The sequence below is a fragment of the Amycolatopsis sp. 195334CR genome (assembly GCF_017309385.1).
GTDB lineage: Bacteria > Actinomycetota > Actinomycetes > Mycobacteriales > Pseudonocardiaceae > Amycolatopsis.
In genome coordinates this window covers 451159-507690 of sequence record NZ_JAFJMJ010000004.1, presented here as the reverse complement: position 1 = coordinate 507690, position 56532 = coordinate 451159, and the positions used below count along the sequence as shown (strand labels likewise).

The window sequence follows — 56532 nt, the reverse complement described above, 5'->3', positions numbered from 1 at the left end:
CTGTTCGTCTCCGCCTCCGGGGTGGCCCGTGACGGCGCGCTGATGGACGACACGGTGGTCGAGGTACCGGGCAAGCGCGCCATGCTGGCCGCCGCCGACCGGGTGGTGCTGCTGGCCGAGGCGCGGAAGTTCCCCGGGGCCGGGCTCGCCAGGGTGTGCGGGCCCGGCGAGATCGACGTGCTGGTGACCAACGCGGGGGCGAGCCGGGAGACGCTCGCCGTGATGCGGGAGGCGGGCGTGGAGGTGCGCGAAGTATGAGGCTGGCGATCCTGGGCGGTGGCGGGTTCCGGGTGCCGCTGGTGCACGCCAGCCTGGTCGCCGATCCGGGGCGGCTGGTCGACGAGGTGGTGCTGCACGACGTGCGCCCGGAGCGGCTCGCCGCGATCGGCGCGGTGCTCGACCAGCAGGCGGCGGGCGCACCGTGGCGGCCGCGGCTGAGCACCACGACCTCGCTGGACGAGGCACTGTCCGATGTGGACATGGTGTTCTCGGCGATCCGGGTCGGTGGGTTGGAGGGCCGCAGCGTGGACGAGCGGGTCCCGCTCGCCCACGGTCTGCTCGGGCAGGAAACCGTGGGGCCGGGCGGGGTCTGCTACGCCCTGCGGACGGTGCCGGTGGCGATGGACATCGCCAGGACGGTGGCTTCGCGTGCGCCCGGCGCGTGGGTCATCAACTTCACCAACCCGGCGGGCGTGGTCACCGAGGCGATGTCGGCGGTGCTGGGTGACCGGGTGATCGGCATCTGCGATTCGCCGGTCGGGCTGTGCCGCCGGGTGGCGGGGGCCTTGGGGGTGGACGCTTCGCGGGCTTCGTTCGACTACGTGGGCTTGAACCATCTCGGCTGGCTGCGGCGCGTTCTGGTCGACGGGCGGGACGTGCTGCCGGGTTTGTTCGACTCCCCCGCGCTGACCTCGTTCGAAGAGGGGAAGCTGTTCGGTTCGTGGCTGCGAACGCTGGGCGCGGTGCCGAACGAGTACCTGCATTATTATTATTTCGCCAGGGAAACGCTGGCACAGATGGGCGTTCAGGAAAGCACTCGGGGTGAGTTCCTGCGCTCGCAGCAGGATGCCTTCTATGCGGCAGCGGCCGCCGACCCCGCAGGTGCCTTGACGCGCTGGCAGGAAACCCGAGCGGAACGCGAGCGCAGCTACCTGGCGGAAGGCCGGGCCGTCGCCGGTTCCGGTGAACGCGACACCTGCGACACCGAAGGCGGGGGGTACGAGGAAGTCGCGCTGCGCCTGATGAACGCGATCGCGGGCAACCGGGAGGCGTCGCTGATCCTGAACGTCCGCAACCGCGGCGCCGTGGCCGGACTGGACGATGATGCCGTCGTCGAAGTCCCCTGCACGGTGGACGGGAACGGCGCGCGCCCACTGGCCGTCGGCGCGGTCCGCCTGGCCGAGCTGGGCCTGATGCAACAGGTCAAGGGCGTCGAACGAGCCACCATCGACGCCGCCGTCCACCGCCGCCGGTCGGCGGCCCTGCTGGCCCTGGGCACGCACCCCCTGGTGAACTCGGTGGCCGCCGCTACGCGGGTGCTGGACGAGTACGTGGCAGCCTTCCCGGAACTCGCCGACCTGTCCTGAGCCAGCCCGGTTCTTTCGCGTAACGACGATCGCCGCCCGAGCTGGCAACGGGACCCCGCAGCGCGGGTGTTCAGCGTTGTTCGTCGGTCTGGTAGTCGGGGCCTGCGGCTCCGCCCGCGTCACCGCCGGCGCCAAGAAGGCACTGACCCAGCGGGTCACATCGGAATTCTCGCGATCGTTCGAGTTCCACGCCCGCACGAAGCGGACCGAAGAGATGGGCAGCATCCTTCCGCGGCTGGACCAGCCGATGGCGCTGGTCCAGCGTTCCCTCCGGTACCGGACGATCGTGTTCCTGTCATGGGCCCGCAGGAGATCGACTACATCGATCCCAGCTCCTCGGCACCGGGCCACATCGCCTTTCCCCGGCAGCAGCCCAGCCTGCACCGGATCGCCAACGGAAACTTCCCGCTCAAGTGGTGCAAGCGGTCCGGTCCGTGGGGCAAGGAGGAACCGGCCGCGGTTCCGCCGTCGTACCGCCTGAAGCTGGTCTTTTCCGCGACCCGGCGGAAGATCGCTTCAAAGCCGAGCCGAATAGGGCGTTATACACCAGGCAAGATCCGCCCCGTCACCTCGCCCAGGCTGATTCGGCTGCCGTCAGCACCCGGTGCCGTGGCGCTGATCGTGACCTCGTCGCCGTCTTCCAGGAAGGTGCGGGGTGCGCCGTTGACCTCGATCGGTTCCGCGCCACCCCAGGTGAGTTCCAGGAAGGCGCCTCGCTCCCCCTTGGCCGGGCCCGAGATCGTGCCCGAGGCGAACAGGTCCCCGGTGCGCGACGACGCGCCGTTGATCGTCATGTGCGCCAGCATCTGCGCCGGCGACCAGTACATCTCGCGGTACGGCGGGCGGCTCACCTCCTCCCCGTTCCACCTCACCACCAGCTCGACGTCCAGCCCCCACGACTCGCTCTCCCGCAGGTACGGCAACGGCTCCGGATCCTGCCCCGGCAACGGCACCCGCGCGGCCTCCAGCGCCGGCACCGGCACCACCCACGGCGAGATCGACGTCGCGAAGCTCTTCCCCAGGTTCGGCCCCAGGGGAACGTACTCCCACGCCTGGATGTCCCGCGCCGACCAGTCGTTGACCAGCACCACCCCGAACACGTGCCGCGCGAAGTCGTCGGGGTGGATCGGGGTGTTCGCCGGGGTGCCCGTGCCGACCACGAACCCGAGTTCCGCCTCGATGTCGAGCCGCGTGCTCGGCCCGAACACGCCGCCCTTGCGCTGCCCCGACGGCCGCACCACGTCCGTGCCCGACACCACCACCGTGCCCGCGCGCCCGTGGTACCCCACCGGCAGGTGCTTCCAGTTCGGCAGCAACGGTTCGCCGTCCGGCCGGAACAGCTTCCCGACGTTCGACGCGTGGTGTTCCGACGCGTAGAAGTCCACGTAGTCGGCGACCTCGAACGGCAAGTGCAGCCGCACCTCGTCGACCGGGTACGCGGGCAGCTCGGTCCCCACCAGCGACTTTATCCGCGAGCGCACCGCCACCCACCGGTCGTACCCCTGCGCCATGAACGGGTTCAGGCTCGGCGCGGCGAACACGTCGTCGTCCAAAGCGGCGGCCAGGTCGACGACGGAGTCCCCGATCCGCACCCCCACCCGGGGTTCGACGCCGTCGGCCGAGAAGACGCCGTAGGGCAGGTTGTCCGGTCCGAACAGGGTCATGCTTCTCCTTGCAATAGGCCTAGTTCGAGCAGTTCGTCCAGTGGCTCGCGGATGCTGCAGGTGCCGAACGAGGTGAACCACGAGCGGGCCGCGGCGATCCGTTCCGGCCCCAGCTCGCGGATCCGCGCGACCACCACCTCGGCGTCCCGTTCGGACAGCAGGGCTTCGGCTTCTTCCTCACCTCGTGAAGCAGTGGCCAGCAACAGGTTCAGGAAACCGTGCTGCTCGAACCCGGTCACCGGATCGGTGTTGCGCACCGCGTGGTGCAGACCCGCGGTCGCCTTGAACGCCACCCCGGCGCGGACCGCCGCGCACACCGAGGACGCGAGTTCCGCTTCGGACGGATGGAGGTCCGCGGTCACCCCGCCCGTCCGGAACTTCGCCCGGTACCCGGTCCCGGCAAGCGAGGCCAGCACCGGAAGGCGGCGTTCGTCACGCGGGATTTCCACGTACACCTCGCCTTCCAGCCCGGAAGGAACTCCGTCCGGCACGGTGATCTCCCACGCCACCACCGGCACCCCTCGCGCGGCGGCCCGTTCCCGCGCCTCCGGCACACGCGCGGGTCCGCCGGGAAAGGTGAGCGAGACCGGCAACGGCACCGTCAGCTCATCCAGCATCGACTCGGCCAGCACCAGTGGTCCGACCATGTCGGCGTACCACGAAGCCCGGTGTCCAAAGTGGTCGGTCACCGCGTCCGGCAGCGAAGCCGAGCCCGGTGGGAAAACGGCGGCATCGTCGAAAAGTCCGTCGGTGAGCTTCACGATTCCCTCGGCACCCGCAGGAACGAGAGCATGATCGCCGCCACCACCAGGCAGCCGATCGGGAAGTACAGCCCGACCGTCACGTCCGTCTCGGTCGCGGCCAGCCCGATGGCGTACGGCCCGAAGAACCCGCCCAGCGCCGCGATCGAGTTGATCCCGGCCAGCCCGACGGCCGTGTGTTCCTTCGACAGCACCTTCGCCGCCATCGCCCAGTACGGCGCCAGGTAGCCCAGCACCCCGACCGCCGCCAGCGACAGGCTGATCAGCGAGAGCACCGGCGTGGTCTTGAACAGGATCGCGCCGAGGAAACCGATCGCCGCGACCAGCACCAGCGCGATCACGTGCAGTTTGCGCTCCCCCGTGCGGTCGGAATTGCGCGCCAGCACCAGCATGCCGATCGCCCCGACCACGTAGGGCACCGCGCCGAGCAGCCCGATGTTGGTCGACGAGTACGACGGGTCGAGCTGCTTGACGATCAACGGCAGGAAGAAGGTCAGCCCGTAGAGACCGCAGGCGATGAACAGGTTCGCCACCGCCAGGTGCAGGACCTTGCCGTTGCGGACCGCGCGCAGCTGCCCGAGAAAGGTCTCCTTCCGCTCCGGCTGGTACTCCTTGTCGATCTCCGACTGCAGCCAGCCGCTTTCCTCGCGGGTCAGGAACCGCGCGTCGGCGGGCCGGTTCGGCAGGTACAACAGCGTGAGCACGCCGATCAGCACCGCGGGCGCGCCCTGCAGGATGAACACCCACTGCCAGCTGCTGAGATCCAGCCAGTGCACGTGGTCGAGGATCCAGCCACCGCTGAGGCTGCCCAGCACCAGCGCGATCGGCTGCGCCAGCGCCAGCGTGGCGATCGCGCGCCCGCGCTCACGCCCGCGGAACCACAGCGTCAGGTACAGCAGCAGCCCGGGGAACAGCCCGGCTTCGGCGATGCCGAGCAGGATCCGCGCGATCAGCAGCTGCGTCACGTCCGCGACGAACCCGGTCAGCACGGTGACGATGCCCCAGCTGACCGCGATCCGGGACAACCACAGCCGGGCGCCCACCTTCTTCATGATCATGTTGCTCGGGATCTCGAAGACCACGTAGGCCAGGAAGAAGATGGCCGAGGCGATGCCGAAGGTGGCCGCGTCGATGGCCAGTTCGGTGGACATGCCCAGCTGGGCGTAGCCGATGTTGGCCCGGTCCATGTAGTTGAAGATGTAGAGCAGACCGACGATCGGCATCACGCGCACGGCCACCTTGCGGATGGTGCGCTTGCCGATCTCGGGGTCGGCCGCTGGGATCACGGACATGGTTCTCCTCGACGTTGAGTAAAAAAGAATCAACCGGCGGCCGCGGCACGACCCGCGATCCGGCCGAACGTGATGGCGTTGGCGACCGCGTTCCCCCCGCCCACGTACCGGTTCCCGAGCACCCCGGCGCCCGCCTCGCCCGCGGCGTAGAGGCCCGGCACCCGGTCCCCCCGCTCGTCGAGCACGGCGGCACCGGCGTCGATCTCCAGTCCGGCGTGGGTGCAGACGAGCTCCGCGGGCAGGGTCCGGGCGGCGTAGAACGGCGCCTGGCCGATCGGCTCCAGCGGCCGCGTGACGCCCTTCGCGGCCAGCGAGCGGTGCCGCAGGAACTCGGAATCCTCCTGTCCGGCGGGCAATCCGGCGTTCCAGCGGTCGAGCGTGGCCCGCAGCGCGGCGGCGGGCACGCCCATCTTCCCGGCCAGCTCCTCGACGCTCGCGGCGCGCAAGGTGCGGCCGGCGTCGGCCTCGGCGTGCACGTGCGCGGCGTCCCAGTGCGCGTAACCACTGGGCAACCCGATCCGGGCGCGCTCGTCGAAGACAGTCCACACCGGACCTTTTTGGGCGTCGATGGTCCCGCTGGAGACCGCGTAGGAGGCGTCTTCGTCCATGAAGCGGCGGCCGTGGCGGTTCACCAGGACCCGCGACACCGGCGGGAAGCCGGACTGCCAGTGGTGCAGCCGCTGGAAGTACACCGTGGGCAGCAGCAACCCCCAGCCGTCGCCCGCGATCGCCGAACCGACCTGGGCGCCGAAGCCGAAGTGGTCACCGCGTGAACCTTCCGCGGCGACCACGAACAGGTCACCACCGGCGGCCGTCGCGGCCGGGTAGTACCGCTCCAGCAGTTCCGGGTTCCGCGCGAAGCCGCCGCTGGCGACCACCACCGCGCCCGCCCGCACCTCGATGCCGTCCGCGACCACCCCGGTGACCCGGCCGTCTTCGACCAGCAGCCGTTCGACGCGGGTGTTCGGCACGATGTCCACACCGGACTTCCGGCACGCCCCGGCCAGCACCTGGACCAGGCCGTACCCCTGGTCCTTCGGCACGTGCCCGCGCCAGACGTCCTCCACCCCGGCCCTGGTCAGGCCGGGCGTGTGCGCGTCGTGGGAGACCCGCGCGGGGATCTCGACGCCGAGCCCGATGAGCCATTCGACCGCCGGCCCGGCCTGTTCGCAGAAGGCACGCACCAGACCGGGTTTGAGCTGCCACTGGTTGAGGTCCTGGTAGTGCTGGAAGAACTTCTCGGCGGAGTCGGTCACGCCCAGCCCGGCCTGCACGCTGGTGCCCGCCGCGGTGAACATGCCCGCCGACAGCTGGGTCGACCCGCCGAGTTCACGTTCCGATTCGAAGAGCAGCACCGAAGCTCCCCGTTCGGCGGCGGACGCGGCCGCGGCCAGTCCCGCACCCCCACCGCCGATCACCACGGTGTCGACCGTGTCCGTCATCCGAGATCACCTCCGGCTTCGGCGACGATGCGGTGGTAGAGCCCGTTGGAGACCAGCCCACCGTCCACAGTGACCTCACTGCCGGTCAGATAGGTGGACCGGTCCGAGAGCAGGAAGAGCACGGTGTCGGTGACCTCGTCCGGGGTGGCCGTGCGACCGGCCGGAATGCTGGCCACGGCGGCCGAGACGAACGCGTCGGCACCGTCGAGCAACGCGGTCCCGACCAGTCCGGGGTGCACCGAATTGACCCGGATACCCCAGCTCGCGAAGTTGCCCGCGGCCGATTTGGACAGTCCGGTCAGGCCCCACTTGCTCGACGAGTAGGCGGGTGAGAAGTAGCCGATCTGCCCCGAGATCGAGGAGATGTTCACGATCGAGCCACCGCCGGAGTCGCGCAGCAGCGGTGCCGCCGCGCGCATGCCGTGGAACGGGCCGGACAGGTTGATCGCCAGCACCTGATCCCAGATTTCCGGCGTGGTGTCGAGGAATTCGAGCCGCCGGGAGATGCCGGCGTTGTTGACCAGCCCGCCGAGCGAGCCCAGTTCGGCCCGGATCCGCTCGACGACGGCCTCCCACTGCGCCGGATCGGTCACGTCGAGGCTGAACTCCGAGACGGTGCCGCCGTTCGCGGTGATCTCGGCGGCGACCGGCGCGGTGTCGGTGACGTCGGCCAGGCAGACGTGCACGCCACGGGCGCCGAGCGCGCGGGCGTGGTTCGCGCCCATGCCGCCCGCCGCGCCGGTGATCAGCACGACGTCCGGATAGGACACCGCCTCGCGGTGGTCAGACATGCCGGGATCCGCCGTCCACGGCCAGGCTGTGGCCGGTCACGTAGCGGGCGCTGTCCGACAGCAGGAACAGCAGCACGCCGACGACCTCTTCGGGTGAGCCGATGCGGTGCAGCGGGACCGCGTCGAGCGCCTTCGCCAGCGCGGGCGCGTCGTCCTGGATCCAGCGGGTCATCTCGGTGTCGATGTAGCCGGGTGCGATGGCGTTGACGCGGATGCCCTGGTCACCGAGTTCGACCGCGAGGGATTCGGTCAGGTGCGCGACGGCGGCCTTGGACGAGCAGTAGGCACCGCGGCCCCGGCGCACGCGCACGGCGGACACCGAGGACATGTTGACGATCGCGCTGCCGGGGTGCATGTGCGCCGCCGCGGCCTGGGCGCCGAACAGCACGCCCTCGACGTTGACCGCGAGCGTGGCGCGGATCTGCTCCGGGGTGATGTCGGGGACCTCGGCGAACGGGAAGATGCCCGCGTTGTTGACCCAGAAGTCGATGCGGCCGAACTCGTCGATCGCGCGCTGGGCGAGGGCGGCGTGGTCCTCGGCCTTGGTGACGTCGAGCGTCGCCGGGACCACGCGGCCGGGCTTGACTTCCAGTGCTTCGGCCGGTGCGGCGGCGTTCAGCTCGGCGGCGGTGGCCTCCATCGCCTCGCCGTCGAGGTCACCGCCGAGCACGTCGACCCCGCGGGCGAGCAGCCCGGCGGTGAAGCGGGCGCCCATGCCCCTGGCCGCGCCGGTGATCACCGCGACCTTGCCGGGGAACTCCGGGTACAGCGCGGTGACCGGCTGGTGCAGGACCCGTCCGGGGCCGGTTGGCGTCATCGAGATGTTCTCCTTGTTCTGGTGAGGGGTTCAGCGCCGCACGGTGCGCAGCCGGACGAGCCAACCGTCGCCCGCGCGGGCCAGTTCGTCGGCGAGCACGGTCAGCCGGTGCAGGCGTGACGGTCCGGCGATCTGCAGGTAGGCGCGCACGCGCAAGGTGCCGGGGTGGTCGCCGGGGCGGACCTCGATGGTGCTGACGACATGCCGCAGCATCTCGCCCGACTCGACGCACCCGGCGTGGAAGCGCTCGGCGAAGGCGACGAGTTCGCGGGTGCCGATCGCGGGTTCGGGGTAGCTCGGCGAGCGGAACTCGCCGTCCGGGGTGAAGGTCGCCGCCCAGTCCGCCGCCCGCCCTTCGTCGATGGCGTGGCTCTGGGCGGCGTAGAGCTGGTGCACGGCCACCACCTCGTGAGGCGGCACTTCCATCGGAACCTCCGTTGTTCCCGGCGCTGCTGCGTGCTATATTCGCACGCAGCGTGCGATATTTCGCAACCGTAAGCCGCCCCCGGCCGGTCGTCAAGGGAGTGCTGTGCCCGAATCGAGTTCAGCCACGTCGAAGACGCTCCACAACGGACTCGAAGTGCTGGAGCTGCTGGTGTCCCAGCCCGGTGGGCTGACCCTCACCGAGATCGCCGAAGGCATCGGCGTGCACCGGACGGTGGCGCACCGCCTGGTGCGGACACTGGAAGCGCACCACCTCTGCCGCCGGGACCGGTTCAAGCGGATCACGCTGGGCGCGGGACTGGTGCGGCTGGCCGAGCCGGTCGAGCAGGACCTGCGCACGCTGGCGCGCCCGGTGCTGGAGGAACTGACCGAGACCACGCAGGCGTCGGCGCACCTGGTCGTGCGGGAGGGCCCGGACCAGGTGCGGATGCTGATGATCGTCGAACCGCGGCGGGCGCGGATGCACGTCTCGTTCCGCACGGGCCAGCTGGACCCCATCGACCGCGGTTCGGCCGGCCTGGCCCTGCTGGCCGCCGGCCCCGCGCGGGAGGGTGAACGCGCAGCCGTCACGATGGCGCGCGAGCGCGGTTATGCCGTGTCGAGCGGGGAAATAGCGCCGGGTATCACGGGCATTTCCGCCGTGGTCCCGACCGGCAGGCAGGACACCAGCATCGGCCTCTCACTTTTCGACGCCCCCGACCCGGAAGAACTGGGGAAGCTGGTCGTCACCGCCGCCCGCCACCTGGGGGACCAGCTCCACTAGTGGCGGACCCTTTTCAACTCCAGCAAGCCCGCCGGAGTGAAGTCCGGGGAACGCGCCCACGACACGATCGCCTGCTCCTCCTGCCGGATCTCCTCGACCAGCTCCGGCAGTGCGGAGGCGGCCTCGCGCGGAATTCGCAGGACGCCGTGCTGATCCCCGTGCAGCAAATCCCCTGGCGCCACGGAAAGCCCGCCCACGCGCACCGGAACCCCCACCGCGGTCAACCGCATATGCGCCCGCGCGACGCACAAACCCGCCGCGTGCACCGCGAAGCCCATGCCCCGCAACTCCGGCTCGTCCCGTACCCGGCCATTCGTGACGAACCCGGAAACGCCCAGCACGTCCAGCAGTGTGCCGTTGACCTCGCCAAGGAACGCCCCCGCCCCGGGCACCTCGTCCAGGTCCTGGACCACGACCACCACCGGACCTTCGACCGCCAGCACCGCCTGGTGCAGAAGTGCCACCGGCACCGCGTCCTCCCCCGGCTCCCGCGCCCGCATCGTGGCGGTGACGGCGGCTCCGTACAGCGCGCCGCCCGTGATCCGGGCCAGGGAACCGTCGGTGTACGCCTGGTCGAACCCGCCTCGGCGGAGGGCGTTGCTCAGCGCCGGCGTGTCGAAACCCTTCACCGCAGCGGAAGCAGGGCCAGCGGGACATGATGCTGCCCCGCGTGCATGTCCCGGTCGTGCAGTGAACCCTGCGGAACCGGCCGCGGGAACGAAATCTTCACCACGTTCAACGAAGGCACCAGGAACAACCGGACCGTCGAAGCGTCCACTCCGTACAACGAGGCAACCACCGATTCGTTCAGGAACCCGGGATCCGCGACCACCGCATACCCCGCGGCGTCACGCAGGAACAGCTCCATGGTGATCCAGAACGGCCCGGCGTTCTTGGACCGGACCTCGTGCGCGAGGTCGCCGATCGTCTCAGGCATGGTGGTCTCCGTGCTCGATGCGGAACATCGCCGTCGGCGCGGTGTCGACGACGTGGTTGAGGACGAACTCGTACGCGGCGCCCCGTTCGACCTCCGCCGGGGACGACGCGAACGCGAAGCTCGGCAGGTACGCCATTCCCCGCGTGGGCAGGTGCAGCATCAGCGGGTTCGCGACCTTCGCCACCGCCGTGGCAGTCGCCTGGTCCGGCGCGCTCACCAGCAGCATGACCCCGACCTCGCGCGGCGGCCCGCTCTCCGGTTCGAGGTCACCGAGCACGCCGCGGTGCCCGTACAAACGGATGTCGAAGGCGTACTCACCGGCCTCCAGCCCCAGCGTCTGCGACACCCGCGCAACGATCATCTCGCGGAGGAACTCCGCCCACGAGTCGATCTCCGCGAGGATTCCCGGGTCGCGGATCGCCGAGAACGACATCGTCTCGTACCCCGTCACCCGCGCCCCTTCGAGCTTCACGGTGTGCTGTTCGGCGAGCAGGAACCGCGAACCCTCGACACGGACCCGCCGGTCGTCGAGCGCGGTGTAGGTCGCGTCGCGGACGTCGATGGTGCCCGACGGCTCCCGCATCAGGTACGGGTCGACCGTCTCGTAAAGCATGTGCGCCGCAACCGAAATCGGCGTGCACGCGGCCGCGGGGTCGAGCGGTTCGATGGTGAACCCGGTCGCGTCGATGGTCGCCAGCACTCCCCCGGCGGCCGGGTTCGTGGTGCACTGCCCACCGCATTCGACGATCTTCGCGGCATGCCACACCGGTCCCGGCGGCAGACCGCGCAGCAGTGGGTACGCGGCGGCGACCGCGGTATCGGTCGCCCGGCCGCACAGCACCACCCGCGCCCCGGCCTCCAGCGCCGAAACGATGGGTTCGTGCCCCATCATGCCGACGATGTTCGTGCAGCTCTCGAACACCTCCGCGCCGATCTCCCCCAGCGGCGGCAACGGGTGAACGCGTCCCGCGTGCAGGGCCTCCTTCAGCTCCGCGGCGTTCTGCGAGCTGTAGATCCTGGCCACCGGCAGTGAAAGTCCCTCCTCCGCCTGCACGGAACGGACGATCCCGGCGATCCAGTCGACCCCCGCGTCGGTACCGCTCGTGCCGCAGGACCCGACGATCAGCGGGATGTCCGCCCCGGCCGCGGCACGCAGCAGGATCCGCAGGTCCCGGCGCACCGCCGCCTCGGTGGTCTTGGCCGTCGCGGTGCCCAGGTAGTACGGCCCGGAGTCGGTCGATCCGGCGTCGACGCTGATCACGTCGGCGCCGAGGGCGATCCCGCGGTCGACCGTGGCCTCGGTGAAGCCCGCGCCGAGCATGCCGGTCGGCGACAGCACGCGCACGGTTTGCTGCTGGGTCAAGGTGTTGTCTCCTGTTCGATGGGCGAACGCCGGATGAGGCCGATCCGGATCACGGTGACGATCGCTAGGACGGTCACGACCGCCACGTCGAGTGGCATCAGCCGCCAGCCGGTCACGTCGACCATGGCGCCGACGAGCGCCGGGCCGAGGAAGCCGCCGGTGGCCCAGCTGACGGTGTAGAAGCCCGCGTAGGTGCCGAGCACGCGGGCCGAGGGAGCGAGGTTCCACAGCACGACGGCCGCGTTGATGATGAAGCCCGACGCGCCGACGGCCCCGACCGAGAGCGCGATGACCGTCCCGATAGGACTCCGCAGCACCGTCGCGGCGAGCATGGCCACCGCGAACACCGCCATGCCCACCGCGATCACCTTCAGCCGGCCGACGCGTTCGGCGACCATGGCGACCGGATACGCGACCACGATGTAGACCAGCCCGCTGACCAGGGTCAGCCCGCCGGCGTCGCCTTTGGACAGTCCGAGCGCCTCCATCCCGTACGGCGTCATGAGCGAGCGCGACGCCGCCCACGCACCGCCGAACAGCGCGATCGCGAGCATCAGCAGCAGGCGGCTGCGGTCGGTGTCGCGCACGATGTCCCGCACGGCGTCGAGCGCCCGCGGCCGTTCGGCTTCGACCGAATCGCGGTCCTCGGCCAGTGCCTGCTGGTAACCCCGGGACCGGCTGTCCCGCACCGTGCTCGCCAGCACCACCACCGCCACCAGCATCAGCGCCGACGGGATGACGAAGGCCGCGGTCGGGTGCTCGTCCACGATCAGCAGGCTGAGCAGGGACGCCAGCACCACGGTCAGCGCGGAGGCGATCTTGACCACCGCGTTGGCGCGGCTGCGGCGTTCCGGCGAGATGAAGTCGGGCACCAGCGCCTCGGCGATGGGCTTGAACGAGTTCACCACCAGCGCGTAGGCGAACATCACCGTGATGAGCACCGGCAGTGAGGCCGCGCTGAACGGGATCAGCAGGAAGATGACCGCGGCCAGCGGCATTCCCGCCACCAGGTAGGGCATCCGCCTGCCCCACGCGGTCCGCGTGCGGTCCGAGCGGTTGCCCATCCAGGGCTGGATGAGCACGCCGATGATGTTGTCCATGCCCATCAGCAGGCCGACCACGGCGGCGCTGCCGAGGTGCGCCATCAGCAGCGGCGGCACCTGGGCGTCGTAGAAGGTCCAGGTCGATTCCTGGGCGAACACCGCGAGCGCGACCAGGAAGGTGATCCGCCGCCCGCCGGCGCGCGGCGTCATCGCCGTCGTTCCCATGCTGCAGCACAGTAGGGATGCTATAGCAAAACTGTCAACTGTTGTTTAATCGCGAGCTATGGCATCAGGTAAGCTGCGGGCGTGACCGACGAGCCGCTTGCGACGCTGCCCAGCGACACCCTCGCCGACCGCGCCTACCAGGCCATTCGTGACGCCATCGCGACCGGCGGACTCCGGGCGGGCGAGAAGGTCACCGAGCGCGGACTGGCCGAACAGCTCTCGGTCAGCCCGACGCCGGTGCGCGAGGCGATCCGGCGCCTGGAGCAGGACGGGCTGCTGGTCCGCAAGGGCCCCCGCACGGTGACCGTCTCCGAGATCGGGGACGCCGCGCTGCAGGACCTGGCCGAGGTGGAGGTCGGCCTGCGCGGGATGGTGGCCCGCTTCGCCGCCCGGCACGCCACCCCGGCCCAGCTCGACGCGCTCGACGCGATCCTGGACGAGGCCGATGACCTGCTGATCCTGATCGTCCAGCGCAAGCGGGACGGCGAACTCCCCCAGCGCCACCTCACCAAGCTGATGGACACGATGCAGCGGTTCAACGACGCGCTCGAAGCGTGCGCGGGCAATCCGGTGCTGTCGCGGCTGCTGGACCAGGCGAGGGTGTTCTCCCAGGCGGAACGCCGCGCCCGCAGGCTCGAACGGATCACCGCCGACCCCTCGTTCAGCCTGGACCGCTACTCCAGCCACCGGGCACTCGTCCGCGCGCTGCGTGCCCGCGATTCGGTGAACGCCGAGGCCATCCTCATCGCGGACGCGCGGGGCGGGCTCAGCGATCTGCTCCACGCCCCGCGCACCGCCGGTGAGTCCGTTGTGGACGGTTAGGGTTCGCGGTGGAACCCGTCCACCATGGCCTTGAGCCCCGGCGGGTTGAACTCGCGGCCCAGTTGCCGCATCACGGAGTTCTCGCTGGGCCGGTACATGCCCGAGGTGCAGTACCGCGCGCCCTCGTAGGTGCCGACCACCCCGCCGTCCGGTGACGGCTGCCCCAGCCACTGGTGCCACTTGACCTGACGTTCCGCCATCTCGCCCGCGGTGTAGGTGCTGGCGTTGGGTTCGCCGGGTTCACGCGGATCGCAGGTGCCGTAGTCGTATTCGTCGGCGAGGCCGCCGACGGAATGGCCCAGCTCGTGCACGATGATCTGGCTGGACTGCTCGTTGCCGCCCGAGGCGGTGGCCACCGTGCCGCCCGCCCCGCCGTACTTGGTGGTGTTGGCCAGCATGATCACCTGGTCGGTGTCCCGCGCCGACGAGGCGTACTGGATCGCCTTGGTCTCGTTGACGCACAACAGCCTTTCGGTGCCCCCGCACCAGAAGTAGCTGTCCAGCGCGGTGTCGCGGCGCACGCCCTGGGTCGGGTCGTTGTCCACACCGGACTCCGCGGAGACGACGTTGACCTGCCAGATGTTGAACTGCGAGCGGTGGCTGCGGAAGGGCTCCACGGTGAACAGGGCGGCCAGCCCGGAGTTGACGTGCTGGGCGTAGGTGCCCAGTTCGCCCTGGGTGTAGCCGTCCCCGACGAAGACCAGGTCGAAGTGGTTCTCGCTGGGGCCGTTGACCTCGATCGGCACCACTTCGGCCGCTGCCGAGGTGGCCACCGGCGCGCGGTCGGCGGCGGGTCTGGTCACCGGCACGCGGCCGATGGACCCGTCCGGGGCGAACACCTCCATCTCCGTGGTGAAGCCGGGCGGCTCGGCGGCCGGGGCGGGCACCGCGGTGAGCAGCAGGGCGGAAGCGAGTAGGCCGAACGCACCAGCGAATCGCATGGTCACTCCTGGGGAAGGCGGGGATACCGGCAGAATCCCTACTTTCAGCGGGTTCGCGGAAACCACAGCCGGTCATAACTTCGCGGTGATGGACATCGAGTTGCGGCACCTGCGCGTGGTCTGCGCGATCGCCGACGCCGGCAGCATCACCCGGGCCGCGGCGCTGACCGGGACCACGCAGCCCGCGCTGACCGCCACGCTGCAGCGCATCGAGCGCGCCTGGGGCGGCAGGCTGTTCGCGCGCAGCCGTGAGGGGGTCACGCTCACCGCGTTCGGCGAATCGGTGCTACCGCTGGCCCGCGGGGTGCTGGCTTCGGCGAGCGCGCTCGACCACCACGTCCGCGGCTGGCTGGCCGACGGCTCGGCCCGGCCGCTCGCGCTCGGCGGCATCGGCGGCTCGATGGTGGTCGAACTGGCCGGGCGCCTCGGTGCGCGTCCCGGTGGCGGGATGGTCTCGGTCAGCACCGAGTTCTCCCCGCGGCGGCTGCTGGACCTGCTGGTCGCGGCCCGGCTCGACGCGGCGGTGGTGGCCGACTACCCGGAGCACGAACTCCTGGCCCCGGCCGGGGTCCGGCTCCGCGAACTGGCCGTCGAACCGATCTTCGTGGCCCTTCCGGCGGCCCACCCGGCGGCCGCCGCGGACGAGGTGCGGCTGGCCGATCTCGCCGGAGACGAATGGGTGCTCGGCCCGCCGGACGGGGTCGGCTGGCCCGAGTGCTTCGAGGAGGCGTGCGAACGGGCCGGGTTCCGGCCGCGGGTGATGCACCGGATCGCCGACCCCAGCCTGCTGCGGCGGCTCGTCGCGGCCGGGCGGGCGCTGTCGCCGTGCCAGGTCACCTTTCCGGAAGGGCCGGGGATCGCGGTGCGGCCGCTCACCGGGGATCCGCTGTGGCTGCGGTACCTGGTGGCGTGGCGGGAGCGGGGTGCGTTCGGCAGGCAGGCCGAGCCGCTGATCACCGAGGCGATGGCGGCCTACCGGCACGACACCGAGCGCAGCGCGACCTACCACCGGTGGCTCGCGGCCCGCGCGAACTCGGACATGATGGGGGCGTGACGACGATCGAGATCCGCCCCGCCCGTCCCGCCGAGTACGAGGCCGTCGCCGGGTTGCGGTGGCGCTGGGTGGCCGAACAGGACGGTCCGCCCGCCACCGATCGTGACGAGTTCGTCCGCGAATTCGCCTTGTGGGCAAAGGAAAACGCGGACACCCACCGCTGCCTGGTCGTGGCGAGCGAGGGCAGGGTCGTCGGCATGGGGTTCCTCGCGATCACTCCCCGCGTGCCGACTCCGCGTGCGTTTTCGCGTACCAGCGGCGATGTGCAGTGCGTGTACGTCGAACCGGAAGCCCGCGACGGCGGCCTGGGCGGCCGGCTGATCGACGCACTCCTCCAGCTGGCCACGGAACTCGGGCTCGAGCGGGTGACCGTGCACTCCTCGGGCCGCGCCGTCGCGGCGTACGAGCGAAGCGGGTTCGCCGTGTCACCGCACCTGTTGCAGGCCCGGCCTAACCTCACCAGATAAGCGCGTTCGACCGTCCTGGTGCGGTTCCGCACCACCAGTGACGTCGTATTCGTGGACGCGTCGGCGCGGCTCCACGGCAACCCTGCCACGGACACGCTGCGACTCACCACGACAGCATGAGTACCAGATCCGTACCAGCACGGTGGCTGACTACTTTGGCACATGCCACCGCGCTCAATGTGCTCCAGACTCCGCACTCAGCACCTTCCAGCGAGAGGAATACACCGCAAACATCAACAAGTTGCCGTACAGACAAGCGCGCGGATCTGCCCATACGCTCATCCCACGACACGCCACGGTCGTGGGAGGGCTTGCATGCTCGACGCCAGACAACACCAGGGCAAGTTCGGTGAGGACTATGTCCGAGTACTGGCATCCGCTGCTGGCCTACTCGTCCTAAAAGACGATCTCGACGTGGACGGGATCGACCTCGGGTTCCGAGCAACCGGCCGATATGGCAGGGTCTACTCCCCAACCGTCGAAGCCCAGATCAAAACCTGGTCGAAGCCGTCCCGATCGGCTGGTCACCTGGACTACCGCGGGCTCGACGAATGGCAGTTCAACAAGCTCGCCGGCACGAATTTCACCGTACCCCGGTTCCTCTTCGTGATCTGCGTTCCGGGGGACTACCAGTCGTACGCCGCTTCTATGACCGACGGCGTCATGCTCCGGCACCTGGGATATTTCGTATCGCTCCGCTCCGAAACACCGATACCGAATCCGGATCGCCACCGTAGACGCCTGGTCAAAGTTCCGACGGCAAACGTGCTGACGGCTGCGGCGCTGCGCCGACTCACCGAAACCCAATCGGTTTGGTAGTGGCCACGATGGAAATAGACCTGAAAATACCCGACATTCTCACTTACCTGGCCGAAGCGGGCTGGGCGAGGGATCAGGGCGACTGGCGTGGACCTAGTGCCTGGCGGCGCCCTGGTGACTTCGAGGTGCTGGTCCCCGCTCACGACGGAATGGGCGATGGTGAGCGTAGAATACGAGATATCCTCCGATGTCTCTCCGCGGCCGAGGACCGCCCGATCGAAGAGATCGCGCTCGAGATCTCCCGGCCAAATCTGGACCGGCTGCTGATCCGTACCTTCCCGGCGAGCCATGATGCCGGCTACACCTCACTGGTCTCCGGGGTACAGGCGGTGGCGGGAGTTCGAAGCCTGCTCCGGGCAGCCACACGGGCCGCCCTGCAGGGCCCCCACTACGCCTTCTCCGGCCGAGCACCAAAAGCGGTGGGCGACGTGTTGCGTGCCGCTGAACTGGGGCCAGCTCGTCCTGGTAGCTACGTAATTGAGGTCCGGCTGGCCACGGATGTGGCGACTCGTTCACAACGCGAGGACGAGGTGGCCGGGCGGACAGTGATCGTCCACCTGCTCGAAGCAGTCAGCGCTACCCACACCGCCGTGCTTGCCGACTCCGTCGAGGCCTTCGACGAACTCGTCACCACGGGCGTCTCCGCAAACCTGTGCGACGCTCTCAGCAGTTTCTCCGCGCGCGGCCGGAACGAACCTTTCGAGCTCACCTTCCGCTGGGCACGCGCACAGCCACGCGAGAAATCGTCGGACGTGCTCACCTTCCCACCTTCCTCGGAATCACTGCTCCTCTCGGCGGCCACCCGATTGCGCCGCCTTAACGCGTCCGGATCAGCAACCGTGACCGGCCTCATCTCCGGGCTGGAGGATGACTCGACAAACGGCGACCGATGGCGAATCAAGATACGCGGTGACCTGCGCACCGAACGCACTGAGGAGGCACGGTGGACGACGGTTTGGGTCCGGCTGGCCGACCAAGCCACCTACGACCGAGCCATCGCCGCCCACCGCGAACAACGCCGCGTGATCGTTTCCGGCGAACTGACCAGTGAAACCGGGCGCGTCGAACTTGTACCCGGACCGCAACCCGAGATCTGAGCCGACCTGATTCAGGAGGAACACCGTGGAGACCCAATTGACCGTGCGGGACCAGGTGTCGTTGTTCGCTCTGATGCTGGTCGCACGGCCCATCACGAACCGTGAACTCCTCGATCTCGCCGGTCTGAAGATCACCGCCGAGGTCCGTAGAAGAGCGAATCGGGACGTAGAGCTGATCAGTACTACGAAGCGCGGCAGCACCTACACGCACAAGCTCACTGCCGAGGGGCGGAACTGGTGCGAGTCCGCGCTTGTGGCGGGACGGCCGGACGAGGCCAAGTTCCCCGCTGGAGCGCTTTACGCGGTACTGGACAGCATAGGCCAGTACCTGGTGCGCGCTGACCTGAAGTTCGACGAGTTCTTTCAAGCCGACCTCGAGAACTGGATACGCGCGATCTACGCGGAGCTGACCGTCCGGCGCACGCCAGGCAGCTGGGTCAAGCTGTCCGCGCTGCGTCCGTGGCTAGAACACGTCCCTCGCGATGTAGTCGACGCTGAATTGGACCGCATGATCGAGCAGCCAGATGTACATTTGATGGCCAATCTCAATCGGTTTCGCCTGGAGGATGAAGACCGGCAGGCCGCCGTCGAAATCGGTGGCGAAATGCGTCACGTGCTGATGATTGGCGCATCGTGAACAGGAGCCTGGAGGCGCTGGAGCGAATTTACGTCAGCACCGCACCGACACCGGACGAGGTGTGGGCTTCGCAGAGGTCCTATCACGTAGCGAGCCTCCACCCCGAAGTGTCACGCAGGTTGGCCGCCTCGATGGACGCGATCAGCGTCGATCACGCCCCGATTACAGCAGTGATACGAGGTGAGACCGGATCAGGTAAAACACATCTCCTCGGGTGGACGCGTCAGGAGATCCAGGCCCGTGGCGGGTTCTTCTTCTACATGAAGCTCGTGACTGGCCGCGACTTCTGGGAGAGCGCAACCAGCAGCCTGGTCGACAGCCTGTACCGCAAGGACGACGGCGGTCACGAGCAACTCCTGCTCCTGTTGGACAGTCTTGCCCGGAAAGCCGGGCTCGATGACGCGACCCGTGCCACAATCCTCGGCGAACGGGAGTTGACCCGCACTCACCTGGACTCATTCATCGGCGGCATCAGGCGCTTGGATCGGCAGGTGGGGAACGAGGCTGCCTACACAGCCCGCGCGTTGGTGCTCATCGCGTCCTCGGGGGCGGCTGCGGAGGCAGGCACATCGTACCTTGCCTTGAACGACGCCGAGGTCGAGCAACGTACCGCCTGGGGCCTGCCGTCGAAGGCCCCGACAGCACAGTTCGTCCTCCGGGACCTCACCCGACTGTTCGCCCTCGTCGGGCCGCTGGTGTTCGCGTTCGATCAACTCGACCCGCTGGTGAGCGCTTCGAGGACGTCAATGGCATCGGTCCCGTCTGCCGAGAGCCGGACCGCCAGGCGTCTGAGTAGCGATCTGGCAACCGGCCTGATGGGATTACGGGAGGAATGCCGCCGCACGCTCATGGTCGTCGCGTGCCAGCCGGATACCTGGAAGAACATCTCCGAAGTGGCTCTGAAGTCTGCGCTGGATCGCTTCGATCTCTTGCCCGCGCTCGGGACGATTCCCGACGAGGCTACCGCCGCCGCCATCGTCGAGAGTCGTTTCCGCCCCGGTTACCGGTCGATTGGGTTTCCTCCGCCAAGCCCGACGTGGCCTGTCAGTCCCACCGCGCTGGCCGAAGCACCGCATCGCTACACGGTACGGCGACTGCTAGTACGCGTCACCGAGCACATCAAGGACTGCCTTGCTACCAGGACGGTGGTCGAGCTTCGCTCGCTGAAAGCCAATTCGGACGTGGTGGTTGAAGCTCCTTCAGACAGCGGTGAGGCGAAGGCGCTGACCCAGCGGTTCGAAGAGCTGCGACAGGATGCTGACCTCGCCGCACCTTTCGACAAGCTGACCGAGGACCGCCTCATGCCTGATCTGATCTGCGCCGGTCTCGAAACCCTGATCAAGGAACTTGGCGAAGATGAGTCCCGTTTCCAGATCGAGAGAGGGTCCGGCCGGATTCCGCCGCTGCATGCCCGTCTACGCTACATCCGGGACGAAACAACCGAGAACGACGTCTCCTGGGCTTTCCGCGCGATCGCCACCGACAGCCCGACTGCCTCACAAACTCGCATGCGGAAGGCGATGAACGACGCCGAACTGAGCGCCGGCCTTCCCAGCCGTCGCCTGTATCTGCTGCGGAACACCCCCTATCCGGGCGGCCCCAAAGCCGACGAGGTCAAGAATGACTTCTTGGCGCGAGGGGGATTGTCCGTGCCGATCGGCGCGGACGACCTTCGGACGTTCACCGCTCTTCGAACGATGTTGGCCAGCAACCCGCCTGGTCTCGACACTTGGCTACGCCGGACACGTCCCGCCTCCCAAGCCGAGGTTTTCACCGCGGTGTTGGGCGAGTTGAGGCAGTACCTAGGTCCAGAATCCCCTGGCGGTACAGCCGAGACCAATACACCGGCCACATCCGAAATCACCGTCGGCACGACCAAGCGCGGACGCCCCTTCACCGTCCCCACTCGCGAGCTCCGGATGCACACGGCGGTGATCGGAGCGGCCGGCTCTGGGAAAACCGTCTTGATCAAGCGGCTTATCGAGCAATGTGCACTGCGAGGAGTCTCTTCGATCGTCCTGGACCCCAATGACGATCTCGGCCGACTCGGTGACCCGTGGCCGACCCCACCCGAGGGGTGGACTACAGAGAGCGACGCGGAGGCGAAGCGGTATTTCTCCAGCACCGAAGTCGTGGTTTGGACGCCAGGGCTGAACCGCGGCCGTACATTGTCTTTTCACCCCCTCCCCGACTTCGGGCCGGTGCTCGACGACATCGATGATTTCACCCGCCTGCTCACCTCCACCGTGAACACGATCGCTCCCCAAGCAGGCGTCCGTGGCAGGAGCGGGCGGGCGACGCAGCAAATGGGTGTGCTCAAGCGCGTGCTCAACCACTACGTGCGCGACGGAGGACGGTCCCTGGGCGACTTCGTCGAGCTGCTCGGTGAACCGCCGAGCGGCACTGTCAACAGTAGGACCAGCCGCTTGGCCCTTGAGATGGCGGACACGCTCGAGGCCGCGATGGAGACGGACCCCTTGTTCGGCGAATCCGGCACGTCCGCTGATCCCGGTGTGCTCCTGACGCCTTCTGCGGGAAGGTCCTCACGGGTTTCGATCATCAGCTTCGTCGGTCTCTCGGGTGACGCGCCAGGCCAGTTCGTGAGCCGCCTCCAAGCCGCGTTATTCTCCTGGTTCAGAGCCAACCCCGCAGTCGACCGTCCGCTGGGCGGGCTGTTGGTCATGGACGAGGCACAGAACTTCGTACCGACCGGGCGGACGAACCCGAGTACCGAAAGCACTGTGGAACTCATTCGTCAAATACGAAAATACGGGCTCGGCATCATCCTCGCTTCTCAGGCGCCCAAGGGAATTAATCACCAAGCCATGGGAAACACTGCAAACCAGTTCCTTGGCCGTTTGACCGTGCAGGTTCAACTCGAGACGGCCAAGAGGATGGCGCAATCCCGCCACTCGACAGTCGACGACCTCGCCAGCCTTAAGCGCGGGACGTTCTACGCCGCACGTGAGGGCTCCGGGTTCAGCAAGATCGATGTTCCGATCTGCCTCAGCCACCACACCGGGCCGCTGCGTGAGGAAGAAGTCGTCGAACGCGCCCGTCGCGAATTGTCAGCCCTGTGAAGCTCAAGCGGACAGCAACGCTGGGCGGCGGAGGTGACCGGGCGGAAAGGAGCGCCTCCGGGCGGTGACGACGATGGTGGCCAGTGTACCGACCGCCTGCCACGCCACCACTTCCGCGATGCCCGGCAGCCCCCGGGCCACCGGTCACCGTGGCACGCCGGGCGAGCACGGCACTGTGCGTCGGCAGGTACTCGGCAACGGCGTACAGCGGGCCGGGTGGGGTGGCCACGCCCAGCTCCAGAACGACGTGGGAGGCGAGCAGCGCCACGGCCAGGAACCCCACGGCACCGACGAAACCTGGCTTCAGTCTGTCGCCCGCGCAGCGCGGTCGTCACGATCACCGCGCTGCGCGGGCGATGCTGGAGCGCACCCTGATCGACGAGTCCCCAGAGGCGGGCGGGCAGTACCTGACCGAGGTGCTCCCCGGCTCGTGGGCGCGCCCATCGAGCCCGCAACGAGCGAACTGTGATGGCGGAGTGATCACCGAAGCAGCTGCGCCTTGATGTCGGGCTTGAGCACCTTGCCGACCTTCGAGCGCGGCAGGTCCGCCCAGAAGACCACCTTCTTCGGCGCCTTCACGCTGCCCAGCCGTTCCTTCACCAGTGCCTTCAACTCGGCTGCCTCCACCGCGAGGTTCGGTTGGAGTTGCACCACGGCGGTGACCTGCTCCCCCCACTTCTCGTGCGGCAGGCCGATCACCGCGCAGTCCCGCACCGCCGGGTGCGTCATCAGCGCCTGTTCGACCTCCGCCGAGTACACGTTGAAGCCGCCGGTGATGATCATGTCCTTGATCCGGTCGACGATGTGCAGCAGGTTCTCCGCGTCGAGGAAGCCCAGGTCACCGGTGTGGTGCCAGCCGTGCGCGCGGACCGCGGCGGTGGCCTCGGGATCCTTGTAGTACCCCGGCGTCACCAGCGGCCCGCGCACCACGATCTCCCCGCGTTCCCCCGGCGCCAGCAGGTTTCCCGCCTCGCCCATGATCGCCACCTGGGTCAGCGGGGTGGGCCTGCCCGCCGAGGTGAACCGTTCGCGCGCCAGCGTGCCGTCGGCGTGGAAGTGCTCGGCCGGCGCCAGCGTGGAGATCATCATGGGCGCCTCGCTCTGCCCGAACAGCTGCCCGAGCACCGGCCCGATCCGCTCGATGGCCTGTTCCAGCTTGGCCGCCGACATCGGCGCCGCGCCGTACCACAGGCACCGCAGCGCTGACAGGTCCACTGTGGACAGCTTCGGATCGTCCAGCAGCAGGTAGATCAGCGTCGGCGGCAGGAAGGCGTGGGTGATCCGGTGGCGCTCGGCCAGCACCAGGAACTCGGTCAGGTCCGGCCGCGGCATCACCACGATCTCCCCGCCCAGCGCCATGATCGGGAAGCACAGCACCCCGGCCGCGTGCGTGAGCGGCGCCAGCGCGAGGTACCGCGGCCGCGGCCCGAACGGGTAGCTCATCAGCGTCAGCGCCGACATCGTCTCGATGTTGTGCCCGGTGAGCACCACGCCCTTCGGCCGGCCCGTGGTGCCACCGGTCCCGACCAGCATCACCATGTCGTCCGGCGGATCCGCTTGCCAGGACGCCGTTTCCACCCCGAGCCAGTCGTCGAACCCCAGCGCGCCGGGGATCTCGCCGTCGAGGCAGACCACCGTGGTCAGCTTCGGCAACTCGGGGCGGATCCGTTCGACCAGCGGCCCGAACGACGCCTGCACGAGCAGGCAGGAGCAGTCGAACAGGTCCAGCAGTTCGGCGTTCTCGGCCGCTTCGTTGCGCGGGTTGACCGGGCACCACACCGCGCCCGCCCGGCTGATGCCGAACACGCAGGCGAAGGACACGGAGTGGTTCCCGGACAGGATCGCCACCTTGTCCCCCGGGCGCACGCCCGAGCGCGCCAGCGCCCGCGCCACCCGCCACGACAGCTCCCGCACCTCGCCGTAGCCCAGCGACTCCCCGCCCATGGTCAGGCAGGGCGCCGCCGGGTCCAGCGAGGCTCCCTTGTCGAGGTAGTCGACCAGGCGCACCGGCTCAGTCCTGCACGGTCAGGATCGGCTTGGACACCAGGCCGAACGAGCGCAGCACGCCCAGCAGTTCCCGGTGCCCGAACGCCTGGCACGCCGAGGCGAACCCGGCCACCTTCGGCGGCTGCTGCAGCAGCGAGTACGCGGCGTAGGCCTGCATCAGCCCGGTCTGCTTGTAGTTGCAGGTGCCGTGGATGACGCAGTGCGCGCGGCCCAGCGGACCGCAGGCGTGCACCGAGTCCAGCGAGGTGTTGATCCGCTGGTTCTCCCGCGGCGGCATCTCGTCGCGGACGGCGGCGGCCTGCTCGTGCAGCACCTTCAGCTTCTCCTCCAGCGGCAGGTCCTTCACCTGCTCCAGCACCGCGGCCACGATCTGCGGCACGCCCTGCATCAGCGCGCGGTCGAAGACGCCGCCGATCGCCCGGACGTTGGCCACCCGGGGATCGCGCCTGAACCACACCGGGTGCGAGGTGCCGCCCCACGGCAGGGCGAGGCCGATCTCATGGTGCCCGGGTACGGCGACGTCCATCGGCGTGACGTCGGCGGGCCAGGCCACGTATTCGTTCTGCACCAGGTGGTACGCGCTCGACAGCGCCGCGTTGACCAGGATCGTCTGGGTCGAGGCGACGGTCGGGTGTCCCTTCCAGAACACCAGGATGTCCAAAGTGTCCAGTCCGGGGTTCTCCAGGCACAGCCCGGCCGCGATCTCGCCGGTGGTGTACATCTGGGCGATGCCGGGCGAGAGCAACAGGCCCTGCTCGGCCATCCGCGTGCCGTAGCGCTCCTCGGCCGAGATCAGCCAGTCCTGCTCGCCGGTGGTGTCGAGGTAGTGCGTTCCGGTGCGCACGCAGGCTTCGACCACCTCGTGGCCGTATTCGCTGAACGGGCCCACGGTGTTGCAGACGACCTTCGCGCCGTCGAACAGCTCGCTCAGCGACTCGACCTCGTGGGCGACTTCGACGACCTCGTGCTCGACCGTGTCGAGGCCGGGAATGTGGTCGATGGTCTCCTGCACGCGTGCCTTGTCCCGCCCGGCGGCGATGAACGGGACGTTGTACTCGCGCAGGTATTCGCAGATCAGCCTGCCGGTGTAACCGGAGGCGCCGTAGACGACAACGGGCTTGCTGGCCATGGGAAGTCCTTTCGGTTCGGGGTGCTCGGTCACATGCCCATGCCGCCGTCGACCGGCAGGCCGGCGCCGGTGATGAAGCGGGCCGCGTCGGAGGCGAGGAAGACCACCGCGTCGGCCATGTCGGCGACCTCGCCGAGCCGCCCGGCCGGGGTCTGCGCGACCACCGCGCCGATCGCGTCCTCCACGCTCGGGAAGAGGCCGACGTCGACCACGTCGGCGGCCAGCTGGTTGCCCATGCGCGTCGGCACCAGGCCGGGGTACACGCAGTTCACGCGCACGCCGTAGCCGAGCTTGCCCGCCTCCATCGCGGCCACGCGGGTGAGCCGGTCGACCGCGGACTTGGTGGCGGAATAGCCCGCGATGCCGGGGAAGGCGATGGTGGCGGCGACCGAGGCGATGTTGACCACCGCGCCCCCGCCGCCCGCCGCGCCGCCGGGGCGCATGGCGCGGAAGGCGTGCTTCACGCCGAGCGCGGTGCCCAGCACGTTGACCTCGAGCATGGTGCGGACCTGGTCCGGGTCGAGGTCGGCGACCAGTCCGGTGATCTCGACGCCGGCGTTGTTGACCAGGATGTCCAGCCCGCCGAGTTCGGCGACGGTCGCGGTGACGGCCTGCTCCCAGGACTGGTCGTCGGTGACGTCGAGGCGGACGAAGGCGGCGGTGGCGCCGGTCTGCTTGATCGAGTCGGCGGTCGCGCGGCCCAGGTCCTCGTCGATGTCCGCGATGACCACCGCCGCCCCGGCGGCGGCCAGCGCCTGCGCCATCCCGGCACCCAGGCCCTGCGCGGCCCCGGTGACCAGGGCTTTCCGTCCGGTGAGGTCGTACGAAACCATGGACATCTCCTCCTTGAGACGGCCGGCGGATGCGGCGTGGGTCACAGCATGAACAAACTTTGGACACTCGTCAAGATTTTCTTGGACGACCGTCAAGATTGCGCGGACCGCTAGAGTGAGCGGGTGACCGAAGCGAAGGAGCGGGTCGCTCGCCGGAGCGTGGACAAGTTCGGGCAGCGGCGCGCGCAGCTGGCCGAGTCCGCCCTGCGGGCGCTCTCGGAGCTGGGCTACGCCCGCACGAGCCTGCGTGAGATCGCGCAGAAATCCGACTTCTCGCACGGCGTGCTGCACTACTACTTCGCCGACAAGGTCGAGCTGCTCACCTACGCCGTGCGGCAGTTCGAGGAAGTGTGCGTGACCCGCTACGACGAGGTGGTCGCCTCGGCGGATTCCGCGGTCGACCTGGCCAAGGCCTTTGGCAACGCGATGGCGGCCACCCTGCGCACCGACGCGGTGATGCACCGCCTCTGGTACGACCTGCGCAACCAGAGCCTGTTCGAGGAGTCCTTCCGGCTCGACGTGCTGGACATCGACAAGCAGCGCGAGCAGATGATCTGGCGGGTGGTCGAGCGGTACGCCGACCTGACCGGCGCACCGGCGGGGCTGTCGCCGGAGGTCGCGTACGCCACCTTCGACGGCCTCTTCCAGCACGCCCTGCTCCGCTACCTCAACGGCGAGGAGAACGTCGCCGACGACCTGGCGCGGACGGTGCCCGCGATGCTCGCCGGCCTGGTCAGCGCTCCGCCGGGCTGACGGTCTTCAGCAGCGCGCGCTTGTCCGGTTTGCCGCTGGGTAATGTAGGCACCTCGCCGATCACCGTGATCGTGGCGGGGACGGCGGCTTCGCCGAGGTCTCGGGCCACCTGGGCCCTCAGCGCCCCCTCCTCGACCGCGCCCCGGGTTACCACGAAGGCGTGTGCGGCTTCCCCGGTGCGCTCGTCCGGGGCACCGACCACATGCGCCTCCCGGACACCGGGGTGCCGGGCCAGCGCCCGCTCGATCGCCCCCGCGTAGTGCACGATGGCGTTCACGATGATCACGTCGCGCGCCCGGCCGGTCAGGTGCAGGTAACCCCGTTCGTCCAGGTGGCCGAGATCCCGAGTGCGCACCCAGCCGTCGCGGATCAGGTCGGTGGTTTCCGCCTCGTCCCGCCAGTACCCGGTCAGCGCGTAGGCGGTGCGCACCCAGATCTCGCCGGTCTGCCCCGGCGGCAACACTTTTCCGTCAGCGTCCCGGATTTCCAGGTCCACTTCGGACCGTGGGCGGCCGACCGAGTTCAGCGCGGGCGGCCAGGCCGCCACGTCGTCGGCGGTCAGCGCGGTCAGGAAACCGGTCTCCGTCTGCCCGTACCCCTGCACCAGCGCCGGGCCGAACCGGTCGAGCGCCTCGGCCATCCGGTGCGGGGACAGCGGTGAACCCGCGACCAGCAGCACCCGCACCGAACTCAGGTCCACTTCGCCGGTACGCGGCGAATCCAGCAGCTGGTGCAACCGCGGCACGGTGAGCAGGCTCGCGGTGATCCGCAGCCGCGCGAGCACGTCGGGGAAGTCCGGCGGCGACTCCGGGATCACCGCCGTGCCGCCGGACAACAGGCACAGCCCGAGGTGTTCCTGCATCACCGCGCTGGTCAGCGTGCCGAACAGCAGGAACCGGCGGTACCCGGCGGCCAGCCGCGCGGTGTCGTGGCTCCACTTCGCCGGCTGCCACGACCAGTGCTCGGTCATCGCCGCGTAGGTCAGCGCGACGCCCTTGGGCGCACCGGTGCTGCCGCTGGTGAAGGTCACCGAAGCGACGTCCTCCAGCCGGCCGCGGACCACCGGTTCCTCGGGCGTGGCCAGCAGTTCCGGGCCGATCCGCAGCACCTTCGCGGCCCCCGCGGCGGCGAGCAGCTCCGGCCCGGGGTCGTCGGTCACGAGCGCGGCCACGTCCCGGCCGACCACATGCGGCAGCTGCGCCTCGGTCAGCCCCGGCCGCACCCCGACCACCCGGCAGCCCAGCGCGGCGGCGGCGAGCTGGGCGGCGAAGCCCTCCGGGGTCACCGCGGTCGCGATGGCCACGCCGTCACCGGGACCCAGCCCGGCTTTCACCAGCCCGCCGGTGAAGCGCGCGACGAGGTCGAGCACCTCGGCCCGCGACACCACCCGCGCACCGTGTTCGAACGCGGGCAGCTCCGGATCGGCGGCGAACGAGTCGAGCATCGCCCGCGGGTACACCTGGCTCATGGATTACTCCTACCACCGTTTCCGATTTCCGGGAAAACCGACAGCGAACCGACAGCTTCCCTCACCCCGATAGCGGATGGCTCGGTGTTTGAGGTTTCAACTAACCTCGGGAATCCCCATCGGATCCCGAGGAGAATCCCTTGCCCGAGGACGATTCCGTGCTTTCCGTCGATTACCTGGTGCTCGGTGCCGGACCGGCCGGGCTCCAGGCCGGTTACTACCTGAAGCGAGCCGGGCGAAGCCATCTGATCGTCGAAGCGGGCGCGGCACCCGGCACCTTTTTCACCCGGTTCCCCCGGCACCGGAAACTGATCTCGATCAACAAGGTGCACACCGGCTGGAGCGACCCCGAGCTGCGGCTGCGCAACGACTGGAACTCCCTGCTCTCGGCCGAAAACACTCCGCTGTTCACCACCTACACCCCGCGATACTTCCCGGCCGCCGAGGACATGGTGCGCTACCTCCGCGACTTCGCCGCGCACCACCGGCTGAACGTCCGCTATGACACCCGGATCACCCGGATCGGCCGTCCGGGCGATTTCGAGGCGGTCGACCAGAACGGGAATGTGTTCACCGCGAAGCGGCTGATCGTGGCCACCGGGGTGAGCAAACCGTATATTCCGGACATCGACGGTATCGAACTCGCCGAACCCTATACCGAGGTGTCGGTGGATCCGGCGGAGTTCATCGACAAGAGAGTACTCATCATCGGCCGGGGGAACTCCGCTTTCGAAACCGCGGACAACCTGGTCGAAACGGCCGCGGTCATTCACGTGGCCGGTCCCGGTTCATTGCGGCTGGCCTGGCAAACGCACTTCGTCGGGCATTTGCGCGCGGTGAACAACAACTTCCTCGACACCTACCAGCTGAAGTCGCAGAACGCGCTGCTGGACGGCCAGGTGCTCGGCATCCGCCGCGACGGCGACGGCTATCTGGTCCGGGTCAGCTTCGCCCGGGTGGCCGAGGTGGTCAAGGAGATCCGCTACGACCGGGTGATCGCGGCGACCGGGTTCCGCTTCGACGCCTCGATCTTCGCCCCGGAGTGCCGCCCGGAACTGATGATCAAGGACCGCTTCCCGGCGCAGACGGCGGCGTGGGAGTCGGTGAACGTGCCGGGGCTGCACTTCGCGGGCACCATCACGCAGTCACGCGACTTCAAGCGGTCCACCAGCGGGTTCATCCACGGCTTCCGGTACGGGGTGCGGGCGCTGCACCGGATACTGGAGCGGCGGCACCACGACGTGCCGTGGCCCAGCCGGGAACTGGCGCCCGACGGCGTGACCGACGCGGTGATCGAGCGGGTCAACCGGACTTCCGCGCTGTGGCAGGTCTTCGGCTACCTCGGGGACGCCGTCCTCTTCGGAGAAGCGCCGCCGCGCTACGTCGAGGAGGTGCCCGTCGACCACCTCCACGAAGCCGTGGCCGCCGGGGACTTCGGCGAAGTCGAGTCGTACCTGACGATCACGCTGGAATACGGCGAGGACCACGATCTGGTCAACCCGTTCGACATCTCGGCCGGGCGAACGTCCCAAGAGGACACGAGCGGGCTCGACGGGCGTTACCTGCACCCGGTGGTGCGCCTGTTCCGCGCGGGCGATCTGGTCGCCGAGCACCACATCACCGAGAACCTGGAGAACGAGTGGGACAGCGAGCAGGTGCACCGGGCACCGCTGCGTGAGTTCCTGCGGACCCAGGCCGATCGCCCGCGGGTGGGCCTGTGACGGCGGTGAGCCTGGCCGGACTGCACGACCGGGCCAGGGAACGGCTCGACCCGGTGCACTACGACTACTTCGCCGGTGGTGCCGGGGAGGAAATCGCGCTGGCGGACAACGAACGCGCGTTCGGCCGGTACGCGCTGCTCCCCCGTGTCCTGCGTGGACAGCCGCCGAGGGACATTTCCGTCGACCTTCCCGGCGCTCGCGCCTCGATGCCGATCCTGGTCTCGCCCACCGCCTTCCACCGGCTCGCGCACCCCGACGGCGAGCTGGCCACCGCCAGGGCGGCCGCGGCGGCGGGCACCGTGCTGATCTCGGGAATGGCCGCCACGGTGGCGATCGGCGAGGTGGCCGACGCGGCCCGCGAGGTCGACCCGGACGCCGCCTTGTGGTTCCAGCTCTACCTCCAGCCCGACGCCAAGATCACCGAGTGCCTGGTGCGGCGGGCCGAGGACGCGGGCTGCTCGGCGCTGGTGGTCACGGTGGACTCACCGGTGTTCGGGCGCCACGGCCGCGACCAGCGCAACGGCTTCCACGACCTGCCCGCCGGGCTCGCCGCGGAGAACATGCGCGACCTGCCCGGCTCCCCCGGCGTCCGTGACATCGAGTGGTGCCAGGAAGCCTCGTGGCGGTACGTCGAGGCGCTGCGGCGGATGACCGGTTTGCCGTTGCTGCTCAAGGGAGTCCTGCACCCCGAGGACGCGCGGATCGCGGTGGACGGCGGGATCTCCGGCCTCCTGGTCTCCAACCACGGCGGCCGCCAGCTCGACCTGGCCCCGGCCGCGCTCGACGCGCTCCCCATGATCTCCGAGGCGGTCGGCGGCCGGATCCCGGTGCTCGTCGACGGCGGGGTCCGGCGGGGCGGCGATGTGGCGATCGCGGTGGCGCTGGGCGCGACGGCGGTCGGCGTGGGCAGGCCCGTCCTGTGGGGACTGGCCGCGGACGGTGAGGCGGGCGTGCGGCAGGTGCTGGACCTGCTCCGCGACGAGTTCGAGCACACGCTGGCGCTGTGCGGCGGCGTGCTCGCCGGTGACCAGGTGGTGAGCCGGTGCTGAGCCTGCCCGAGTTGGTGGTCGCCCTGCGGGTCCGGGTGTTCGAGGCGGTCAACGGCGACCAGGTGATCACCCTGCCGGACCAGGACAGCCGGTTCATGGAGGTCTACGCGCACCCGGCGGCGAACGGCCGCAGCCGCGGCGCCGAGCTCTCGGACCTGTTCTGGTACTGGCTCTCCCCCGGTCCCGAGGTCCACCAGGAACACCTCGAGGACGGTCCGCGCTACGACGAGGTCGCGCGGACCACGCTGCGCATCCTCGCCGGGTCGAGCGAGAAGCACGCCGAAGCGGCGGCCCGGTGCACCGCGGCGGTGCTCGACGCCCTGGTACCCGGCCGCGCCCGGCTGGTCCGGCTGCGCGACCTGATGATGCCGGTGTGGGCGGAGTTCTGCTACGAACTGGTGTTCCGCGAACCCTGCCCGCCCGAGGCGCGGAAGCTGATCGTCGGGCACGCCGACGACGTGGTGACCGCGCTCAAGTGCACCGGACTGCGGCACCCGCGCCGCCGCGCGCGGCTGACCCGCTACCTCGCGCGCCGTCTGCCGGACATACCGCACGTGCTGCCGGATTCGTTGTCCGACCAGGAAAAAGTCCACTACCTCCAGGGCACCTTCTTCAACACCGCTGTGGTGCAGCTGTCCGAGGCGATGGCGCACCTGCTGCTGGTGCTCGCCCAGCACCCGGATGTCCAGCGGCGACTGGCCGAGGATCCCGGCGACGAACGCTACTTCGCGCAGGTGCTCGACGAGACCCTGCGGCTGTTCCCCCTGTTCGGCATCGCGCACCGGATCGCCACCGCCGACATCGAGACCCCGGGCGGCACCCTGCCCGAGGGTTCGGTGCTGTGCTTCTCCTATCCCGGCTACCACGCGACGGGGTACACCGACCCCGAGGTGTTCGACCCGTCGCGATGGGAGCGGCTGTCCGCCCGCGACGCCCACCACATCCCGTTCGGCGTGGCGGCCAACCGGCCGTGCCCGGCGTGGCGGTTGTCGCCGCTGGTGATGCGGGCGGCGACGATCGAGGTCCTGCGGCGGTTCCGGTTGCACTCCACCGTTTCGCACACGCGCCCGCTGCCGCACCGGGCGCCCTGCCTGCTCGACCGCCGCGCGTTCCCCCTGCCCGCGTCCCGGGTCCGGGCGATCGGCGCCTTCCTGCGGGTCCGCGACCGCGTGGAGAACCTGACCCGCAGCGTGGCGCAGCTGGTGTTCGGCACCTGGATGGTGCTCGACGCCCGGCACCGCAGGCTGGCCGGCCGCTACTTCGACACGCACGACACCCAGGGCTGCCCGATCGGCCCCCGCAACCACTGAGCACGGAGGACCGGAGATGTCCAACACGCTGCTGGCCCCTGCCTTCTTCCTGGCGGTGGTGGTCATCCTGCTGGTCTGCCGGCTGGTCGGCTGGGCGCTGCGGGCGCTCGGCCAGCCACCGGTGGTCGGCGAGATGGTGGCCGGGGTGGTGCTCGGGCCGTCGGTGCTCGGGCTGCTCGCGCCCGGGGTGGAGGCCGCGTTGTTCCCCGAGGAGCTGCGGCCCGTGCTCTACGTGGTCGGCCAGATCGGCCTGGTGGTGTTCATGTTCCAGACCGGCTACGAGTTCCGCGCCGACCGCGTCCGGCAGGTGGCGCGGCCCGCCGCGCTGATCTCCACCGCCGGTGTGGTGGTGCCGCTGCTGCTGGGCGCGGCGCTGACCTGGTTCGCGCACGGGCGGGTCGACCTCTTCCCGGACGGCGTCTCGCTCGTGGTGTCCATGCTCTTCGTCGGCGTGACGCTGGCGATCACCGCCTTCCCGATGCTGGCGCGGATCATCACCGAACGCGGGCTGACCGAAACCCGCTTCGGCGCGGTCGCGCTGGCCTGCGGCGCGCTCGACGACGCGGTGGCCTGGGTGCTGCTGGCCGGGGTGCTCAGCATCGCCGCCGGGAGCGCCGGGCCGGTCGCGCTGACCGCGGGCGGTACCGCGCTCCTGGTCCTGATGCTGGTGGTCGCCGTGCGGTCGAGCGACCGGGCGCGCTCGCTGGCCGCCCGCCTGCCCGCCGAGCACCTCATGCTGGTGCTGGTGATCGTGTTGTTCCTCGCCGCCTGGTACACCGACGTGATCGGGCTCTACGCGGTGTTCGGCGCGTTCAGCCTCGGCGTGGTGTTCCCGCGCTCGGACCAGGTCGACCGGGTGGTGGCCAGGATCGCCCCGGTCGGCGCGGTGTTCCTGCCGCTGTTCTTCACCTACTCGGGCCTCAACACCGACTTCGGCCTGCTGGTCGACCCCGCGCTGCTGCTGTTCGCCGTCGCCGCGGTGGCCACCGCGATCGCCGGCAAGCTGGGTGCCTGCTGGGCCGCGGCCAGGATCGCCGGGGAACCCCAGGGCGTGGCGCTGCGCGTCGGCACGCTGATGAACGCGCGCGGGCTGATGCAGCTGATCGCGATCAACGTCGGGCTGGCCGCCGGGATCGTCACCCCGGCGCTGTTCAGCGTGCTGGTGCTGGTCGCGATCGTGACCACGATGATGGCCACGCCGGTGCTGGCCCTGTGGGACCGGCTGGACCGGCGGGTGGCCACCAGGGCGAAGGCGAAGGCTCACGCATGAGGATCCTTGGCCGCCTGCAGCCTGCCGCCCGGCAGCCGGTCCGCGCCCCAGCTGCGCTCGATGAAGTCGATGATCCGCTCCACGTCGGCACCGGGCACCTTCTCCGGCTCGCCGTGCTCCAGCGGGTCGGCGTGGAAGATGTAGAGCCGGGAGGCGAACTGGTCGAACGGCAGTGAGGCCTCGCCGAAGCGCTCCCCGTTGCCCGCGGTCGAGACCACCACGCCGTCGCCCCAGTCCTGGCCGCTGTCGTTGTTCGGGTTGTAGAAGTACACCCGCATGACCTCCTGTGGGTCGGCCGCGACCCGCAGGATGGTGATCGCGTGCCAGCCGACGTAGCGGGCCGCGCTGTCGGTCACCGCGACCCCGGCCGGCTGCGGGTGGATCAGCGGCTGCCCGCCGTTGTAGGCCGGGTGGTAGCTGGCGTGGAACTGCCGGAGGAAGGTGTCCAGCTCGATCAGGTTGCCGGTCTCCACGTCGACGTTGATCCGGAACCCGCGCGCGGCCCACCAGCCGTGGAACTCGGGGTTGACCCAGCGGTGCGGATCGCCCGGCCGGCCGGCGCACCGGCGCCCCATCTCCGCGTAGATCCGGTCCAGGTGCGGCACCACCAGCAGGGACACCGGGTCCAGGTCCATCGGCAGCGTGCTGGCCACCCCGGACTCGCTGTCCTTCGACGAGATCGGCTGGCCCTCGAAGTGCATGATGATCTCGTCGTCGCGGGCCGCCCAGACCACCATCTGCAGCAGGTAGTCCGGGTCGTTGTAGGCCCACATCGACAGCGCGCGGGCGGACTGGCAGGTCGGGTTGTCGCCCTGCCCGACGCCCAGCGGCAGCCCCAGCATCGACAGCACGCCCGCGGTCAGCCGCGCCTCCGGGCCGGGCTCGTCGCCGAACACCGTGGTCAGGCGCTCGCGCGCGTGCTCGGACAGCTCCAGCGCCAGCTGGCGCCACAGCGCGGGCACCACCGGGGCCTCGTAGAGGATGCCGCGGTCGAGCAGCAGCGCGAGCCCGTAGATGCACTGGGCGGTCTGCGGGTGCACGGCGTCCTCGATCAGCCGGTGCACCAGCTCGCTGTAGCGCAGCAGGCAGTTCCGGCCGGTGTCGGACAGCCCCAGCGCCTCGCCGAGCAGGTAGTCGCTCTTGTGCCTCAGGAACCGCAGCAGTTCGGCGTGGTAGGGCGAGACCAGCCCGGTGTCGTGCATCGCCCTGGCGAACCCGGCGGCCTCGTACTGCAGGTCGCCGTTGTCCATCGCCTGCAGCCGTGACCGGAACACCTCGACGCCGGGGTCCTCCCGGCAGGCCTCGGTGGTGCCGAACAGGGCGGTGATCAGCCGGTCGATGCCCTGACCGGCGGAGTTGCCGAGATCGACGTCCGGGTCCCCGCGGTAGACCGCGATCCGGGTGATCAGCGACTGCACCTGGTCGACCTGGATCGGGCGCTGGCGCAGGATCCGCCAGATCTCCTCGACCAGCTTGTCCAGCACGCTGTCGTAGCCGATCTCGTCGGCGAGGTGCCGGAACAGGTCCCTGATCAGCTGCGCGGTGCGGCCCTGCTGGGCGCGCTCGGCCTCGGTGGGCGGGGTGAACAGCAGTTCCAGGTTCATCGCCAGCACCTGGGTGAGGAACTCGCGGGCGTCCTCGGCCGAGATGCTCGGGTGCGCGTACTCACCGCGCGCCACCGCCAGCGTGCGCAGCTCGCTGCACGCCTCCATCACCACGGTGTCCGCGTCCCCGGCGTGCAGGCCGGGCCCGACCAGCGCCGGGATCAGGATCTCCGGGCTGGCCCAGTCCGTGCCGAGGAAGAGCCCGGCCTCCTCCAGCGCCCGGGCCCTGGCCTGCACCGCCGCGGCCCCGCCCGGCTGCACCAGCACCCGCCGCAGCGCCTCCAGCAGCCGCCGCAGCTTCGTGTGCTTGCCGAAGTCGCGGGTCTGCGCCATGGCGAGCACGGCGTCGTCGAGCGAGGCCACGCGTTTGTCCAGCGTGCTGACCGCGCGTGGCCGGTCGGCGGTCGGTTTCACAGGCTTCCCTCTGGTCGGTCTTCCGCGTCGGACGGCGGCGCCTCAGACGTAGAAGTCGTACTCTTCCTGTTCCTTCAGCAGCTCGCGCATCCGGTAGGAATCATCGCCGAAGAAGTACAGCAGGCCCCAGTGGGTACCGAACGCGGTCCGCTTGGTCACCGTTTCCTCCAGCGGCGCGGACAGGTCGTGCGACTCGTAGTAGTCGTCGTCCTCGGTCTCCGGCGGGATGCGCAGCTCGCTGACCACGCGGCGGCGCGGGTAGACGCCGAAGCAGCCGGCCACCCCGGTGGCGTCTTCGACCTCGCGGGGGAAGAACGCGTCGATCTCCTCCTCGGTGGTCTTCGGGTCGAAGGCCAGCGCCAGCCCCTGGTAGGCGTTGAACCCGTAGGCCCGCTCCAGCAGCTCGAACACCTTGAACCCCGGCGGCCGGTAGGCCACCTCGCCGAAGTACATCTCGCCGTCGCTGGTGACGAAGTACTCCGGGTGCACGAAGCCGAACTCGATGTCGAAGGTCTTGATCAGCTTCTCGATCTGGGCGGTGATCTGCGGCCGGTACCGCTCCAGCTCGGGGGTGGCAGGCACGAACACCGAGTAACCCAGCGTGACGTACTCGGAGATGTTCAGGAACTTGATCTTCCCGTTGTGCACCCACGCCTCGACGGCGAACTCCCAGCCGTCGAGGTGCGACTCCATCAGCACCGGGAACTCCTCGTCCGGGATGGTGTCGACGTCGTCCGGGGTGCGCACGATGCGGTGCCCGAGGCAGCCGGCCTTGTCGAAGGCCTTGAGGTGGATCGGGTCGTTCGGGTCGCCGTCGAGCTTGAGCAGCGTCTGGTTGACGCGCTTGAGGAAGCGGATCACGTCGTCGCGGTCGTGGGCCTCCTCGAAGATCCCGACCCGGATGCCGCCGAGCTGCGCCCGGCGTTTCATCAGCGACTTGTCCCGCAGCAGCATGGCCTGGCCGAACAGGCGCGGGTTGTCCAGCAGCACCGAGTTGATCGCCCCGGCCCACTCCACGGTTTCCTCGAACAGCGGGATGGCCACGTCGACGCCTTCCCGTTGCAGCGTCTCGGCGATCTCCATCGACCGGTCGTTGAGCCGCTCGAAGTTCCATGGCAGATAAGGGATGTCGTGTTCGGCGCAGTACTTCTCGGCCCAGTCCGGCGCGACCACGACGTAACGGCGGTCGAACCGGTCGAGCGCCTCCACCGCGTTGAGACTCCAGCCCAGCAGGGCCAGATAACCTTTGTCCGGGTTCTTCGTGGCCGGTTCGGACGCTGGCATAACCACTCCTCCGTTTCGGCGCATACAGCTTCGACTCCCTGGCGGGCCCACCGTACCCCGGGACGGGCCCGCGCACTGGACGCGCGACTCCTACAACAACCTCAAGGTAGTGAACATTGTTGTAGCATTTATCGGTGATCACCACTCGGCCGACCGTGAGCAGGCGCCGCGAAGTCAGCCACACCAGCGCCCGGTCACTGCTGATGACCGTGCTCGGGGAATACGTGCTGCCACGGGAAAATCCGGTGTGGACGGCCACCCTGGTGGACGCGCTGGGCCTGTTCGGGATCGAGGAGAAATCGGCCAGGCAGGCGCTGGCGCGCGCGGCGGGTGAGGGCTGGCTGGAGTCGGCGCGCGCGGGGCGGCGGGTGCGGTGGTCGCTGACCGGGCCCGGCGAGCAGCTGCTCACCGAAGGGGCACGGCGGATCTACGAGTTCGGCGACGCCGGCCAGCGCTGGGACGGCCGGTGGCTGGTGGTGCTGGTGTCCGTGCCGGAGTCCCAGCGTGACCTTCGCCACCGCCTGCGCACGCAGCTCACCTGGGCCGGGTTCGGTTCGCCGTCGCCAGGTGTGTGGGTCAGCCCGCACGTGGCCAGGGAAGACGAGGCACGCACCATTCTCGACCAGCTCGGGGCGGGCTCGCCGATGTCGTTCACCGCTTCGTACGGCGGGATCGGCGAGGAGGCGACCCTGGTTGCCCGGTCGTGGAACCTGCGTGAGGTGGAGGAGCAGTACGAGGCCTTCATCGACGAATTCGACGCGCTGGCACCGGAAACCGGTGAGCAGGCGCTGTCGGCGCAGACCCGGCTCGTCCACGAATGGCGCCGGTTCCCGTTCCTGGACCCGCAACTGCCCGCACGGCTGCTGCCCGGGGGCTGGAGCGGCACCAAGGCGGCGGAGTTGTTCCACCGCAAGCACGCCGAGTGGCGCACGGCCGCCCAAGCCCACTGGGACGTGCTGACCAGCGACTAAACCCCCAGACCGGGAAAGAGTTTGGCCGCGTTGCCGTAGAGCACGTCGCGCAGGACGTCGTCCGGCCAGCCCAGTGAGCCGAGTGCCTCGACGTTGCGGCGGGTGCCCGGCACGCCCGGCCAGTCGGTGCCGAAGACGAACCGGCTCGCCAGGCGGTCCAGGTCGAAGCGCTGGTAGTACTCCGGCAGCTTGCGCGGCGGCAGTCCGGCGAGGTCGAGCCAGACGTTCGGCTTCGCCAGCGCGAGGAAGGCCGCGGTGTCGTACCACCAGCCGCGACCGCCGTGCGCGAAGACGAACGGCAGCGACGGGAACTGCTCCAGCACGTCCAGGAAGCTCGCCGGATCACCGAAACTGCTGCGGGAACCGGGAAAGTTCGACGTTCCGGAGTGGACGATCACCGGGACACCGCGTTCGGCGCACAACGCGTACACGGCGAGCAGTTCCGGGTGGTCGCCGGGGAAGCAGCCGTGCACGGGGTGCAGTTTCACCGCCACCGCACCGAATCCGAGCTGGCGCTCCACCTCGGTTTCGACCGGGTGGTGCAGGTGCGGGTTCACGTTGGCCACCAGGCGGAAGCGCTCCGGGTTGTGCTCGACGATCGGCAGCAGGTCCTCGATCGGCTGGATGCCGGTGGCGCGCGGGCTGTACTCGGCGAACAGCAACGCCCTGGCGACGCCCTCGGCCGCCATCAGCGCGTCGAGCTTCGCCGGTACCACCACACCGTCGCGGTCGTAGGCGGCGCGCCAGTCGTGCGGTCCGGAGAACTCGTCCGCCCAGTCGAGCCAGGCCGGTTTGAGCGTGCTCAGCCTGGGCGCGTGGACGTGCGCGTCGACCACTTCACCCGGCATCCACCGGCTCCTTCGCCGGAACGCCGAGCAGCGAGGTGCTGACCATCTCCCGCAGCACGTTCCGCCGGATCTTCCCGGTCGCGGTCTTCGGCAGCTCGGGCACCTCGACCACCGCCCGCGGCCGTTTGAACGCGGCCAGCGTCTCCCGGCACCAGCTGATCAGTTCCTCACCGTCGACCTGGTGCCCCGGCACCGGCACCACACACGCCACGGGCTTGTCGAGCGCGTCGGCGTCCGGCGCGGCGACCACCGCCGCCTCGGCCACCGACGGGTGCGCCAGCAGCCTGTCCTCGACCTCGGCGGGGCTGACCCAGATGCCGCCCGCCTTGAGCATGTCGTTGAACCGGCCGAGGCAGCTCAGCGAGCCGTCGGAGTTGCGGACGTAGGTGTCGCCGGTCTGCATCCACTCGCCGTGGAACACCCGGCGCGTGGTCTCCGCCCGGCACCAGTACCCGATCGCCGCGGAGTCACCGCGCACGTACAGCTCACCGGCGATCCCGGTGCCCTCGATGGGTGCCCCGGTAGCGTCGCGGATCTCGACGTCGTAGCCGGGCACCACCGTGCCCGAGGAACCGGGGTGCACCTGGCCCGGCCGGTTCGACACGAAGATGTGCAGCATCTCGGTGGAGCCGATGCCGTCGAGCACTTCGACGCCGAAGCGGTCGAGCACGCCGTGGTACAGCCGCGACGGCAGCGCCTCCCCCGCCGAGATCCCTTGGCGCACGGTGGAAAACGCGTCGTCCGGCACGTCGCTGGCCAGCAGCGGCGCCCAGAAGCTGGGCGTGCCGAAGAACAACGTGACCCGCTCGTCGCGGACCCGTTCGGCGAACAGCGCCGGGTTCGGGCGGCGTTCGTCCAGGATCGCGGTGGCACCCACGGACATCGGGAAGAACATCGAGTTCCCGATGCCATAGGCGAAGAACAGCTTCGCCACGGACAGGCACCGGTCGCCGGGGCCGATGCCGAGCACCCGCTGCCCGTAGTTCTCCGCCACCGTGCGGATGTCGGCGTGCCGGTGCATCGCGGCCTTGGGGCGGCCCGTGGTACCGGAGGTGTAGAGCCACAACGCGGGCGAATCGGCCCAGGTCGAGTACGGCTCGTCGACCGGGTCGCCGTGGAAACCCGCGGTGACATCGACGATGTGCTGGACGTCCGGCGCATTCCGCGCGGCCCGGCCCGCGGTCTCCTCGAACGTCGGCGCGGTGAGCATGACGCGCGCCCGCGAGTCGACCACCAGGTCGGTGAGCTCGGGCTCGGTCAGCATGGTCGAGGTGGGGACCGCGATCGCGCCGAGGTGCATGGTGGCCAGGATCGAGACGAACAGCTCGAGGTCGTCGCCGAGGCACATCATCACGCGTTCCTCGGGGCGCACCCCCAGCTCCCGCAGCGCGCCCGCGGTCCGGCGCACCTCGGCGAACAGTTCGGCGTAGGTCAGCGACCGGCTGGTGGAGACCACGGCGGTCCGGTCGCCGCGGCCCTCGGCCAGATTGCGGTCCAGGAGGTAGTTCGTGGCGTTGAACGTGGTGGGAGCGGGCATCACTACCGCCTCAGGGCAGGTGGACGTACTCGAAGTCGAACGGCTTGCCGTTGATGCCGTTGAGCGGCGGCGCGACCCAGGAGGCGATCTTGCCGCGTTCGTAGACCGGGTGCATGAGCGAGCGGACGAAGGTCAGGTCCTCGGTGGTGGGCAGCCACTTCGCCCGGCCCGCCTCCCAGGTGGCCTCGTCCACGATGGTGCCGTCGGGGGTGATGTGGTGGCCGCGGTTGATCCCGACGTTGCGGTTGAACCCCGGGTGGGGCAACGAGAACCGGTAGCCGATGTCGTTGTCGGCGAGGATGCGGTTCCAGCGCTTGAGCCCGGTGCGGCAGTCGGCGATGTACTCCGAGCGCAGGTCGAGGTTGAGCGCGAGCAGGGTCTGCACCTCGTCCTGGGTCCAGGTGCCGTCCTCGGCGGGCCGGTCGAGGAAGGTGCTGCCGTCGGTGAGCCGGTGGTCGTCCTTGCGGCGGGTCTCGTTCCACCGTCCCTTCAGTCCCGCGGTGTAGTAGTTGGCCGCGTTCGTCGAGGTCTCGCTGCCGAACAGGTCGAGCGAGACGGTGTAGTGGAAGTTGATGTACTTCTGGATGATCTCCAGCGGGATGCCGCCGTGCGCGGCGATGTCGGTGGTGTCGTTTTCGCGGATCAGCTCGGCACTGCGCATCACCACGCGGTCGACGCCGGTGGTGCCGACGAACATGTGGTGCGCCTCCTCCTTGAGCATGAACTCGCAGGTGCGCGAGAGCGGGTCGAAGGCGGACTCCTTCAGCGTGCCGAGCTGGTACTTGCCGTCCCGGTCGGTGAAGTAGGTGAACATGTAGAAGGCCAGCCAGTCGGCCGTTTCCTCGTTGAAGGCGCCCAGGATGCGCGGGGTGTCCGGGCTGCCGGAGTTGCGGTAGAGCAGGCCCTCGGCCTCCTCGCGGCCCTCCTTGCCGAAGTAGGCGTGCAGCAGGTAGACCATCGCCCACAGGTGGCGGCCCTCCTCCACGTTGACCTGGAACAGGTTCCGCAGGTCGTAGAGGCTGGGCGCGGTGAGGCCGAGCAGTTTCTGCTGTTCCACCGAGGCCGGTTCGGTGTCGCCCTGGATCACGATCAGGCGCTGCAGGTCGGCGCGGTACTCCCCCGGCACCTGCTGCCAGGCCGGTTCGCCGGCGTGCTCCCCGAAGGCGATCCTCCGGTCGCCGTCGCGTTCGGCGAGGAAGATGCCCCAGCGGTAGTCGGGCACGTGCACGTGGTCGAAGTGCGCCCAGCCCTCCCGGCCGACGCTGACCGCGGTGCGCAGGTACACGCCCTGGGTGCGCAGGGTCGGGCCCATCTCGCCCCACCAGTTCATGAACTTCGGCTGCCAGCCCTCCAGCGCGCGCTGGAGCCTGCGGTCGGAGGACAGGTCGACGTTGTTCGGGATCTTGGCGTCGTAGTCGATCTTCTCTGGCATCTGCTCACACCCGCTTCCGGTCGAAGACGGCCTTCTGCCCGGTGCCGTAGCGCCGCAGCGCGCCATCGGGCCCGGCGGCGTTGGGCCGGTTGAAGATCCAGTTCTGCCAGGCGGTGAGCCTGCCGAAGATCTTGGTTTCCAGGGTTTCCGGGCCGACGAACCGGTGGTTGGCCTCCATCCCGGTCAGCGAGTCCGGGCTCAGCGCGGCGCGCCCTTCGAGCACGATCCGGATCTCGTCGGGCCAGTCGATGTCGTCCAGCGCGTCGGTGACCAGGCCCAGTTCGTCGGCCTCGGCCGGGGTGAGCTCGTGGCCGATCTCCTTGCGCAACCAGGCCAGGTGATCGGTCTCCTGGTAGAACCGGGATTCCAGCCGGGACAGGCCGTTGCCCATCGGGAACCGGCCGAAGTTGGCCTCGGACAACCGGATCGAGGCCCGCAGCGGGCTGTCCTCGTCGTCGATCGGCGGACCGTCCAAAATGTACTGCCGGTCGGCGGCGAGCGCGAGTTCGAGCAGCACGCCGGCGAAGCAGCTGCCGGGCTCGATCAGCGCGATGAGGCTGCGGCTGGTCACGTCGAGCCGTTTCAGCGTCCGCTTGTAGTAGTGGATGATCTCGTTGCACAGCCAGTCGTCCGGCCTGCCGAGCACCGCTTCCTCGTGGGCCAGCACGGCTTCGGCGTCCCCGGCCGTGCGGATCACCCAGGTGCCCAGCTCGGGTTCGTTGGTGCGCAGGCGAAGGATGAGATCGTCGAGTTCGCGGGTCAGGGTGAGCAGCCAGCCGGTGGCGTGCTCGTCCGGACCGTGCACGGTGATCTCCACCGTTTCCGTGCCCAGTACGGCTTTGACGTACCGGTAGTCGTAACCGTCGGGGTCGAGCGGGGTGAGTTCCACGCCCTCGGCATCGGACGGCCGGGAGCTGCGCTCGGCCAGTTCGAGCGCCCGCTGCCGGACCACCTCGGTGAAGTCCCGGCGTGGCGCGAGTTCGTCGACCAGCCGCCATTCGACCGCGGTCTTGCCCCGGATCCCGTCGCTGCGGGTGGCGAACACGTCGGCGCGGTCCTTGCGCACGCGGCGCTTGTCCACCACGCGGGTCAGCCCGCCGGTGCCGGGCAGCACGCCGAGCAGCGGCACCTCGGGCAGCGCGACGGTCGAGGAGTTGTCATCGATCAGGATGATGTGGTCGCAGGCCAGTGCCAGTTCGTAGCCGCCGCCCGCGCAGGACCCGTTGACCGCGGCGAGATAGGTCTGGCCGGAGTGCGCGGTGGCGTCCTCCATGGCGTTGCGGGTCTCGTTGGTGAACTTGCAGAAGTTCACCTTCCACTCGTGGGAGGACCCGGCCAGCATGCGGATGTTGGCGCCGGCGCAGAAGACGTTGTCCTTGGCGCTGGTGACGACCACCGAGCGGACCCCGGGGTGCTCGAACCGCAGCCGCTGCACGGCGTCGTACAGCTCGATGTCCACGCCGAGGTCGTAGGAGTTCAGCTTGAGCTCGTAGCCGGGCACGAGGCCGCCGTCCTCGGCCACGTCCAGTTCCAGCCAGGCCACCGCCCCGTCGATCCGGAGGTGCCAGTGGCGGTAGTCCGCCGGGGACCGGGCGAAGCTGACCGCCGGGCTGACCGTGGCCGTCATGCGACCTCCTTCTCCGTGGTGGTCCGCGTCACAGCGACCTCATTATCGACACAAGATCTACGATGCGTCAATCTTGTGTAGAAGGTCAGCGGACCACCGCGGCGGGCGGAGGTGGCTAGGCGCTGAGCCGCCGGGTGGCTCGGGCGGAGAAGCGGCCGTCCTGGTGGTGCACCTCGATGGGGTGGTCGAAGGCGGCGGAGACGTTGGCCGTGGTCACCGTGGTGCCGACCGGGCCCGCTGCCACCACGCGCCCGTCGGCCAGCAGCAGCGCGTGGGTGGTCGTCGTCGGCAGTTCTTCGAGGTGATGGGTGACCAGGATCGACGCCACTCCGGGATGGGTTTCGTCGAGCAGGTCGATGGTTTCGAGCAGTTGCTCCCGGGCGGCGACGTCCAGGCCGGTGGACGGTTCGTCGAGCAACAGCAGCCGGGGCTCGCAGACCAGCGCGCGGGCCACCAGCGCCCGGCCGCGTTCGCCCTGGGACAGCGTGGGCCAGCGATCCTCCGCCTTCCCGCGCAGGCCCAGCACGTCGATGAGGTCGTCGGCGGCGCTCACCTCCGCCGGAGCCGGTCGCCACCGCGGCGGCAGGTCGACGGTGCCGGTGATCCCGGTCAGCACGACCTCCCGCACGGTCAGCGGCGAACGCAGCGGGTGCCGCGGGTTGACGTGCCCGATGGTGCGGCGCAGCGCCTGCAGTTCGACCCGGCCCAGTTGCCCGCCGAGCACCCGGACGGTGCCGGTCGTCGGATGGGTCAGCGCACCGCAGAACCCGAGCACGGTGCTCTTGCCCGCGCCGTTCGGGCCGAGCAGCGCCCAGTGCTCGCCCTCGCCGACGGTGAGGCTGACCTCGTGCAGGATTTCCTTGCCCTGGCGGCGAAACGTGACGTCGCGCAGTTCCAGCACCGCGCTCATCCGAACGCCCGCTTCAGCTCGGTCAGGTGGGTGCGGCTGGCGTCGGCCGCCGCCGACGGGTCACGCGAGACGATCGCGTCCACCAGGTCCTCGTGCGCCGCGTGATCGGCTTCGGGTGAGTCGAGGGGGCGGGCCCGGAGCATGTCGGTCATCGCCTTGCGCACGCGCGGGACGAAGCTGTCGAACAGTTCGGTGAGCACGTCGTTGTGCGCGGCGATCACCACGGCGCGGTGGAAGGCCATGTCGGCGTCGACGTGGTCCTCGATGCTCCGCTCCTGCCACCGGCGGTGCGTCAGCGCCTTCCGGATCGCCCGCAGGTCCACCGGCGTGCGCCGCTCGGCGGCGAGTGCCGCCGCCTCCGCCTCGATGGCCACTCGCGCTTCGATCACCGACACCACCGACGCGCGGCGGAGCACCGCGTCCCAGTCCTCGGTGACGTCGAGCGCGGTCACGAAAACCCCCGCGCCCTGCCGGGAATCGAGCACGCCCTTGCCCGCCAGCTCGCGGATCGCCTCGCGCAAGGTGGACCGCCCGACGCCGAGCCGCGCGGCCAGCGTCGCTTCGCCGGGCAGCTTGTGCCCGAGCGGCCACCGTCCGGCCCGGATGTCGGCCAGGAGGGCGTCCGCGGCCTGCGAACTCAGCGGGCGGCGTTGTACCGAGGGAGCCATGCTCCCGACCGTAGCACTGCTGTCTGCTTGTCTGAGGAGTGCCCCCGCGCGCCTAGTTCGGTGACCTATATTTTGCCGATATACCGCCGTTCGCGCGCTCCATCCGTGCACCCGGTGAAACATTCCGCGCGCCGATCTTCACCTTGATGGGCGCCTGCCGCTACCCCTAGACTGAACACCGATCAAATAGGTGAGAAACAAACGAACTCTGACCGAACCTGGTGGAATACAAAGGAATGAGGGCCGGACAGCGGTGAGGCATCGCGCAGTGCTCGCCTCGGCGATGACCTGGATCGAGACGGCGCACGACGCCACCGGCAGGGAGGGCATTTCCGCCGGGTACGACCTCACCAAGGGCTGGCTGCCCGCCTACCCGGAGACCAGCGGCTCGTCCATCCCGACGCTGCTGCGGGCCGCGAACGCGCTGGGACGGCCCGCGCTCGCGGTGCGCGCCCACGAGATCGGCGACTGGCTGCTGCGGCTCCAGTCCCCCGACGGCTCCTTCCCCGGCGGGGTCGGCACCGACGGTGACCCGCTGGTGTTCGACGTCGGGCAGATCATGCAGGGCCTGCTCGAACTGTGGCAGACGACCAGGGAGGTCGCCGTGCTGGCCGCGCTCGGGCGCGCGGCGATCTGGCTCGCCTCGGTCCAGGACGCCGACGGCGCCTGGCGGTCGCACGCCTATCGCGGGTATGCCAACACCTATTCCGCGCGGGTGGCGTGGTCGCTCGCGCGGCTGTGGCAGGTGACCGGCGATCCGGGCCAGCTCGACTGCGTGGCGCGGTCGCTGCGCTGGATGCTCGACCAGGTCCAGACCAATGGCTGGATCGACCGGATGATGGTCGACGAGCACGAGGAGCCGTACACGCACACGATCGCCTACGCGCTGCGCGGCCTGCTCGGCTGCGGGCGCATCCTCGGCGGCGGGCTCGGCAGGCAGTGCGCCGAGGTCGCCACGCGGGCCGCCGTGCGCCTGGCCGAACTCGGCACGCCGCTGTACCCGCTGCTGCCCGGGGAGATCGGCCCCGGTTTCCGGCCGCTGGCGGACTACGCCTGCCTCACCGGCGACGCGCAGATGGTCACGGTGTGGCTCCACGCCTCGCGCACGCACCCGTGGCTGCGCGACCGCGCGGAGGACACGCTGCGGCGCCTGTCGACCGCGCAGGTCCGCCAGCCGGTCGAACCGGCCGCGGTCGGCGCGCTGCCCGGGTCGTGGCCGCTGACCGGCCGGTACCAGAAACTGCTCTTCCCGAACTGGGCCGCCAAGTTCCTCGCCGACGCGGTGCTGAACACCGAGTCGGAACGGGCGACCAGCTACTGAGCAGACCGCATTCGCCGGGACCGGGACAGCGCATGTGGCACGGCGCCGGGAGCCTGCGCTCGGCCCGGTGAGCACGGGATGAACCTGCTGACCAGCAGTGTGGTGAAGGCCGCGGAGTCCGAGGAGTTCGCCGAGATCCAGCTGTCCCACATCCGTCGCCGAGCGGCTCTACTCCCACGCCGCCTTCCGCGAGGTCGACGAGGTCGTTTTCGCCCTGCCGTTCACCTTCGGCCACGAGGACTACGTGCAGATCCCCACCGACGTGGCCACCAAGCTCGGCCCGGAACCGGGCGGGGGATGATCGGGCACGTGACGGTCTGGGAACTGCGGCACACCACGCTGGCGGACTCGGTGCTCGAGCCGATGCTGACCCAGCTGGCGCACGAGTACTTCACCCGCTACGGCGACGCCACCGAGATCCACCGGTACCCGGCGGACGAGTTCGCCCGCCCGCACGGCGCGCTGCTCGTGCTGCTGGAGCACGGCCGGGCCGTGGCGGGCGGGGCGTTCCGCCGGTACGACACCACCACCGCCGAGGTGAAGCGCATGTGGACACACGCCGACCACCGGCGACGCGGCCTCGGCAAGCGGATCCTCGCCGAACTCGAAGCCGAAGCCGTCGCTCGCGGGTACCGGCGCGTCTACCTCACCACCGGCTGGCGCCAGCCCGAGGCCGCCGCGCTGTACGAGTCCGCCGGTTACACCCCGCTGCCCAGCCACGTCGACGAGGCCAGCGGAGTCCGGCTACTCCCCTTCGAGAAGGCGCTCGCGTGACCGCTGCGCCCAGTCTTCAAAGCGGGTGAGTTCGAGGCCGAGTTCGGTGGCGAACTCCGGGCGCGCGGGCTGGCCCGTGACGTTGAGCCACTCGTGCGAGGCGCCCATGCCCGGCATGCCCGCGGCGAACGCCTCTTCCTCGGTCATGTCCGGCGCGGCCAGCGGGGTGCCGATCGCGCGCGAGAGGACTTCGGCGATCTCCTTCATCGTCAGGTAGTCGCCCGCGAGTTCCAGTTCGACCTGGTGGAAGCGGTCCGGGTCGGCGATCGCGGCGGCGGCCGCGTCCCCGATGTCCTCCGTCGCGATCAGGGACAGGTGCGTGCCGGGTTTCACCACGCTCACCAGCCCGCCCTCGATGCCGCGCGGGAAGAGGAACTTCATGGAGGGCAGGAAGTTCTCCATGAAGAACGCGGGCTTGAGCAGGGTCCAGCGGTCGAAACCGGCTTCGCGGAGGCGGTCCTGGATCGCGCTCTTGGCGCCCAGGGTGGGTTCCATCTCGGTCCAGCGCCCTTCGGCCCAGCCGGGGGCCTCGACGTGCTGGCCGGCGCCGGAGACCGAGGTGTGCACGAACTGGCGCACCCCGGCGGCCTTCGCGCCTTCGATGAGGTTGACGCCCTGCTCGACCTCGGCGGGGAAGTCGAACCCGGTGCCGTCGAAGGGTGCCTGCTGCACGGAGAAGACGGCACGGGCGCCCTTCGCCGCCCGCGTCACGGAGTCGACGTCGTGGAGGTCGCCGGTGACCAGTTCGGCGCCGAGCGCCTCGATCGCCCGGGCCCGGGCCGGGTCGCGCACCAGGGCGCGGACGGGCACGCCGGCCGCGAGCAGCGCGCGGGCGGTGGCCCCGCCCTGGCGGCCGGTCGCGCCGGTGACCAGGACGGGTGCGGATTCAGCAGACATGGTTCTCCTTGGTTCGAAGCTAAGTGGCGGGGCCCGCCGTTTAGCTTCCGCTACGATACGGCGGGGCCCGCCACTTGGCAAACACGGAGGTCAGCCCATGCCTGAGCACCAGCGCGCGGACGCGCGGCGCAACTACGCGCGGATCCTCGCGGTGGCCGAGGAGGAGGTCGCCGCGCACGGCGCCAACGCCTCGCTGGAGCAGATCGCGCGCACGGCCGGGGTCGGCTCGGCGACCGTGCGGCGCCACTTCCCCACCCGCCACGCGCTGCTCGAAGCGGTTTCACACCAGCGGATCGAGGCACTGAGCAACCGCGCGCGCGAACTGGCGGGCCGGGGTGACAGCCGGGAGGCGCTGCTGGCGTGGCTGGGTGAGGTGGTGGCCTACAGCTCCACCGCGCGGGGGCTGGCCGCCGCGCTGGCCTACGACGTGCCCGACCCGGCGGGCGCGAACTCGTGCTCCTCGACGCTGGAGGAGGCGGGCGGCCCGCTGCTCGACCGCGCCGTGGCGGACGGCGCCGTCGAGCCGGGGACCAGCCTCGCGGATCTGATCACGCTGATCGTCGGCATCGTGCTGGCCACGGAACACCGGCCCGACCCCGCCGCCGAAGCGAACCGGTTGTTCGACCTCGCGATCGCCGGGGTGAGCCCGGCGCGCTAGCGGTCCGCGGGCCGTGCCCGGTGTCGAAGCGCCGCCTTGGTGGACGCCCTCCGCTGATCAGCCGAGTTCCTGCAGCCGCGACACCAGCAGGCCGGTGAACTGCCGCGCCGACCACGGCAGGCGCCTGCCCGGCATGGTCTGCACCTGCGCCTCGCGCTGCCGGAACACCGGGTGGTCCAGCCGCACGTAGGCCACGCCGTCGCCACCATCAAGGTCCCCGAGGTCCCCGAGGTCCCCGACGAGCGCGATCCCGCCACCACCCCGGACGAACTCGTACAGCGGCGCCAGCCCGTCGCACACGAGCACCGGCGCCACGTCGAGGCCCTCCATCCGGGCCCCGAGGTCGAACAGTTCGCGCTGGCTCGTCCGCGAAGAGGCCAGCGCCAGCGGGTACGCGCACAGCTCGGCCAGCCCGAGCCGGTCCCGCCCGGCCAGCTCGTGTCCACAAGGGACCACCGCGACCACCTCGGTGACCACCGCGCACTCCACCCGCACGTCGTGCTGCGGCCCGATCGTGTAGGTCACCGCGACGTCGGCGATCCCCTCGGCCACCCGCCGCGTCGCCTCCTGCCGGGTGACGATGTCGAGCTGGAAGCTCACCTCCGGGTGCGCGCGCCGGAACTCCGCCATCGCCAGCGGCACCATCCGCCTGCCGAAGCCCTCCGAGCACGCCACCGCCACCCGCCGCGCCTCGGACGCGTCGGCGTGGCGCAGTTCGCCGATGAGCGCGGCCGACTCGGCCTCCGTGCGCCGGGCGTGGGCGAGCAGCCGCGCGCCCGCGTCGGTCAGCGTCATCCCGCGTGGGTGCCGGGCGAACAACGGCACCCCCAGTTCGGCCTCCAGCTTGGCGATCTGCCTGCTGATCGCGGACGGCGCCACGGTCAGCGCGCGGGCCGCCTCGGTGACCGAACCGGACCGGGCGACCTCGGCGAAGTACGTCAGGCCCACGGGCAGGAGTTGCATCGGCCGACCTTTCCTCCGGTTTGCCGATAGTAGAACGCTCGCTGACAAAATCGGCAATGGTCGTGCCCGCGAAACCGGCTTAACCTGCTCTGCGACCCCGCCTCGTCGACCACCGGAGCGAGCCAGTGATACCGCACCACCTCAGGCAGAAGGCCGAACACCAGGTCGACTCCGGCGCGTTCCGCGAGGAGCTGGCCCGGCTCGTCGGCTATCCGACGGAGAGCACCACCGAACGTGGCCGCGTTGCCCTCAAGGCATACCTCGGCGAGGTGCTCACCCCGCTGCTGACCGACCTCGGCTGTACGGTCACCGAACACCCCAATCCGGACCCCGCCGGCGGCCCGTTCCTGCTCGGCACCCGCGTCGAATCACCGGAGCTGCCGACCGTGCTGTGCTACGGCCACGCCGACGTGGTGGACGGCCACAGTGGACAGTGGAGCGACGGCCGCGCCCCGTGGACGCTCGATGTCGACGGCGAACGCTGGTACGGCCGGGGCACCGCCGACAACAAGGGCCAGCACCTGGTCAACCTCACCGCGTTGCGCCTGCTGCTCGCCGAGCGGGGCTCGCTCGGCTTCAACCTGAAGTTCCTGTTCGAAACCGGTGAGGAGATCGGCTCGCCGGGACTCGCCGAGTTCGCCGCCGCGCACCGCGAGACCCTGCGCGCCGACGTCCTGATCGCCTCCGACGGCCCGCGCCTCGACGCCGCCACGCCGACGCTGTTCCTCGGCTCGCGCGGCGGGCTCAACTTCGAACTCGACGCCGACCTGCGGCCGGATTCGTACCATTCCGGCAACTGGGGCGGGATCCTGCGCAACCCCGCCACCACGCTGGCCGGCGCGATCACCACGCTGGTCGACGGGCACGGACGCCTCAAAGTGCCCGGCCTCCTGCCACCGGACCTGCCCACCGCGGTCCGCGAGGCGCTGGCCGGGATCAAGGTGGCGAACAGCCCCGGCGATCCCCACCCCGACCAGGGCTGGGGCGACGAGAGCCTGACCGCGGCCGAACGGCTCTACGGCTGGAACACCCTCGAAGTGCTCGCCCTCGGTTCCGCCGACATCGACCGCCCCGTCAACGCCATCCCCGGCCGGGCCCGGGCCGCGTTGCAACTGCGGTACGTCACCGGCACCGAGGTCGGCGACGCCGAGCGGATCCTCACCGAACACCTGGCCGCCCACGGTTATCCGATGGTCGACGTGCGGATCACCGGTGACTTCCCGGCCAGCCGCACGGACCTCGACGGCCGGTGGCCGCGCTGGGCCGCCGGGGTGCTGGAGTCGGTCACCGGCGGGCCGATCGCCGTGCTGCCCAACATCGGCGGCTCCCTGCCCAACTTCGTGTTCACCGAGATCCTCGGCATGCCCGCGCTGTGGCTCCCGCACTCCTACCCCGGTTGCCTCCAGCACGCGCCCGACGAGCACCTGCTCGCGCCGATCGCCCGCGAAGGCCTCGTGCTGGCCACCGCCGTGTTCCACGCGCTCGCCGAGCAGGCCGTCCGATGACCACCACGTCCACCCGTCGCGCGATCGCGGCCGCCACCATCGGCAACGCGCTCGAATGGTTCGACCTGGCCGTGTACGCGCTGATGGCGAGCTACATCGGCCGGACCTTCTTCCCCGAGGGCGATCCCGGCGTCCAGCTCGTGCAGGCCTACGCCGTGTTCGGCGTGACCTACCTGATCCGGCCGCTCGGCGGACTCGTCATCGGCGCCTACGCCGACCGGCACGGGCGCAAGAAGGCGCTGATGCTGACCATCTGGCTGATGGTGGCGGGCACCTTCCTGCTCGCCGTCCTGCCCGGGTACGAAACGCTGGGCATCTTCGCGCCGCTTGCGGTCATCGTCGCGCGGCTGCTGCAGGGGTTCGCGGCGGGCGGCGAGTTCGGGGCCGCGACCTCGTTCCTGGTCGAGCAGAACGAGCGGCGCAAGGGGTTCCTCGGCAGTTTCCAGTTCGCCAGCCAGGGGTTGTCCACGCTGATGGCGGCCGGGTTCGCCGCCGCGCTCACCGCGCTGCTGTCCGACGAGGCGATGACCTCGTGGGGTTGGCGGGTGCCGTTCGTGTTCGGCCTGCTGATCGGCCCGGTCGGGTACTACATCCGCCGCTACGTGGACGAATCGCCCGCCATGCGCGAGGAAACCGGGCCGTCGCCGTCACCGATCCGGTCGGTGTTCCGGCACCACTGGGGCGGGCTGCTGATAGCGGGTGGCGCGCTGGTGGTGTCCACCGCGCTGAACTTCATCCTCCAGTACCTGCCCACGTTCGGGGTCGAGGAACTGGGCCTCGACGACTCACTGTCCTTTGTGGCCTTGCTCGTCACCGGGGTGATCCTGACCGTCGGCACGCCGGTGGTCGGGCTGCTCGCCGACCGGTTCGGCCGGCTGGTGATCATGGTGCCCGCGGCGGTGCTGATCGGGGTGAGCGTGGTGCCGCTGTTCGTCTGGGTCACCGCCGTGCCCTCGTTCTTCACGCTCACCGCGGCGATGACGATCCTCGGGCTGCTCAAGGCGGCCTACTTCGGCGCGCTGCCGTCGGTGATGTCCGACGCGTTCCCGGTGTGGGCGCGCGCGACCGGGCTCTCGTTCAGCTACAACACCGCGGTCGGGATCTTCGGCGGGTTCACGCCCACCATCGCCACGGCGCTCATCGCGGGCACCGGATCGCAGGTCGCACCCGGTTACTACCTGCTCGCGGTGTCGTTCGTCAGCATCGCCGCGCTCGCCGCCGGGTACCGCACGCGCGGCATCCGCTGACTACGACGGCAGCACGAGGGCGGAGCCACCGGCACCGAGGCGTAGCGCGACGTCGCCGGGCGGGGCGTCGGAGTCGATCTCGGGGTGGTCGTCGCTGGACACGGTCAGGCGCAGCGCGTGCCCGGCCGCCAGCCGGTGGTGCACCGGCCACAGGTCCACGGTGGTCCGGTACCACCGTCCTGAGTGGACCTCGGCGGGTTCGGTGTGGCCGTTGCGGTGGCTGAGCTTGAGCCAGCCGGCGGTGATCCGGGTCGCGGTACCGTCCGGCGCGACGTCCTCCAGCACGGCGGCCAGGTTCCCGTCGGTGGCGGTCACCGCGACCTCGATCTCCGCCTTCGGATTGCCCGCGAGCACGAGGTCGCGCCGCTGCGGCGGGGCGGTGAAGGTGAGCTTCTCCCCCGGTTCGGCCGGGCTGGTCTCGGTGTTGACCCGGTACTGACCGGTGCCCGGCGCGCCCGCCGGCCTGGCCAGCCCGCCCGCGGTGGTCAGCGCGTACCGGGTAGTGCGCGGGGACGGCGGCCAGTCGGCGAAGGTCTGCCAGCCCGTGCCGTGCATCGCGTACGAGGTGACCTTCGCCGGCGGCAGCGGCGCGTGCCGGACACCGAGCCACCGGTCGAACCACGCCAGGTACTCGCCGGGCCCCACCCCGCCGGGCGGCCAGCCGTGTTCCCACGGTCCGGACACCAGCCAGACGTTTTCCTTGCGGGCCTGGAAGTTCTCCACCATGCCGCCGCGGTACCGGTCGTTCCAGCCGTTGATCTCCAGCACCGGGAGGTCCAGTTCGGACCATCGGTCCTTCACGCTGCGCTCGCGCCAGAAGTCGTCGTAGCGCGGGTGCTCGGCGTAGGTGCGCAGGGTGTCCGGGGCGACCTGGCGCTGCCAGTCGCGGATGCGGGCGGAGTAGATGCCCCCGCGGTAGATGGTGTTCTCGTACCAGTCGGAGATGCCGTTGACCGGGATGATCGTCTCCAGGTGCGGCGGCTTGCGCGTGGCGGTGAGCAGGGCCGCGTGGGCGCCGTAGCTGACCCCGATCTGGCCGATCCGGCCGGTCGACCAGGGTTGCGCGGCAAGCCATTCGATCACGTCGTAGTTGTCGGCCTGTTCCCGCGCGCTGAACGGGTCGATGCGCCCTGGCGAATCACCGGATCCCCTGGTGTTGCACGAAAGCACGGTGTAGCCGCGGCGCACGAAGAACGCCGAGTCGACGGCGAGCTGGTCGAGGTTGTCGTAGGCGTTGAAGTCGTAGACGATGCCGGGAAAACGGCCGTCGGCGGGCTCCCCGGACGCGTCCGCCGGACGGTGCAGACGGCAGGCGAGATGACCGCCGTCCCGCAGCGGCACCGTGAGCGCTTCGCTGTGCACCTCGTGGCGCGCGGGCCGCTGGTAACCGAAGAACGAATCCGACGCCGCCGCCGGCGTGGTGAGCATCGACCCGGTCACCGCGACCGCGACCGTCAGCCCGGACAGACGCCTCATCGTGTCTCCTCACCGTCGAGAACCCCGACTCTGGGGCCCCCGATCAGCGAGGTCAAGCAAGGATTTCGCATGCACTGATGCACCAGGCGGATGAATCCCGCCGACTACCGTTTGCTGGTCCAGGCGGACAAGGAACGGTCGGTGAAGCGGCAGGCCAGGCTCGCCGAGGCTAGTCCGTCCATTCCGGACGCGGTCTTCTGGTTCACGGCACTGACCATCGGCGGCTTCGCCTGCTCGGTCCCGGTGAAGCGCAACCTGTTCCACCTCACCACCGCCGCGTTGTTCATCGGCTCGCCGCTGGTGATCGACGACGTCGACGCGCCGTTCTCCGGGGCGATCGCGGTCTAGGCGCGGTAGTAGTCCCAGACCTCCGGGAGCGGTTCGAAACCGCCGGACCGGTAGGTGGCCACGGCACCGACGTTGGAGCTGGGCGTGGCCACCAGCGCGCTCGACGCCCCCAGTTCGCGGAGCGCGGCCGCCGCGGCGATGGTGATCGCGCGGCCGTGGCCGTGCCCGCGGTGGTCCTGGTGCACGCCCATCGGCTCGATCAGGCCCGGCTTTCCCGGCCCGGCCGTCCACACCGTCACCGTCGCCACCGCGTTGCCGTCACCGTCGTAGGCGAGCAGGCACCGGGCGTCGGCGTAGGCGACCCCGGCGGCCATCGCGTGCCAGCGCTCGTCGGTGAAGGTCGACCCGCCGAACGCCGAGCGCTGCACGGCGGTCCGCACCGGCACCAGTTCCGGGCCGACCACCTCGATCCGCAGGCCGGGATCCGCCACCGGTTCGGTGAGGTCGCGGTGCAACGGCGTCCACGGTTCGTCGACCTGCCAGCCCTGCCCGGCGAGGAGTTCCTGGACCAGCGCGCCCTTCGGTGCCTCGACCGCCACACGGCCCGCCGGCAGCACTCCGCGGTCCGGGTCGATCACGTCGTCGACCAGGTGCTGCGCCAGTTCGCCGTCCTGCTGCGCGTCGCGGGCCATGGTCACCCGCAACAGGTCGGCGCCGTCCAGCAATCCGATGGCGAGGACGCGCCCGTCACGGCTCCAGGTCCGGACCGCCGCGGCCGTCGCCTCCTCGCCGAAGCGCCAGAACCAGCCGAGATCCCCCGGGTGCAGCTGATGCGGTGCTCCGTCGTACTGCCACTCCCGCAGCACGCGCACCGCCTCGGCCAGCTCGTCGGCCGCCGGCTTGCCCGTCAAGATCGCCATCGGCCGATCACACACCATCGCGGGACCCGCCCGCATCCGGTTTTCCCGCCGGGGCGGGAACGGCTTCCCTCCGGCGGGGGAGGAAGGCCGCCGGTCCCGGCGGCCAAGGTGGACCCACACCGAACAGGGAGGAAAACCAAGGTGCGCAAGGGAACGAGGATTTCACTGGGGGTGCTGGTGGTCGCGGCGGCGGCCGCCGGGGCGGCACCGGGGGTGGCGGCCGAGGCGCCGAAGGAGACACGGGTGGTCGGCAGTGCGGGCGCGCACCTTCCCGGCCAGAACGGGCCGGGTGACCCGGTGCGGTTCAGCGTGGACGCCAGGCGATCGGCCGAAGGGGTGTCGTCGGGGCGGTTCCACGTCAACCACCTCACCACCGGCGGCCAGTTGTTCGCCGACTTCGAGGGCCGCGTCGACTGCGCGCTCGCCGCGGACGGGATGGGCGTGGTGACCGGCATCATCGAGCGCGCGGACCTGCCCGGTGCGCCACCGGGACTCGACCTGGTCGGGCGCCGGGTCGGGATCAGCGTGCGGGACAACCGGCACGCCCCCGACGCCATCGGCTGGAGCTGGAGCACCGGCGGGTTCGAGCACGACACCCTGCCGTGCACCAGCACGATCCCGTTCCTGCGGGTCGACCAGGGCGGGTACCACGTCACCGGGAACGCGTTCGGCTGACAGAATCGCCGGGGTGAGCACGCGGAAGCCGATGACGCTCGTCGATCGCCTGATCGCGCCCGGCGCCACCCGCGGTGAGGTGGCGGCCGGGTTCGGCACGGCCGCCGCCGGTGCGGTGCTGGCGTTGTTCCTGGCCGTGGACGCGCACTTGCCCGCGCTGGCCGTGGTGGTCGTCGTGGTGATCGCCTTCGACCTGTTCGGCGGGGCCGTGGTCAACGCCACCGGCTCCGCCAAGCGCTGGTTCCACCGGCCGGGCCGCACCGCGGTCCACCACCTCGGGTTCGTCACCGCCCACGTGCACCCGTTCGTGCTCGCGCTCACCGTGCCCGGCTTCGGCTGGACCACGGCCGCGGCCACCTACGGGGCGGTGCTGGCCGGCGCGGTGCTCGTCGAGTTCGCGCCGGCCGGCCTGCGGCAGCCGGTGGCCTTCGCGGTGACCGCGCTGGCGCTCACCGCCGTTCTCGGGCTGGCCCCGGCCCCGGCCGCGGTGGCCTGGTTCGGGCCGCTGCTGATGATCAAGCTGCTGCTCGCGCACCTGCTGCCGGCTGACCAGTCCGGCGCGGGGTTGCACCTTCCGTAGCGGCATGTGGTCCGATGGACCTCGTGCATCCGTCCTTCGTGCCACCCCACCGGGTCAAGATCGGTGACGCGGCGGCGTTCACCGGCACCACCCCGCGAGCGATCCGCCACTACCACGAAATCGGCCTGCTCCCCGAGCCCGAGCGGGGCGGCGACGACCGCCGCCGCTACCGATACGAGGACCTGATCCGCCTGCTGTGGATCCGCAAGATGGCCGACGCCGGGATCGCTCTCGACGACAGCAGTGCCGCCTTCACCAGCGAGGACGAGATCACCGGCACCCTGGACCGGCTGGCGGCGACGCTGGCCGAGCAGGAGGCCGAGGTGCGGCGGCAACGGACCGCCGTGG

The 56532-nt window shown here is 70.1% G+C and carries 53 protein-coding genes and 1 pseudogene (2 of these 54 cut by a window edge); 26 read left to right on the top strand and 28 right to left on the bottom strand.

All coding sequences use genetic code 11. The features are described from left to right. Positions 1-258: the 3' end of a DeoR/GlpR family DNA-binding transcription regulator gene (locus JYK18_RS46130; RefSeq protein ID WP_206810688.1), read on the top strand. It extends 495 nt beyond the left edge of the window; 258 of the gene's 753 nt are visible here — the last part of the coding sequence; its start codon lies beyond the left edge, outside the window; its stop codon occupies positions 256-258. Continuing rightward, positions 255-1586: a 6-phospho-beta-glucosidase gene (locus tag JYK18_RS46125; RefSeq protein WP_206810687.1), complete on the top strand. Its 1332-nt coding sequence runs from the start codon at positions 255-257 to the stop codon at positions 1584-1586. The genes JYK18_RS46130 and JYK18_RS46125 overlap by 4 nt, the downstream gene beginning before the upstream one ends. Positions 1587-2125: 539 nt before the next feature. On the opposite strand, the gene fahA is transcribed toward JYK18_RS46125, so the two are convergent. Genes fahA through JYK18_RS46090 form a run of 7 tightly spaced genes read right to left on the bottom strand, consistent with a single transcriptional unit; the run spans position 2126 to position 8779 of the window. Further along, positions 2126-3250, bottom strand: coding sequence for a fumarylacetoacetase (fahA, locus tag JYK18_RS46120; RefSeq protein WP_206810685.1), 1125 nt, complete (start codon positions 3248-3250; stop codon positions 2126-2128). After that, the gene (locus tag JYK18_RS46115; RefSeq protein WP_307796383.1) at positions 3247-4011 is read right to left on the bottom strand and encodes a hypothetical protein; all 765 of its coding nucleotides are present in this window, start codon (positions 4009-4011) and stop codon (positions 3247-3249) included. Before JYK18_RS46115 ends, fahA begins: the two co-directional genes overlap by 4 nt. Then, positions 4008-5303, bottom strand: coding sequence for an MFS transporter (locus tag JYK18_RS46110; protein ID WP_206810683.1), 1296 nt, complete (start codon positions 5301-5303; stop codon positions 4008-4010). Before JYK18_RS46110 ends, JYK18_RS46115 begins: the two co-directional genes overlap by 4 nt. A 29-nt stretch (positions 5304-5332) precedes the next feature. Beyond that, a complete protein-coding gene (locus tag JYK18_RS46105; RefSeq protein ID WP_206810680.1) occupies positions 5333-6745 on the bottom strand; it encodes an FAD-dependent oxidoreductase in 1413 nt (470 codons plus the stop codon). Then, positions 6742-7536, bottom strand: a complete 795-nt coding sequence (locus JYK18_RS46100) for an SDR family NAD(P)-dependent oxidoreductase (protein WP_206810679.1) — start codon at positions 7534-7536, stop codon at positions 6742-6744. Before JYK18_RS46100 ends, JYK18_RS46105 begins: the two co-directional genes overlap by 4 nt. Then, positions 7529-8353 (bottom strand): SDR family NAD(P)-dependent oxidoreductase, encoded by an 825-nt coding sequence (locus tag JYK18_RS46095; protein WP_206810678.1) that lies wholly within the window; start codon positions 8351-8353, stop codon positions 7529-7531. Before JYK18_RS46095 ends, JYK18_RS46100 begins: the two co-directional genes overlap by 8 nt. Positions 8354-8383: 30 nt before the next feature. After that, positions 8384-8779, bottom strand: a complete 396-nt coding sequence (locus JYK18_RS46090; protein ID WP_206810677.1) for a nuclear transport factor 2 family protein — start codon at positions 8777-8779, stop codon at positions 8384-8386. 103 nt (positions 8780-8882) lie between these two features. Here JYK18_RS46090 and JYK18_RS46085 point away from each other — a divergent pair, with 103 nt between their 5' ends. After that, the gene (locus JYK18_RS46085; RefSeq protein WP_206810676.1) at positions 8883-9560 is read left to right on the top strand and encodes an IclR family transcriptional regulator; all 678 of its coding nucleotides are present in this window, start codon (positions 8883-8885) and stop codon (positions 9558-9560) included. On the opposite strand, the gene JYK18_RS46080 is transcribed toward JYK18_RS46085, so the two are convergent. From JYK18_RS46080 to JYK18_RS46065, 4 genes are read right to left on the bottom strand one after another with little or no spacing between them, the layout of a single operon-like run. Continuing rightward, positions 9557-10189 carry an RraA family protein gene (locus JYK18_RS46080; protein WP_206810675.1) on the bottom strand — a complete coding sequence of 211 codons (633 nt, stop codon included), beginning with the start codon at positions 10187-10189 and terminating at the stop codon, positions 9557-9559. The two genes, JYK18_RS46085 and JYK18_RS46080, sit on opposite strands and share 4 nt — an antisense overlap. Next, on the bottom strand, positions 10186-10497 hold the full coding sequence (locus JYK18_RS46075) for a DUF4387 domain-containing protein (RefSeq protein ID WP_206810674.1): 312 nt from the start codon (positions 10495-10497) through the stop codon (positions 10186-10188). Before JYK18_RS46075 ends, JYK18_RS46080 begins: the two co-directional genes overlap by 4 nt. Continuing rightward, positions 10490-11818 carry an acyclic terpene utilization AtuA family protein gene (locus JYK18_RS46070; protein WP_206810845.1) on the bottom strand — a complete coding sequence of 443 codons (1329 nt, stop codon included), beginning with the start codon at positions 11816-11818 and terminating at the stop codon, positions 10490-10492. The genes JYK18_RS46075 and JYK18_RS46070 overlap by 8 nt, the downstream gene beginning before the upstream one ends. Positions 11819-11856: 38 nt before the next feature. Then, positions 11857-13128 (bottom strand): MFS transporter, encoded by a 1272-nt coding sequence (locus JYK18_RS46065; protein WP_206810673.1) that lies wholly within the window; start codon positions 13126-13128, stop codon positions 11857-11859. Between the two features lie 81 nt (positions 13129-13209). On the opposite strand from JYK18_RS46065, the gene JYK18_RS46060 reads away from it, so the two are divergent. Next, positions 13210-13950 (top strand): GntR family transcriptional regulator, encoded by a 741-nt coding sequence (locus JYK18_RS46060; protein WP_206810670.1) that lies wholly within the window; start codon positions 13210-13212, stop codon positions 13948-13950. On the opposite strand, the gene JYK18_RS46055 is transcribed toward JYK18_RS46060, so the two are convergent. Then, positions 13947-14891, bottom strand: a complete 945-nt coding sequence (locus tag JYK18_RS46055) for a M64 family metallopeptidase (RefSeq protein WP_206810668.1) — start codon at positions 14889-14891, stop codon at positions 13947-13949. The genes JYK18_RS46060 and JYK18_RS46055 overlap by 4 nt on opposite strands. Positions 14892-14979: 88 nt before the next feature. On the opposite strand from JYK18_RS46055, the gene JYK18_RS46050 reads away from it, so the two are divergent. From JYK18_RS46050 to JYK18_RS46025, 6 genes are all read left to right on the top strand, one after another. Further along, a complete protein-coding gene (locus JYK18_RS46050) occupies positions 14980-15945 on the top strand; it encodes a LysR family transcriptional regulator (RefSeq protein WP_206810666.1) in 966 nt (321 codons plus the stop codon). Beyond that, positions 15942-16412 carry a GNAT family N-acetyltransferase gene (locus tag JYK18_RS46045; protein ID WP_206810665.1) on the top strand — a complete coding sequence of 157 codons (471 nt, stop codon included), beginning with the start codon at positions 15942-15944 and terminating at the stop codon, positions 16410-16412. Before JYK18_RS46050 ends, JYK18_RS46045 begins: the two co-directional genes overlap by 4 nt. Before the next feature lie 315 nt (positions 16413-16727). Further along, positions 16728-17231 carry a DUF4365 domain-containing protein gene (locus tag JYK18_RS46040; RefSeq protein ID WP_206810664.1) on the top strand — a complete coding sequence of 168 codons (504 nt, stop codon included), beginning with the start codon at positions 16728-16730 and terminating at the stop codon, positions 17229-17231. Further along, positions 17231-18328 carry a hypothetical protein gene (locus JYK18_RS46035; RefSeq protein WP_206810663.1) on the top strand — a complete coding sequence of 366 codons (1098 nt, stop codon included), beginning with the start codon at positions 17231-17233 and terminating at the stop codon, positions 18326-18328. The genes JYK18_RS46040 and JYK18_RS46035 overlap by 1 nt, the downstream gene beginning before the upstream one ends. A 25-nt stretch (positions 18329-18353) precedes the next feature. Further along, positions 18354-18965, top strand: a complete 612-nt coding sequence (locus tag JYK18_RS46030) for a hypothetical protein (RefSeq protein WP_206810662.1) — start codon at positions 18354-18356, stop codon at positions 18963-18965. 131 nt (positions 18966-19096) lie between these two features. Beyond that, positions 19097-22045, top strand: coding sequence for an ATP-binding protein (locus JYK18_RS46025; protein ID WP_206810661.1), 2949 nt, complete (start codon positions 19097-19099; stop codon positions 22043-22045). Between the two features lie 480 nt (positions 22046-22525). Here JYK18_RS46025 and JYK18_RS46020 read toward each other — a convergent pair whose 3' ends face one another. Genes JYK18_RS46020 through JYK18_RS46010 form a run of 3 tightly spaced genes read right to left on the bottom strand, consistent with a single transcriptional unit; the run spans position 22526 to position 26014 of the window. Continuing rightward, the gene (locus tag JYK18_RS46020; protein WP_206810659.1) at positions 22526-24052 is read right to left on the bottom strand and encodes an AMP-binding protein; all 1527 of its coding nucleotides are present in this window, start codon (positions 24050-24052) and stop codon (positions 22526-22528) included. 4 nt (positions 24053-24056) lie between these two features. Beyond that, entirely contained in the window at positions 24057-25181 is a 1125-nt protein-coding gene (locus JYK18_RS46015; RefSeq protein WP_206810655.1) for a DUF5938 domain-containing protein, read from the bottom strand. A gap of 29 nt (positions 25182-25210) precedes the next feature. After that, on the bottom strand, positions 25211-26014 hold the full coding sequence (locus JYK18_RS46010) for an SDR family NAD(P)-dependent oxidoreductase (RefSeq protein ID WP_206810653.1): 804 nt from the start codon (positions 26012-26014) through the stop codon (positions 25211-25213). 123 nt (positions 26015-26137) lie between these two features. Here JYK18_RS46010 and JYK18_RS46005 point away from each other — a divergent pair, with 123 nt between their 5' ends. After that, positions 26138-26767 (top strand): TetR/AcrR family transcriptional regulator, encoded by a 630-nt coding sequence (locus JYK18_RS46005; RefSeq protein WP_206810652.1) that lies wholly within the window; start codon positions 26138-26140, stop codon positions 26765-26767. Here JYK18_RS46005 and JYK18_RS46000 read toward each other — a convergent pair. Beyond that, positions 26748-28235 (bottom strand): class I adenylate-forming enzyme family protein, encoded by a 1488-nt coding sequence (locus tag JYK18_RS46000; RefSeq protein ID WP_206810651.1) that lies wholly within the window; start codon positions 28233-28235, stop codon positions 26748-26750. The two genes, JYK18_RS46005 and JYK18_RS46000, sit on opposite strands and share 20 nt — an antisense overlap. Before the next feature lie 140 nt (positions 28236-28375). Between JYK18_RS46000 and JYK18_RS45995 the strand changes: the two genes are divergently transcribed. From JYK18_RS45995 to JYK18_RS45980, 4 genes are read left to right on the top strand one after another with little or no spacing between them, the layout of a single operon-like run. Beyond that, positions 28376-29956 (top strand): NAD(P)-binding domain-containing protein, encoded by a 1581-nt coding sequence (locus tag JYK18_RS45995; protein WP_206810650.1) that lies wholly within the window; start codon positions 28376-28378, stop codon positions 29954-29956. Then, positions 29953-31005, top strand: a complete 1053-nt coding sequence (locus JYK18_RS45990) for an alpha-hydroxy acid oxidase (RefSeq protein ID WP_307796382.1) — start codon at positions 29953-29955, stop codon at positions 31003-31005. Before JYK18_RS45995 ends, JYK18_RS45990 begins: the two co-directional genes overlap by 4 nt. Then, entirely contained in the window at positions 30999-32315 is a 1317-nt protein-coding gene (locus JYK18_RS45985) for a cytochrome P450 (RefSeq protein WP_206810649.1), read from the top strand. The genes JYK18_RS45990 and JYK18_RS45985 overlap by 7 nt, the downstream gene beginning before the upstream one ends. 16 nt (positions 32316-32331) lie before the next feature. Beyond that, entirely contained in the window at positions 32332-33585 is a 1254-nt protein-coding gene (locus JYK18_RS45980; RefSeq protein ID WP_206810648.1) for a cation:proton antiporter, read from the top strand. Here the strand turns inward: JYK18_RS45980 and JYK18_RS45975 are convergent. Together JYK18_RS45975 and JYK18_RS45970 are read right to left on the bottom strand one after the other, a co-directional pair. Then, positions 33576-35603: a hypothetical protein gene (locus JYK18_RS45975; protein ID WP_206810646.1), complete on the bottom strand. Its 2028-nt coding sequence runs from the start codon at positions 35601-35603 to the stop codon at positions 33576-33578. The genes JYK18_RS45980 and JYK18_RS45975 overlap by 10 nt on opposite strands. A 42-nt stretch (positions 35604-35645) precedes the next feature. Beyond that, a complete protein-coding gene (locus tag JYK18_RS45970; RefSeq protein WP_206810644.1) occupies positions 35646-36887 on the bottom strand; it encodes an acetyl-CoA carboxylase biotin carboxylase subunit family protein in 1242 nt (413 codons plus the stop codon). 155 nt (positions 36888-37042) lie between these two features. On the opposite strand from JYK18_RS45970, the gene JYK18_RS45965 reads away from it, so the two are divergent. Continuing rightward, on the top strand, positions 37043-37858 hold the full coding sequence (locus JYK18_RS45965) for a PaaX family transcriptional regulator C-terminal domain-containing protein (protein ID WP_307796389.1): 816 nt from the start codon (positions 37043-37045) through the stop codon (positions 37856-37858). Here JYK18_RS45965 and JYK18_RS45960 read toward each other — a convergent pair. The 6 genes from JYK18_RS45960 to JYK18_RS45935 form a co-directional block, all read right to left on the bottom strand. Further along, the gene (locus tag JYK18_RS45960; RefSeq protein WP_206810642.1) at positions 37855-38706 is read right to left on the bottom strand and encodes an amidohydrolase family protein; all 852 of its coding nucleotides are present in this window, start codon (positions 38704-38706) and stop codon (positions 37855-37857) included. The two genes, JYK18_RS45965 and JYK18_RS45960, sit on opposite strands and share 4 nt — an antisense overlap. Beyond that, positions 38696-40243 carry a benzoate-CoA ligase family protein gene (locus JYK18_RS45955; protein WP_206810641.1) on the bottom strand — a complete coding sequence of 516 codons (1548 nt, stop codon included), beginning with the start codon at positions 40241-40243 and terminating at the stop codon, positions 38696-38698. Before JYK18_RS45955 ends, JYK18_RS45960 begins: the two co-directional genes overlap by 11 nt. 10 nt (positions 40244-40253) lie before the next feature. Continuing rightward, entirely contained in the window at positions 40254-41675 is a 1422-nt protein-coding gene (gene boxB / locus JYK18_RS45950) for a benzoyl-CoA 2,3-epoxidase subunit BoxB (protein WP_206810639.1), read from the bottom strand. A 4-nt stretch (positions 41676-41679) separates the two neighbouring features. Next, positions 41680-43302, bottom strand: coding sequence for a 2,3-epoxybenzoyl-CoA dihydrolase (boxC, locus tag JYK18_RS45945; RefSeq protein WP_206810637.1), 1623 nt, complete (start codon positions 43300-43302; stop codon positions 41680-41682). 115 nt (positions 43303-43417) lie between these two features. Next, positions 43418-44212 (bottom strand): ABC transporter ATP-binding protein, encoded by a 795-nt coding sequence (locus tag JYK18_RS45940; RefSeq protein ID WP_206810635.1) that lies wholly within the window; start codon positions 44210-44212, stop codon positions 43418-43420. Next, positions 44209-44880, bottom strand: coding sequence for a FadR/GntR family transcriptional regulator (locus tag JYK18_RS45935; protein ID WP_206810633.1), 672 nt, complete (start codon positions 44878-44880; stop codon positions 44209-44211). Before JYK18_RS45935 ends, JYK18_RS45940 begins: the two co-directional genes overlap by 4 nt. Before the next feature lie 253 nt (positions 44881-45133). On the opposite strand from JYK18_RS45935, the gene JYK18_RS45930 reads away from it, so the two are divergent. The 3 genes and pseudogenes from JYK18_RS45930 (at position 45134) to JYK18_RS45925 (ending at position 46975) form a co-directional block, all read left to right on the top strand. After that, positions 45134-46201, top strand: a complete 1068-nt coding sequence (locus JYK18_RS45930) for a hypothetical protein (RefSeq protein WP_206810631.1) — start codon at positions 45134-45136, stop codon at positions 46199-46201. Between the two features lie 2 nt (positions 46202-46203). Further along, a pseudogene (locus JYK18_RS47400) lies at positions 46204-46502 on the top strand (LLM class flavin-dependent oxidoreductase); the annotation flags it as partial. 8 nt (positions 46503-46510) lie between these two features. Then, complete coding sequence (locus JYK18_RS45925) at positions 46511-46975, top strand: GNAT family N-acetyltransferase (RefSeq protein WP_307796381.1); 465 nt, start codon at positions 46511-46513, stop codon at positions 46973-46975. Here JYK18_RS45925 and JYK18_RS45920 read toward each other — a convergent pair. Then, on the bottom strand, positions 46946-47872 hold the full coding sequence (locus JYK18_RS45920; protein ID WP_206810626.1) for an NmrA family NAD(P)-binding protein: 927 nt from the start codon (positions 47870-47872) through the stop codon (positions 46946-46948). The two genes, JYK18_RS45925 and JYK18_RS45920, sit on opposite strands and share 30 nt — an antisense overlap. 97 nt (positions 47873-47969) lie before the next feature. On the opposite strand from JYK18_RS45920, the gene JYK18_RS45915 reads away from it, so the two are divergent. Next, entirely contained in the window at positions 47970-48530 is a 561-nt protein-coding gene (locus JYK18_RS45915) for a TetR/AcrR family transcriptional regulator (protein ID WP_206810624.1), read from the top strand. A 57-nt stretch (positions 48531-48587) separates the two neighbouring features. On the opposite strand, the gene JYK18_RS45910 is transcribed toward JYK18_RS45915, so the two are convergent. Continuing rightward, positions 48588-49493 (bottom strand): LysR family transcriptional regulator, encoded by a 906-nt coding sequence (locus JYK18_RS45910; protein WP_206810622.1) that lies wholly within the window; start codon positions 49491-49493, stop codon positions 48588-48590. Positions 49494-49618: 125 nt separating this feature from the next. On the opposite strand from JYK18_RS45910, the gene JYK18_RS45905 reads away from it, so the two are divergent. Together JYK18_RS45905 and JYK18_RS45900 are read left to right on the top strand one after the other, a co-directional pair. Continuing rightward, the gene (locus tag JYK18_RS45905) at positions 49619-50998 is read left to right on the top strand and encodes a M20 family metallopeptidase (RefSeq protein WP_206810619.1); all 1380 of its coding nucleotides are present in this window, start codon (positions 49619-49621) and stop codon (positions 50996-50998) included. Next, a complete protein-coding gene (locus tag JYK18_RS45900) occupies positions 50995-52245 on the top strand; it encodes an MFS transporter (protein WP_206810618.1) in 1251 nt (416 codons plus the stop codon). The genes JYK18_RS45905 and JYK18_RS45900 overlap by 4 nt, the downstream gene beginning before the upstream one ends. Here JYK18_RS45900 and JYK18_RS45895 read toward each other — a convergent pair whose 3' ends face one another. Beyond that, a complete protein-coding gene (locus tag JYK18_RS45895) occupies positions 52246-53721 on the bottom strand; it encodes a CocE/NonD family hydrolase (RefSeq protein ID WP_206810617.1) in 1476 nt (491 codons plus the stop codon). 90 nt (positions 53722-53811) lie between these two features. Between JYK18_RS45895 and JYK18_RS45890 the strand changes: the two genes are divergently transcribed. Continuing rightward, positions 53812-54069: a hypothetical protein gene (locus tag JYK18_RS45890; RefSeq protein WP_206810616.1), complete on the top strand. Its 258-nt coding sequence runs from the start codon at positions 53812-53814 to the stop codon at positions 54067-54069. On the opposite strand, the gene JYK18_RS45885 is transcribed toward JYK18_RS45890, so the two are convergent. Further along, a complete protein-coding gene (locus JYK18_RS45885) occupies positions 54066-54929 on the bottom strand; it encodes an N-acetyltransferase (RefSeq protein WP_206810615.1) in 864 nt (287 codons plus the stop codon). The two genes, JYK18_RS45890 and JYK18_RS45885, sit on opposite strands and share 4 nt — an antisense overlap. A gap of 141 nt (positions 54930-55070) precedes the next feature. Between JYK18_RS45885 and JYK18_RS45880 the strand changes: the two genes are divergently transcribed. The 3 genes in view from JYK18_RS45880 to JYK18_RS45870 are tightly spaced (at most 14 nt apart) and all read left to right on the top strand, a layout consistent with a single transcriptional unit that may run on beyond the window. After that, a complete protein-coding gene (locus JYK18_RS45880; RefSeq protein ID WP_206810614.1) occupies positions 55071-55604 on the top strand; it encodes a hypothetical protein in 534 nt (177 codons plus the stop codon). Positions 55605-55617: 13 nt separating this feature from the next. After that, positions 55618-56184, top strand: coding sequence for a hypothetical protein (locus tag JYK18_RS45875; protein WP_206810613.1), 567 nt, complete (start codon positions 55618-55620; stop codon positions 56182-56184). Between the two features lie 14 nt (positions 56185-56198). After that, positions 56199-56532, top strand: the 5' end (the start) of a protein-coding gene (locus JYK18_RS45870; protein WP_242584612.1) for a MerR family transcriptional regulator. It continues 485 nt past the right edge of the window; 334 of the gene's 819 nt are visible here — the first part of the coding sequence; the start codon lies at positions 56199-56201; the stop codon falls past the right edge of the window.

Excerpts from the sequence above, each read along its gene's own strand:
- JYK18_RS45970 (WP_206810644.1), bottom strand. The coding sequence starts at position 36,887 with ATGCCAGCGTCCGAACCGGCCACGAAGAACCCGGACAAAGGTTATCTG.
- JYK18_RS45890 (WP_206810616.1), top strand. The coding sequence starts at position 53,812 with ATGAATCCCGCCGACTACCGTTTGCTGGTCCAGGCGGACAAGGAACGG.
- JYK18_RS46095 (WP_206810678.1), bottom strand. The coding sequence starts at position 8,353 with ATGACGCCAACCGGCCCCGGACGGGTCCTGCACCAGCCGGTCACCGCG.
- JYK18_RS46105 (WP_206810680.1), bottom strand. The coding sequence starts at position 6,745 with ATGACGGACACGGTCGACACCGTGGTGATCGGCGGTGGGGGTGCGGGA.
- JYK18_RS45895 (WP_206810617.1), bottom strand. The coding sequence starts at position 53,721 with ATGAGGCGTCTGTCCGGGCTGACGGTCGCGGTCGCGGTGACCGGGTCG.
- JYK18_RS46000 (WP_206810651.1), bottom strand. The coding sequence starts at position 28,235 with ATGAGCCAGGTGTACCCGCGGGCGATGCTCGACTCGTTCGCCGCCGAT.
- JYK18_RS46125 (WP_206810687.1), top strand. The coding sequence starts at position 255 with ATGAGGCTGGCGATCCTGGGCGGTGGCGGGTTCCGGGTGCCGCTGGTG.
- JYK18_RS45935 (WP_206810633.1), bottom strand. The coding sequence starts at position 44,880 with ATGGCTCCCTCGGTACAACGCCGCCCGCTGAGTTCGCAGGCCGCGGAC.
- JYK18_RS46050 (WP_206810666.1), top strand. The coding sequence starts at position 14,980 with ATGGACATCGAGTTGCGGCACCTGCGCGTGGTCTGCGCGATCGCCGAC.
- JYK18_RS46100 (WP_206810679.1), bottom strand. The coding sequence starts at position 7,536 with ATGTCTGACCACCGCGAGGCGGTGTCCTATCCGGACGTCGTGCTGATC.
- JYK18_RS45960 (WP_206810642.1), bottom strand. The coding sequence starts at position 38,706 with ATGCCGGGTGAAGTGGTCGACGCGCACGTCCACGCGCCCAGGCTGAGC.
- JYK18_RS45900 (WP_206810618.1), top strand. The coding sequence starts at position 50,995 with ATGACCACCACGTCCACCCGTCGCGCGATCGCGGCCGCCACCATCGGC.
- JYK18_RS45980 (WP_206810648.1), top strand. The coding sequence starts at position 32,332 with ATGTCCAACACGCTGCTGGCCCCTGCCTTCTTCCTGGCGGTGGTGGTC.
- boxC (WP_206810637.1), bottom strand. The coding sequence starts at position 43,302 with ATGACGGCCACGGTCAGCCCGGCGGTCAGCTTCGCCCGGTCCCCGGCG.
- JYK18_RS46015 (WP_206810655.1), bottom strand. The coding sequence starts at position 25,181 with ATGGCCAGCAAGCCCGTTGTCGTCTACGGCGCCTCCGGTTACACCGGC.
- JYK18_RS46110 (WP_206810683.1), bottom strand. The coding sequence starts at position 5,303 with ATGTCCGTGATCCCAGCGGCCGACCCCGAGATCGGCAAGCGCACCATC.
- JYK18_RS45955 (WP_206810641.1), bottom strand. The coding sequence starts at position 40,243 with ATGCCCGCTCCCACCACGTTCAACGCCACGAACTACCTCCTGGACCGC.
- JYK18_RS46010 (WP_206810653.1), bottom strand. The coding sequence starts at position 26,014 with ATGGTTTCGTACGACCTCACCGGACGGAAAGCCCTGGTCACCGGGGCC.
- JYK18_RS46090 (WP_206810677.1), bottom strand. The coding sequence starts at position 8,779 with ATGGAAGTGCCGCCTCACGAGGTGGTGGCCGTGCACCAGCTCTACGCC.
- JYK18_RS46075 (WP_206810674.1), bottom strand. The coding sequence starts at position 10,497 with ATGCCTGAGACGATCGGCGACCTCGCGCACGAGGTCCGGTCCAAGAAC.
- JYK18_RS45885 (WP_206810615.1), bottom strand. The coding sequence starts at position 54,929 with ATGGCGATCTTGACGGGCAAGCCGGCGGCCGACGAGCTGGCCGAGGCG.
- JYK18_RS45915 (WP_206810624.1), top strand. The coding sequence starts at position 47,970 with ATGCCTGAGCACCAGCGCGCGGACGCGCGGCGCAACTACGCGCGGATC.
- JYK18_RS45920 (WP_206810626.1), bottom strand. The coding sequence starts at position 47,872 with ATGTCTGCTGAATCCGCACCCGTCCTGGTCACCGGCGCGACCGGCCGC.
- JYK18_RS46070 (WP_206810845.1), bottom strand. The coding sequence starts at position 11,818 with ATGCTCGGCGCGGGCTTCACCGAGGCCACGGTCGACCGCGGGATCGCC.
- JYK18_RS46065 (WP_206810673.1), bottom strand. The coding sequence starts at position 13,128 with ATGGGAACGACGGCGATGACGCCGCGCGCCGGCGGGCGGCGGATCACC.
- fahA (WP_206810685.1), bottom strand. The coding sequence starts at position 3,250 with ATGACCCTGTTCGGACCGGACAACCTGCCCTACGGCGTCTTCTCGGCC.
- JYK18_RS45910 (WP_206810622.1), bottom strand. The coding sequence starts at position 49,493 with ATGCAACTCCTGCCCGTGGGCCTGACGTACTTCGCCGAGGTCGCCCGG.
- JYK18_RS45940 (WP_206810635.1), bottom strand. The coding sequence starts at position 44,212 with ATGAGCGCGGTGCTGGAACTGCGCGACGTCACGTTTCGCCGCCAGGGC.
- JYK18_RS46055 (WP_206810668.1), bottom strand. The coding sequence starts at position 14,891 with ATGCGATTCGCTGGTGCGTTCGGCCTACTCGCTTCCGCCCTGCTGCTC.
- boxB (WP_206810639.1), bottom strand. The coding sequence starts at position 41,675 with ATGCCAGAGAAGATCGACTACGACGCCAAGATCCCGAACAACGTCGAC.
- JYK18_RS46040 (WP_206810664.1), top strand. The coding sequence starts at position 16,728 with ATGCTCGACGCCAGACAACACCAGGGCAAGTTCGGTGAGGACTATGTC.
- JYK18_RS46025 (WP_206810661.1), top strand. The coding sequence starts at position 19,097 with ATGGACGCGATCAGCGTCGATCACGCCCCGATTACAGCAGTGATACGA.